Source organism: Aequorivita vitellina, from assembly GCF_022008365.1.
Classification (GTDB): domain Bacteria; phylum Bacteroidota; class Bacteroidia; order Flavobacteriales; family Flavobacteriaceae; genus Aequorivita; species Aequorivita vitellina.
Window position 1 is genome coordinate 1 of the sequence record NZ_JAIRBA010000010.1, and the last position, 57671, is coordinate 57671.

General features: G+C 38.7%; 48 protein-coding genes (1 of these 48 running past the window's edge). 9 read left to right on the forward strand and 39 right to left on the reverse strand.

The window, feature by feature from the left end; translation table 11 throughout:
• The first annotated feature begins 228 nt into the window (after positions 1-228).
• Genes K8089_RS06775 through K8089_RS06785 form a run of 3 tightly spaced genes read left to right on the forward strand, consistent with a single transcriptional unit; the run spans position 229 to position 7266 of the window.
• On the forward strand, positions 229-3228 hold the full coding sequence (locus K8089_RS06775) for a SusC/RagA family TonB-linked outer membrane protein (protein ID WP_237602532.1): 3000 nt from the start codon (positions 229-231) through the stop codon (positions 3226-3228).
• Between the two features lie 11 nt (positions 3229-3239).
• The gene (locus K8089_RS06780) at positions 3240-4625 is read left to right on the forward strand and encodes a RagB/SusD family nutrient uptake outer membrane protein (protein ID WP_237602533.1); all 1386 of its coding nucleotides are present in this window, start codon (positions 3240-3242) and stop codon (positions 4623-4625) included.
• A gap of 1 nt (position 4626) precedes the next feature.
• Positions 4627-7266, forward strand: a complete 2640-nt coding sequence (locus tag K8089_RS06785; protein WP_237602534.1) for a S9 family peptidase — start codon at positions 4627-4629, stop codon at positions 7264-7266.
• Positions 7267-7305: 39 nt separating this feature from the next.
• Here the strand turns inward: K8089_RS06785 and K8089_RS06790 are convergent, their stop codons facing one another.
• The 5 genes from K8089_RS06790 to K8089_RS06810 all read right to left on the reverse strand — a co-directional run bounded on the left by K8089_RS06790 (position 7306) and on the right by K8089_RS06810 (position 13278).
• Positions 7306-7563, reverse strand: a complete 258-nt coding sequence (locus tag K8089_RS06790) for a DUF6520 family protein (protein WP_237602535.1) — start codon at positions 7561-7563, stop codon at positions 7306-7308.
• Positions 7564-7643: 80 nt separating this feature from the next.
• Entirely contained in the window at positions 7644-9149 is a 1506-nt protein-coding gene (locus K8089_RS06795; protein WP_237602536.1) for a MauE/DoxX family redox-associated membrane protein, read from the reverse strand.
• Positions 9150-9405: 256 nt separating this feature from the next.
• Complete coding sequence (locus K8089_RS06800) at positions 9406-10089, reverse strand: response regulator (protein ID WP_237602537.1); 684 nt, start codon at positions 10087-10089, stop codon at positions 9406-9408.
• Positions 10086-12119: an ATP-binding protein gene (locus tag K8089_RS06805; RefSeq protein WP_237602538.1), complete on the reverse strand. Its 2034-nt coding sequence runs from the start codon at positions 12117-12119 to the stop codon at positions 10086-10088. Before K8089_RS06805 ends, K8089_RS06800 begins: the two co-directional genes overlap by 4 nt.
• A 451-nt stretch (positions 12120-12570) precedes the next feature.
• Positions 12571-13278: a LytR/AlgR family response regulator transcription factor gene (locus K8089_RS06810; protein WP_237602539.1), complete on the reverse strand. Its 708-nt coding sequence runs from the start codon at positions 13276-13278 to the stop codon at positions 12571-12573.
• Between the two features lie 176 nt (positions 13279-13454).
• On the opposite strand from K8089_RS06810, the gene K8089_RS06815 reads away from it, so the two are divergent.
• The 5 genes from K8089_RS06815 to K8089_RS06835 all read left to right on the forward strand — a co-directional run bounded on the left by K8089_RS06815 (position 13455) and on the right by K8089_RS06835 (position 17215).
• Positions 13455-14288 (forward strand): RteC domain-containing protein, encoded by an 834-nt coding sequence (locus K8089_RS06815; protein WP_262913907.1) that lies wholly within the window; start codon positions 13455-13457, stop codon positions 14286-14288.
• A 222-nt stretch (positions 14289-14510) separates the two neighbouring features.
• The gene (locus K8089_RS06820; protein ID WP_237602541.1) at positions 14511-14789 is read left to right on the forward strand and encodes a helix-turn-helix domain-containing protein; all 279 of its coding nucleotides are present in this window, start codon (positions 14511-14513) and stop codon (positions 14787-14789) included.
• An 85-nt stretch (positions 14790-14874) separates the two neighbouring features.
• A complete protein-coding gene (locus K8089_RS06825; RefSeq protein ID WP_237602542.1) occupies positions 14875-15498 on the forward strand; it encodes a hypothetical protein in 624 nt (207 codons plus the stop codon).
• A gap of 189 nt (positions 15499-15687) precedes the next feature.
• Positions 15688-16386 carry a P-loop NTPase family protein gene (locus tag K8089_RS06830; protein WP_237602543.1) on the forward strand — a complete coding sequence of 233 codons (699 nt, stop codon included), beginning with the start codon at positions 15688-15690 and terminating at the stop codon, positions 16384-16386.
• A gap of 217 nt (positions 16387-16603) precedes the next feature.
• Entirely contained in the window at positions 16604-17215 is a 612-nt protein-coding gene (locus tag K8089_RS06835; protein ID WP_237602544.1) for a hypothetical protein, read from the forward strand.
• 181 nt (positions 17216-17396) lie between these two features.
• Here K8089_RS06835 and K8089_RS06840 read toward each other — a convergent pair whose 3' ends face one another.
• The 23 genes from K8089_RS06840 to K8089_RS06945 all read right to left on the reverse strand — a co-directional run bounded on the left by K8089_RS06840 (position 17397) and on the right by K8089_RS06945 (position 46284).
• On the reverse strand, positions 17397-18278 hold the full coding sequence (locus K8089_RS06840) for a diacylglycerol/lipid kinase family protein (RefSeq protein WP_237602545.1): 882 nt from the start codon (positions 18276-18278) through the stop codon (positions 17397-17399).
• 1 nt (position 18279) lies between these two features.
• On the reverse strand, positions 18280-20256 hold the full coding sequence (locus K8089_RS06845; protein WP_237602546.1) for an LTA synthase family protein: 1977 nt from the start codon (positions 20254-20256) through the stop codon (positions 18280-18282).
• The gene (locus tag K8089_RS06850; protein ID WP_237602547.1) at positions 20253-20837 is read right to left on the reverse strand and encodes an HD domain-containing protein; all 585 of its coding nucleotides are present in this window, start codon (positions 20835-20837) and stop codon (positions 20253-20255) included. The genes K8089_RS06845 and K8089_RS06850 overlap by 4 nt, the downstream gene beginning before the upstream one ends.
• Positions 20824-21315 (reverse strand): hypothetical protein, encoded by a 492-nt coding sequence (locus tag K8089_RS06855; RefSeq protein ID WP_237602548.1) that lies wholly within the window; start codon positions 21313-21315, stop codon positions 20824-20826. The genes K8089_RS06850 and K8089_RS06855 overlap by 14 nt, the downstream gene beginning before the upstream one ends.
• A gap of 171 nt (positions 21316-21486) precedes the next feature.
• The gene (locus tag K8089_RS06860) at positions 21487-22653 is read right to left on the reverse strand and encodes an efflux RND transporter periplasmic adaptor subunit (protein ID WP_237602549.1); all 1167 of its coding nucleotides are present in this window, start codon (positions 22651-22653) and stop codon (positions 21487-21489) included.
• A 2-nt stretch (positions 22654-22655) separates the two neighbouring features.
• Positions 22656-26990 (reverse strand): CusA/CzcA family heavy metal efflux RND transporter, encoded by a 4335-nt coding sequence (locus K8089_RS06865; protein WP_237602550.1) that lies wholly within the window; start codon positions 26988-26990, stop codon positions 22656-22658.
• Positions 26991-27279: 289 nt separating this feature from the next.
• Positions 27280-28653, reverse strand: a complete 1374-nt coding sequence (locus K8089_RS06870; RefSeq protein WP_237602551.1) for a sensor histidine kinase — start codon at positions 28651-28653, stop codon at positions 27280-27282.
• Positions 28650-29318 carry a response regulator transcription factor gene (locus tag K8089_RS06875; RefSeq protein WP_237602552.1) on the reverse strand — a complete coding sequence of 223 codons (669 nt, stop codon included), beginning with the start codon at positions 29316-29318 and terminating at the stop codon, positions 28650-28652. The genes K8089_RS06870 and K8089_RS06875 overlap by 4 nt, the downstream gene beginning before the upstream one ends.
• 157 nt (positions 29319-29475) lie before the next feature.
• On the reverse strand, positions 29476-29970 hold the full coding sequence (locus K8089_RS06880) for a heme-binding domain-containing protein (protein WP_237602553.1): 495 nt from the start codon (positions 29968-29970) through the stop codon (positions 29476-29478).
• Positions 29971-30194: 224 nt separating this feature from the next.
• A complete protein-coding gene (locus K8089_RS06885; protein WP_237602554.1) occupies positions 30195-30602 on the reverse strand; it encodes an OsmC family protein in 408 nt (135 codons plus the stop codon).
• Between the two features lie 113 nt (positions 30603-30715).
• Positions 30716-31294, reverse strand: a complete 579-nt coding sequence (locus K8089_RS06890; protein WP_237602555.1) for a cytochrome b/b6 domain-containing protein — start codon at positions 31292-31294, stop codon at positions 30716-30718.
• 123 nt (positions 31295-31417) lie between these two features.
• Positions 31418-32713, reverse strand: coding sequence for a ferredoxin reductase family protein (locus K8089_RS06895; protein WP_237602556.1), 1296 nt, complete (start codon positions 32711-32713; stop codon positions 31418-31420).
• 62 nt (positions 32714-32775) lie between these two features.
• Entirely contained in the window at positions 32776-33480 is a 705-nt protein-coding gene (locus tag K8089_RS06900; protein WP_237602557.1) for a VIT1/CCC1 transporter family protein, read from the reverse strand.
• A gap of 1227 nt (positions 33481-34707) precedes the next feature.
• Positions 34708-35343: a siderophore-interacting protein gene (locus tag K8089_RS06905; RefSeq protein WP_338149238.1), complete on the reverse strand. Its 636-nt coding sequence runs from the start codon at positions 35341-35343 to the stop codon at positions 34708-34710.
• Positions 35344-35361: 18 nt separating this feature from the next.
• Positions 35362-35850 (reverse strand): SIP domain-containing protein, encoded by a 489-nt coding sequence (locus K8089_RS16630; protein ID WP_338149239.1) that lies wholly within the window; start codon positions 35848-35850, stop codon positions 35362-35364.
• A gap of 380 nt (positions 35851-36230) precedes the next feature.
• Entirely contained in the window at positions 36231-38474 is a 2244-nt protein-coding gene (locus tag K8089_RS06910; protein WP_237602558.1) for a patatin-like phospholipase family protein, read from the reverse strand.
• A 38-nt stretch (positions 38475-38512) separates the two neighbouring features.
• Positions 38513-39274: a lipopolysaccharide kinase InaA family protein gene (locus tag K8089_RS06915; protein WP_237602559.1), complete on the reverse strand. Its 762-nt coding sequence runs from the start codon at positions 39272-39274 to the stop codon at positions 38513-38515.
• Between the two features lie 437 nt (positions 39275-39711).
• On the reverse strand, positions 39712-40461 hold the full coding sequence (locus K8089_RS06920) for an SDR family NAD(P)-dependent oxidoreductase (RefSeq protein WP_076698141.1): 750 nt from the start codon (positions 40459-40461) through the stop codon (positions 39712-39714).
• A 146-nt stretch (positions 40462-40607) separates the two neighbouring features.
• Positions 40608-41255: an HdeD family acid-resistance protein gene (locus K8089_RS06925; protein ID WP_237602560.1), complete on the reverse strand. Its 648-nt coding sequence runs from the start codon at positions 41253-41255 to the stop codon at positions 40608-40610.
• Positions 41256-41273: 18 nt separating this feature from the next.
• Positions 41274-42833: an MFS transporter gene (locus K8089_RS06930; protein WP_237602561.1), complete on the reverse strand. Its 1560-nt coding sequence runs from the start codon at positions 42831-42833 to the stop codon at positions 41274-41276.
• Between the two features lie 7 nt (positions 42834-42840).
• The gene (locus K8089_RS06935) at positions 42841-43995 is read right to left on the reverse strand and encodes an HlyD family secretion protein (protein ID WP_237602562.1); all 1155 of its coding nucleotides are present in this window, start codon (positions 43993-43995) and stop codon (positions 42841-42843) included.
• 42 nt (positions 43996-44037) lie between these two features.
• Positions 44038-45357, reverse strand: a complete 1320-nt coding sequence (locus tag K8089_RS06940; RefSeq protein ID WP_237602563.1) for a TolC family protein — start codon at positions 45355-45357, stop codon at positions 44038-44040.
• An 84-nt stretch (positions 45358-45441) separates the two neighbouring features.
• Entirely contained in the window at positions 45442-46284 is an 843-nt protein-coding gene (locus K8089_RS06945; RefSeq protein WP_237602564.1) for a helix-turn-helix domain-containing protein, read from the reverse strand.
• Between the two features lie 229 nt (positions 46285-46513).
• On the opposite strand from K8089_RS06945, the gene K8089_RS06950 reads away from it, so the two are divergent.
• Positions 46514-47643 (forward strand): IS3 family transposase gene (locus K8089_RS06950; protein WP_237602565.1). Its coding sequence is split into 2 segments (ribosomal slippage): positions 46514-46775 and positions 46775-47643, totalling 1131 coding nucleotides; the frame shifts between segments, so codons are not numbered across the junction.
• A 10-nt stretch (positions 47644-47653) separates the two neighbouring features.
• Here K8089_RS06950 and K8089_RS06955 read toward each other — a convergent pair.
• From K8089_RS06955 to K8089_RS07005, 11 genes are all read right to left on the reverse strand, one after another.
• Positions 47654-48001 carry a zinc-dependent peptidase gene (locus K8089_RS06955; RefSeq protein ID WP_338149240.1) on the reverse strand — a complete coding sequence of 116 codons (348 nt, stop codon included), beginning with the start codon at positions 47999-48001 and terminating at the stop codon, positions 47654-47656.
• A gap of 37 nt (positions 48002-48038) precedes the next feature.
• Positions 48039-48251: a heavy-metal-associated domain-containing protein gene (locus K8089_RS06960; RefSeq protein ID WP_163518177.1), complete on the reverse strand. Its 213-nt coding sequence runs from the start codon at positions 48249-48251 to the stop codon at positions 48039-48041.
• A 23-nt stretch (positions 48252-48274) separates the two neighbouring features.
• Entirely contained in the window at positions 48275-50533 is a 2259-nt protein-coding gene (locus K8089_RS06965) for a heavy metal translocating P-type ATPase (protein ID WP_237602567.1), read from the reverse strand.
• A 583-nt stretch (positions 50534-51116) separates the two neighbouring features.
• Positions 51117-53075, reverse strand: coding sequence for a heavy metal translocating P-type ATPase (locus K8089_RS06970; protein WP_237602568.1), 1959 nt, complete (start codon positions 53073-53075; stop codon positions 51117-51119).
• 32 nt (positions 53076-53107) lie between these two features.
• Positions 53108-53650, reverse strand: a complete 543-nt coding sequence (locus tag K8089_RS06975; protein WP_045079774.1) for a hypothetical protein — start codon at positions 53648-53650, stop codon at positions 53108-53110.
• A gap of 170 nt (positions 53651-53820) precedes the next feature.
• A complete protein-coding gene (locus tag K8089_RS06980; RefSeq protein ID WP_110473888.1) occupies positions 53821-54087 on the reverse strand; it encodes a hypothetical protein in 267 nt (88 codons plus the stop codon).
• Between the two features lie 24 nt (positions 54088-54111).
• On the reverse strand, positions 54112-54471 hold the full coding sequence (locus K8089_RS06985) for a SpoIIAA family protein (RefSeq protein WP_045079533.1): 360 nt from the start codon (positions 54469-54471) through the stop codon (positions 54112-54114).
• A 23-nt stretch (positions 54472-54494) separates the two neighbouring features.
• Positions 54495-54671 carry a hypothetical protein gene (locus K8089_RS06990; protein ID WP_165586669.1) on the reverse strand — a complete coding sequence of 59 codons (177 nt, stop codon included), beginning with the start codon at positions 54669-54671 and terminating at the stop codon, positions 54495-54497.
• A gap of 10 nt (positions 54672-54681) precedes the next feature.
• Positions 54682-55998: an APC family permease gene (locus K8089_RS06995; protein ID WP_237602569.1), complete on the reverse strand. Its 1317-nt coding sequence runs from the start codon at positions 55996-55998 to the stop codon at positions 54682-54684.
• An 81-nt stretch (positions 55999-56079) separates the two neighbouring features.
• Positions 56080-56517 carry a Fur family transcriptional regulator gene (locus tag K8089_RS07000; protein WP_045079535.1) on the reverse strand — a complete coding sequence of 146 codons (438 nt, stop codon included), beginning with the start codon at positions 56515-56517 and terminating at the stop codon, positions 56080-56082.
• 50 nt (positions 56518-56567) lie between these two features.
• Positions 56568-57671, reverse strand: the end of a protein-coding gene (locus K8089_RS07005) for a heavy metal translocating P-type ATPase (protein ID WP_237602570.1). 1425 nt of this gene lie beyond the right edge of the window; 1104 of the gene's 2529 nt are visible here — the last part of the coding sequence; its start codon lies beyond the right edge, outside the window — the gene reads right to left on this strand; its stop codon occupies positions 56568-56570.

A 57671-nucleotide genomic window follows, 5' to 3' on the forward strand; every position in this document is an offset into this window, starting at 1 on the left:
AACTGTAAATTTGTCACGTTCTTATCTTTTTGACCAATAAATCTAAGGGGGGTCAATATGCCCGGAATGGGGGGTCAGTATCACCGGAATATCCATCACGATTCACGACCCTCGTCCTCCATAGCTCGACAGAGCGAAGGAGGAACAAAAAAAAGGCCCTCACACCCTGTTGCGCAACGTGTGAAAGGCCGTAGTTAAATCAGTTGTCTAACTTAACAATACAAAAGTATGAAAAATTACTACAGGCGAAGCTATGCCTATGCACTATCTTTTGCCCTTTTCCTAACCTACAACTCCCCTACTTTTTCACAGAACCAGCCACAAAAAACAATCAGTGGTAGTATTACCTCTGGCGCGGCCCCGCTTAGTGGCGTCAACGTCTTGGTAAAGAACACCGCCCGGGGGAGCATTAGTGATCTGGAGGGGCGTTATTCCGTTAGTGCCTCCGCAAACGATACGCTTGTGTTTACGTACGTAGGCTACAAGCTGCGGGAAGTTGCAGTTGGCAGTGCCCCTATTTTAAATGTTGTTATGGAGGTGGATGCGCAGGCATTGGATGCGGTGGTTATTAATGCGGGCTACTACAAAGTTTCCGATAGGGAGAAAACAGGGAGTATCACTCGTGTTACCGCTACCGAAATTGAGAACCAACCCGTTTCCAACCCTCTTGCCGCTATGCAGGGTAGGATGGCGGGGGTGAATATTGTGCAGAACACAGGCGTGCCGGGCGGTGGGTTTTCGGTGCGTATCCGAGGACGTAACAGCATTCGGGCGGATGGCAGCGAACCGCTTTATATTGTAGATGGGGTGCCGTATTCATCCTTGTCGCTCGGAAATATAAATATTTCTACTGTGCTGGGCGGGGTACAAAATCCATTGAACGGTATCAATCCAGATGACATTGAAAGCATATCCGTGCTCAAAGATGCCGATGCCACTGCCATTTATGGGTCCCGGGGCGCAAATGGCGTAGTCTTGATTACAACAAAGAAAGGAAAAGCCGGCACCACAAGGTTTCAGGTCAGTACCTCCACCGGTGTCGGGAGCATCACGCGGCGGATGCAGTTGCTCAATACAGAACAATATTTAAATATGCGTCGGCAAGCCTTTGCCAACGATGGCATCACCGAATATCCGGTATACGCTTATGATATAAACGGTACTTGGGATCAAAATCGATATACCGATTGGCAGGAGGAACTAATGGGGGAAACGGCCTATTATACCACCGCCAGTACCTCCGTTCAGGGAGGCAGTGAGGAGACCCAATTTCTGGTCCGTGGAAATTATGAGGAACAAACCACCGTGTTTCCCGGTGATTTCAAATACCAAAAAGGGGGTGCCTTGGTTAACCTCAACCATACTGCCAAGAATGACAAATTCAGCCTGCAATTGAGCGCAAATTTCGTCACCGATAAAAATAAACTGCCCCCAACCAACTTGGTGTATGATGCCTATTCCCTTGCTCCAAACGCGCCTTCATTGTTTCTTGAAAATGGCGACCTGAATTGGGAAGAGGGAACGTTCACCAATCCTTTGGCACAATTGAATGGGGATTACCAATCCAAAACCACTACCCTAATTGGAAATGCCGTTATTGCCTATCGTCCCTTTAAAGGCGTGGAATTAAAAGCCAATCTTGGCTATACAAAGAATGAACTGGAAGAGGATAAGACGTCCCCGCACACTATCTATAACCCCGACTTTGGGCTGGACAGCAGCTATTCCTCCATATTTCTGAACAATGGTAACAGACGTTCCTATATTGTGGAGCCCCAATTGGCATACAACTTTAAAATTGGCAAGGGACGGGTGGACGTGCTCGCCGGGGGTACGGTACAACACGAACTGACTGCTAAAGCGGTGCAGTTTGCGAGCGGCTTTGCCAGTAACAATTTAATATATAACGTTGCGGCAGCCTCCAACATTTCCATCCTAAACGATACTGAAGAAATTTATAAATACCGCGCCCTTTTTGGCAGGCTAAATTTCAATTGGGACCATAAATACATTCTGAACCTAACGGGAAGGCGGGATGGTTCAAGCCGCTTTGGTCCTGGCAAGCAATACTCCAATTTTGGAGCCGTAGGAGCGGCTTGGGTCTTCAGCGAAGAGCCACTTATAAAAAATAATATCGCCTTTTTAAGCTTCGGAAAACTCCGCGGCAGTTATGGTACCACCGGAAACGACCAAATAGGAAATTATGGTTTTCTGGACACCTATACTTTTGGAGGGCTTTCCTATCAAGGGATGCAGGGCTTATCCCCTACCCAATTGTTCAATCCAGATTATGGATGGGAAACAAATAAAAAACTGGAAGCTGCACTCGAACTGGGGTTATTTAACGATAAGCTCAATATGAGCGCCTCCTATTATAGAAATCGCTCCTCCAACCAATTGGTAGGCATTCCATTACCTGGCACAACTGGATTTACCTCCATACTGGCAAACCTTCCCGCTACGGTTGAAAATACCGGCTGGGAGTTTGAACTTACCACCACCAATTTTCAGAACGACACCTTTTCGTGGAAGACCTTTATTAACCTTTCGTTGCCCCGCAATGAACTCATTGCCTTTCCAAACCTTGAGGGTTCTACATATGCCAATCAATACGTTATTGGGGAACCGCTGGACATACTGTTGCTCTATAACGCCACAGGAGTTGACCCGCAGACTGGCTTGTATACTTTTGAGGATGTGGATGGCGATGGCAGCATTACCAAACCCAACGACGCCAAAACAATCGCCAATATGGCTCCGAAATATTTTGGGGGTTTTGGCAACTCGCTAACATATGCCAACTTTTCACTGGATTTTCTGTTCCAGTTCGTAAAACAAAAGGGCAGGAATTTTTTCGCCGGAGGAACACTGCCAGGATCAATGACAAACCAGCCTGTGGAAGTTTTGGACAATTGGCAACAACCCGGGGATGATGCGTCCATTCAACTTTTTACTACGGGCATTAACCAAGAGGCCACCTTGGCCTATGTAAATAATTCCGCAAGTACCGCCAGCGTAAGTGATGCCTCCTTTATTCGCTTAAAAAACATTTCGCTTTCCTACACCATCCCCGCTCCCCAAAACCTCAATATAGGCTGTAGGGTGCATCTTCGGGCCCAGAACTTACTCACCTTCACCAAATACAAGGGTCCGGATCCGGAAACGCAGGTGTTCAATAACCTGCCCCCACTTAAACTTATAACAGCTGGAATTGACTTTAATTTTTAAAACAACGCAATATGAAAAAAATAGAAATAAAAATTAGAAACACCGCCCTACCCCTGGCCGCCTGCATATTGATTTTGCTGCTCGGTTGCGACAGCATTGAAGTGGAAACACCAAGCCATTTGCTGAGTGGCGAGAATGTATATACCGATGCCAAGACCGTTGAGGCAGCCATGATAGCCATCTATGCAAATTTAAGGGATTCCGGGCTGCTCACGGGTACCCCCCAAGGAGTATCGACGCTTATGGGGAACTATGCCGATGAACTTGACTACTACAGTTCTATACGGCTGGCGGAGGAACCTTTCAATAAGAATTCCTTAACGGCAGCGGAACCCTCCATTGCCGAATTATGGAACGGGGCATATAACCAAATATACCAAGCCAATGCAATTTTGGAAGGGGTTCGGGATTCCCGCTTTTTTACAGTTGAGGAACAAAACCAATTTACGGGAGAGTCCCTTTTCGTTAGGGCCTTGATACACTTTTATCTGATGAACCTATACGGGGATATTCCCTACATAACCACTACCAATTATCTGGAAAATAAAATTGTCTCCAGAATGCCTGAGCAGGAAGTCTATTCGGCAATTGTCGAGGATCTTATGGCGGCACAGGAACTGCTTCCCGAAATGGATGTCACTGCCCAACATCTAAGGCCCAATAAATATACTGCCCTCGCCCTCTTGGCCAGGGTGCACCTCTATAACAAAAATTGGGAACTCGCCAATCAATATTCAAGTGTGGTAATTGATAATAACGGATGGGAAGAAAATATTGAAAATGTATTCCTGAACACTAGTTATTCAACACTATGGCAGTTTAGTCCCAATGAAGTGGGTGGCAATACCCTTGAGGCAAACACCTTTATAATCCTATCGGCACCGCCTTCGGAAAGGGCATTAAGCAATCGTGTGGTGGATGCATTTGAGGCCGAAGACCTCCGAAGAGTACATTGGGTGGGCGAAATAAGCGATGGTACCACTACCTGGTTTTTTCCCTATAAGTATAAAATTGGATTGGGTGCCGGCACCTCACAGGAATATTCCATAGTCCTTCGGATGGCGGAACAATATTTAATTCGGGCAGAAGCAAGAACAATGCTGGGCGATCTTGCCGGAGCACAGGCTGACATTAATAAAATAAGGAACCGGGCGGGATTGGTAGCTACTTCCGCATTTTCAGAAGCTGAGCTTTTGAAAGCCATTAGGCAGGAACGACAAACGGAACTCTTTACGGAATTTGGCCATCGCTTTTTCGATTTAAAAAGGTGGGGATTATTGGATGAAATACTAAATGGCGTAAAACCTGGGTGGAATTCAACAGATAGAGTATTGCCATTGCCCGAAAAGGAATTATTGGTAAATCCTAACCTACAGCCCCAAAATGATGGTTATTGATATGAAACTCCCTCTCCCAAATAGATTACTTTGGATTAGCAGAAAAGTAATTTTTTTCATTTTTTTCCTATCGGCCTGCTCCTTCTGGGGGCAGGTGGATAGTAAATCTGGAAAGTCGCCCATAAATGACCCTAGGTGGCACACCATGGTACCCCAGCAAATAGCGTCCGATGGAAAATGGACTTCCTTTTCGCTTTATTACCCAAAACAAGCCGATACACTTTTCCTTTTGAATACCCAGACAAGAAAGAAATTTGAAATCCCAAATGGCACTTACCACCAATTTTCAAATGATTCAAAATGGTTCTTTGCAATTGATTCAAAAAAACGGCTAAGCATAATTGACCTTATGGCTGAAAACCATAGCTATACCCCTAATGTACCCACCTTTAAAATTACCGACGATTCTAAATATCTTGCCTTTTTGGAAGACACGGAAACCGCTAAAGGGAATAAATTAATACTAAGGGATCTGGATAAAGGCGCTTCCCTACCAATGGAAAATGTTACCGATTTTATATTTAATAAAAGCGGAAGTCAACTGGCATGTGTTGTAAAAGACAAAGAAGAAAGCAAACTAATTGTGAGGGACTTAGCCAACAAAAGGGACGTCGTTCTTGCCCGCAGTAAAAATGACTATGATAATATTACTTGGGCAACTACGGGGAATGGACTTGCATTTTATGAAAGGTTTTCAGATAATACCATCCTCCATTGGATAGCGGATTTAAATAACCCGACAATTATCAAAAAGTTTGACCCCAAAAAAGTAGGTCTAAAAATTTCTGAAATTACTTCGGAATCCCTATATATTTCGCCAGACTTAAAGACAGTATTCTTTTATGCCTCCCATGCTAAAAGCATCCCTGCCAAAACAACTAAAGACAATGACCCAGCAACAGTGGAAATCTGGAATACCAAGGATGAATTTTTATATCCTGCTTATAAGAAAATTAAAAAAAATCTTGAAAATCCGGATATATTGGTTTCTTGGAATCCTTCCTCTGGGTTTTGGCAATTTCTGGGCGATAGCCTCCATAGCAAAACAATTTTAGGAAAGGATGCAAAATTCGCCTATGCCACTACCAATAAAAATGCCTTTATTCCAGCAAATGATTTAGCAATTGCTTCGGATATTTTAATTTATAATTTGGAAACAAAAAAGGAAAAAAGGGTAATGGAAAAGCCCCATAATTTGGAATTTCACGTTTCCCCTTATGGCGATTTTATGGTGTATTTCAAGGAAGGTAATTGGTGGTGCTACAATGCCAAAACGCAACAGCATACCAACCTAACAAAAGATATTTTTATAGATTTCACTAATAAAAATGCACGAACCTTCCCCACTCCTTCCTTCGGTTTATCCGGTTGGTCCAGTGACGGAACCCATGTATTCCTGTATGATGAATTCGACGTTTGGACAATAAACTTATATGACCAAAAGGCTGAAAGAATAACCAGTGGAAGAAAGGAGAAAACAGTTTTTAGATTTTACACTCACTTGGCAAGTCCGTATCAAAACATTGAAGGCTTGCGTTCCCATGCCCCAACTTTCGATCTAAAGGAAGGGGTCGTTTTCAACGCCAGAAATCTGGGTGATGAGCGAACTGGGTATTTTACCTTTAATAGCAATGAGGGATTAAGGGAAATAATTTTTGGAAATAGCCTTTTCTCCAACTTGCGGCTTGCCGACAATGGTACGACCGTTGTTTATACTGAGGAACGGTATGACTTGCCGCCACGGTTGATTTATAAAAACTTGAGTTCGAAGGAGCCCTCTATTTTATTTCAGTCCAATTCACAGCGCTTTGAATATAATTGGGGAAAATCAGAATTAGTTTCCTTTCAAACCGAAAAGGATAGTTTAAAGGGTGTTTTGTATTATCCTTCCAATTTTGACCCTAAAAAAAAGTACCCTATGATTGTTCATTATTATGAGGAATGGTCCCATAAATTAAACAATTTCATATTCCCATCCAATGAGGTCGAGTATGGGTTTAATATTGCAAATTATACCTCTCAGGATTATTTTGTTTTCAGTCCCGATATTGTGTATGAAATCGGTAATCCGGGAATGTCTATGGTTGAATGTATTACGGCGGGGGTCGATAAAGTGTTGGAGCTCCCATTTATAGATTCAAAAAAAATGGGCGCCTATGGGCATTCGTGGGGTGGTTATGAAACCATGTTCCTGATAACCCAAACAGATATGTTTGCTACAGCTGTGGCCGGAGCAGGATTTAGCGATTTGCGAAGTTTTTATTTCTCAATGGCATGGTTGTGGGACGTGCCACAATCTTGGCGCTTTGAAAAGTTTAGCATCCGGTTTGGCAAAGGTTATTTTGATGAACCCAATGCCTATGAATCAAATTCTCCCATTAATTTTACGGAAAACATTAAAACTCCTTTTTTAAGTTGGACCGGGGAGCAGGACACCAATGCAAATTGGGAACAGACAGTAGCATTTTTTCTCGCCCTGCGAAAACTGAATAAAGAACATATTATGTTGTTATATAGGAATGAAGGACATGTAATGGCTAACCAAAAAAATGCGCTGGATTTAACGGAAAAAATAAATCAATGGTTCGATTTCTATTTAAAGGATTTACCTCCTCCCGCTTGGATTACGGAAACGCATTAAAAAAGGCCGGCGATACGCCGGCCTTTTCTACCCATTTCATTAGGGCATAAAAAGTAAGTTTGGACAATGTCCATCAGTAGGGTTATTCTTACCCCACGCTTGCTGTCCTCCTGGTGCCCGACATACTGGATTTGGAATGGTCGAACAAGATACTTGCGTATCACAAGGTTTCTGTAAAGTAGCATAGCCGATTGGCACTGCACTTTCCGTCGATTCGATATTGGTCGCAAAAGCGCCACCAATAGCTATGGCAAAAGCCAAAATTGGCAATAACCATTTTTTTCTCATCTGTTTCATTATATATAAATTTAAATTAATTATCGACCTACTCTCTTCTACAGGTTTTCAGTCTCATCCCTGTCACTACGTAGTATTTTTTAAATTTTTGAATCCATTTTAAATAACGTGTTATCCAAATGGTATTCAATGAGGTAATGATCCACCAGCGCATAGAGGGTTAAACCATCAACCCTAAACTCCTTGAGCTTTTCTAATCCAGGATGGTATAGATAAAAACTGAAGTCATAAGTTTTTGATTGCAGATTATAAACATCTATAATAGAAGCACCCTTTAGCATCTTTTCAGATTCATATTTACCTAACCGATCACTCTGTATAAAAAGATATTTTCCGTGCGTGGCCGCTTGAAGATTTACTCTAATAGGATTTTTCCCTAGCTTCTTTTCATTCTTTGTTTCAATTGTTCTTACATCCAGTTGTGCCACTGATATGGTGTCTATGGTTCGGCCTCGGTAATCCAACGAAAAATCGCGGTTGGCTACATCATATTCATTTCTGTAGAAATACACATAAAGTGCCTTTTGAAGTAGCTTGTTGTATAGCAATATACCATCTGTATCAAAGAAGACATCTCCCTTGGCCTGCAGGATATTTGGATAGTATTCGATTTTTGTTTCGGCATCCAAACTAAACTGACCAATAATATTTCCCCCTGTTTGGGCATCAAAGGCCCGGAAAACAAAGGCTTTTCCCTTAATGGGTACAGCATTTATAAATTGTGGGATTTTAAAAGGTTGCTGCATACCATTTAAATTTGCTAGGTCTCCTTGAAAAATTACAGGAACAGTGCCATCCATACTATAGACGGTACTAGAATCTACATGGGTTTGCAGATAGCGAAAGGCAAGATTGGGATTTGAAATTGTAAGGACCCGATGTATTGTATCAAGCCGGTCTCGATCAAGGGCCAATAAATGCATTGGAGCGGAAGCATTTCCCAGATATAGGCTGTCCTGATTAAACCCTCCAAAATAATAGGAGTTGAATTCCAAGTCCAATTTATGGATTTCATTGGCGGGATGATGCGGATACCTCCGCTGAAACGCATTGTTCCGATGCATCTTCTTCTCCGAAAACGCAAACAACAGCGTGACGGCAGCAACACCAAAAATGGCAAGGGTGGCATGCAAAAGCAAGGTCTTTTTGATATTCCTTTGCGCAGTAAAAAAGATCGCCACTCCCGCCAGGATTATAAAAACAATATTAAAAATAAGGTGTTGTGTCCAGCTAAGTTTTTCGAGTACCCCGCCACAGGAGCAGGGAATAAATTCGGAGAAATTAAGAATGATATAGATATAGGCCGTAAACATAATCATTAAGGTAAAGGAGGCATAAAGGGCTGGGATTCTATATTTTGGAATGTTTAGTAAAACAGCAATAAGTATTTCCAGACCTGGAACTGCCCAAGCTACAATGGCAGCGTAAGCACTGAGGAGCGGCGACTGCGCCAATTGCACCGTAAAAGTCTCAAAATCCAAAGCTTTACTTACTGCAGCATAAACAAACAACAAGACAAATAAATAAGATACTCCACCTACGAAGTGCTTTTTCAGAAATATCAATATGGATTTTACAAAGGTCATTTTTTGAATTTAAGTCTATGCTTTACTTAACATTCACAAAATTAACCAACTAGAGAACGAACATAGGTTGTTTCTGCCTTACTATATAGAGGGTTTAACCTTTCAGTTTGTAAGGAATTTCCGCCAAAAGTAAAATTGAGATAACGAAAAAGTAAGGAGTCTTAAATAATTTTTGAAGTCTTATATCTTATGTCTAAAGGTCCTACATTCACAATTCTAAATATAATTAAACCTTAAAAATTTGCGATAGAACAATTCAAATAAACCCAAGCTCCCGGGCCTTTAATAAAAGTTGTCGATCATCAGCTTCTTCTATATCGAAAAGTAATTTTATATGCCGTTTCCTTTTTTCGATGGCCGCAATAGAAAAGGGTAAGATTTCAGGTAGCTCTTTCATTTTTATGCCTTGCGAAAGTTCATACAATAACATCCTATCCCATTTATCAAGTAAAAAATCATGACTTACAGATTTCCGCAAGGATTTCAGTACACTTTTACTGTAGAAAGGAGGATCACTCAAAACATCTAGAATTGCTGGTAATAAAATGCCCGTACTAATATCCCCCTTGATTAAAAAACCATCTGGATTAATGCTTTTAAAAATGGTGTGTATTCTGTAATTATTGTTAAACGTAGTGGCTATAATTATCTTTGAATTTGGAAAACGCGCTCTAATCTCTAAACCAATATCTTCTCCAGATAAATGAGTCCCATCTTTCGACTCTGGAATTTTTATGTCCAAAAATACCAAATCGATATGCTGTCCTGTAGACTGTATCCTGTCAAGAAGTTCCAACGCCGTATCGCAACTATTTGCTTCCGAAATAGTAAAGTTCAATGCATCATTAGCTGCCTCAATATCCATTAAAGAATTTCTATAAGCTTCAATAAGCAATGGATGGTCATCTATAATTATAGTATTTAAATTTTTTGGGTTCATAATTTATCATTATTTGGAATTGTTACGGTGATATCCGTCCCCTTTCCTACTTCACTGGAAATATTAAATATCCCTTTTAACTTTTTTGTCCGGGATTTCATATTGCGCAAACCAATCCCATTTGTGCGTATGGAACTCGTGAAACCTTTTCCAGTATCACTTATTTTCAATACAACAAAATCACCTTCTTTTCTAAGGGAAACACAAACTAGTTTGGCTTCCGAATGTTTTATGCAATTTTGTAACGCCTCCTCCAAAATTCTATAAATATTGGTTTTAAAATAATCATCAAAACCCTCCCAATCTACGCTAGGATCTGCATAATATTCATATTCAAAACCGCCACTATCGGCCCTCTCTTTAATCAACTGTTCCATCCATCGAATAAATCGTGTATCACTCAGCATAATCTCATTTTGTAAGTCGTGGCTAATTCTTCTAATTTCTCTTTCCACCAAATCTAAATGATTAAGCAACTTCCAATGCGCTTCTAAAACCTCCCTATCCCCTTCTAGCTTTAAACGCTCCCAATTCAATCTAATCCCTAAAATTCTTGCTAGAATCCCATCGTGTAGCTCTTCCGAAATTCTGCGTCTTTCCTCAAGCTTCCCCTTCTCAATACTTGCTATTTCCTTTAATGTCAGTAAATAAATCTGTTCATCCGCTTGTTGCTGCTTAACCTCAAACTCCAATGCCTTATTTTTAGATCGTTGCCTAAGAAGCACTACAATCAAAATCAAAATTGTTATCAAAAAAATACTGCCAATAACTATCCACAATCGTGTTCGTTCCAGTCTTTCGGCTCGATGGATATAGCTATCGGTTTCATAGTGTATCCTGGCAAATTTATTTCGAACCTTCCTTTCATCTTGATTCAATTCTTTAGTTAACGATATATGTTTTTTCAAATAAAAGTTACGCTCCTCAGTATTCGTTTTCGCTAAAAGTAAAAGAGCATTCAAAGCGTCCCGCTTTAAATCAATTTTATTTGCCAAATCAAAAGCAGTTTCAGCATTAGCTCTAGCATTTACTGTATCTCCTACTACCAAGTAATATTGTGAAAGATGGACGTAGCTCATCACAAGACCTTCTTTATTTCCAATACTATCGCGTAACTGTAATGCTTTGTAAAACGGACTAGGCAAGGTTCCAAATTCCCCTAATAATAGTAAGCTCATAGCCCTATTATCCAAAATCCTGGCATATAATGCAGGGTCCAAGCTTCCTATCTCTTTATTGGAAACAACGCGATCAAATGCCTCTATGGCTTCTTTTTGATTTCCTGTTTTCTGATATACCATCCCAATATTATTTTGGGTGTCAAAATAGTAAATTGGTCTGCGTGTTGTTTTTTGCCAATAATTTAGAGCAGTATCATAATTCCGAAGTGCCTCATCATATTCCCCTAAATTTTTATGGACTACCCCCAAATGGTTATAGCATAAATATAATTGAGTGTACTTCTTGTCTTTTTCAAAAAGAGCAATGGCTAGGTATAATAAATTTTCGCTTGCAGTGTACTCTTTCAATCGCCCACTGATAAAAGCCATATTATATAGCATTTTTCCAGCATAATAATCATTGCTTTCTTGAAAAAACCTGTATGCCTTCCGGTAATGAAAATAGCTGCTGTCAAGTTTATTTCTCTCCAAATAATAAATTCCATAATTCCAATGAACATTTCCTAAGACGAGGGTATCATTCCGCTTTTTGGCCAATAATAGTCCCTTTTTACCGGAATCTAAAAAAAGCGCAGTATCACTTTGGGAAGCAGCCAAATATGAAATTTTGCTATAATAAACCATTCGAACACTATCATCTTTAGCCAAAGTATTTTGGTGATAGGCAGTTCTTAGATTTTTCAATCTTTCTTCAGGTATTAATCTTGGATCCTTTGCCTTAACAAGAAGTGAATCTATTTTTGTCGTAGCTGGCACAACTCCAGAAGATCTTTCATTACAATTTAAAATGAATGTGCTTAAAGTAACTACTGCTATGCCGCGAATAAGAAAAGAAGGATACGCTTTCAAAACAATTCATATTTGGGGTAACACAAATTTAGTAAAGCCTTTCCATTTAAGAAAAGGCTCTACTTTGTAAGTCATACTTTAGTCCTTATCGTTATCGGGCCTTACACTGTCATCATCTCCTGTGTTTACAACTGTTCGTACTTCGTTGGTTTCAGTTAATGCAGTAGGTGTGCACGAGACAAATAATCCTGATAATAATAGTATCAGACATAAAAGTGATAAAATTTTCATGATAAAATTATTTAAGTGAAATAATAGATAGTTCAGATCACCGCTTTGATAATCTATATTCACTTGTGCACAAGGAAAACCGGTCGGGGAATACCAGCTAGGAGAGCAACTTCCTTACATCGAAAATAAATTGATAACTTAATTAAATAAGTAAGTTTTAACCTGTTTCTTGTGAAACCATACCTCCCCATGGTATAACCTCCAATTTCCATGGTAAAACTTAAAATGAACGAGTTCCTATTAAGCGTTCCAAAACTTCCATATTATTTAAATATTTCTCCGAAAAAGGAATCCGCTCCTTTCTCTTTTTTAGCATTATAAAATGCTTACAACGGTTAATCCTAAAGATCTGGGATGCATTTATTATATAGCTCTTTTGAATTCGCACAAAGGGAGCCGAAAGTCTATTTTCAAAATGCTTAAGGGAATTAAAAACAGGTAGTATCCTCCCATCTTTTAAATGGATATCAACATTGTTGTTATCTGCTTTGAAATAAAGAATGTCCGATACACGAATATAGTACGCCTCCTTCGGTGAGGAAACTGTCAGAATCCTGTCTTCCTTGCTAATTTGATTTCTGCAGATTGATAAAGCTTCAAATAATGCTTCCCTTGAGTAAGGCTTCATTCTAACATCAGTAAACCCCTTTTTTAGAGCATAAAATGCCCTTTTATAATCAGAAGTCAGACCTACAAGACAAGCACTCTTAAAAAACCTATTGTTCAGAATATTTTCTTCTTGAAAGTCAATGTCTAAAATATCCAAATCCAGCAGTATAATATTTGGATCATAAGTCATTAAAGACGCCAAAGAAAAACACAAATCCATTGATTTGCCCACCATTTTATAATCCGAAGAATTTAAACAAAATTCCGTCATATAATCGCCAAGTTTTGAATCGTCGGATATTGTGAAGATGGTTATCAAAACTGTCATTTTCCAGTTCAATAATAATATCCACTTTTATAAAAAGAAAAGTAGGGTTTCCCCTTACTTTTTGTATGGAAAAACCTTCGCATTTATTCTTTTTGTCCCGCTATCTTAGTTTTGATAGAACTCCCCAATCTATCTAAAACTAAAAATACTTCAACCGCTAACCTACCATGAAATACTGTAACCGAATTGTAGCAAATTTGGAACGGAAAATTCAAAAAATAAATTCCGAATCCAAAAATGTCTTTGAGGAAATCGAATTGGGAATCTTTCACAGTAAAAAAACATTGAGAAAGCTACGTGTCAAAATCACAACTGAAGGTTTTTTATCTCCTGCAGAGGAATGCCTATTCTTTAAGACCATAAAACCAAAACCCCTGGGATACTTAATATATTATCTCATGCTGGCTACCTTTCAAACAAACCGGCCCCAAAACAGTAATAAAAAGATTAAAAAACATATAGAAAACCACATAATGCTATATCAAAGCTATTTTATGGAACATAAGGCGTTCTACCAGTATCTAGAACGCAAAAGAACGGATAGGGATATAGAATATTTTTTTCGTTACAACGGCATAATAAAGTTTCATCCAGATGCTTTATCCTATTGTATCGACGAAGGTTTTTCGACCTCCCACGATTTTATTGCAGCAAAAATTTTCGCACATAAGTTGCTTATCGAAAGACTCAATAATGAGTTGAAAAATCTAAATAATCCTATTATCGTAGAAGCTCCTTCCATAACAACAAATATGAACTGGACAGGAACAAAATCAGATTTAATTGAATTAATTTACGCACTCCACGAAACGGGAAGTATCAACAACGGCAGTACAGATATAAAAGACTTGGCAGACCTATTTCAGCAAGTTTTAAATATTGACCTTGGTGAATACTACCGCACCTACATAGAAATTCGCTCCCGCAAAATCAACCAAACCAAATTCCTGGACCGAATGAAAAAAAATCTAGAGAAAAAAATGGCCGATGCCGATCAATAAATAAGAATCACACTACAACCTCTCACTTCTCACTTCTCACTTCTAAAAAACACCCACCTTGGGCACACCTTGTGAATTTTATTCCCTCAATCTTCAAATCTTTGTCCCACGAAGGTCAAATCGTGGAAAAAGTTACCAATCAAAAAAAGCCATAACCTTTGGTAGCTTTTTAAAATCCCCGCCTTTGAGCGGGGATTTTTTCTCATCTAAAATCTAATTCTTATGCCAGCCACTATTATTACAACGGAAGATTTAATGGAATTTAAACTCGAACTCTTCAATGAAATTAAAAAATTAGTAGAGCAACTATCTGCTCCTTCAGAAACAAAAGTATATCTCAAATCTGCTGAGGTAATGGAAATGCTCTCCATCAGTCCAGGAACTTTGCAGAACCTCCGAATAAATGGTACACTACCCTACTCAAAAATTGGAGGAATTATTCTATATGAACTTAAAGAAATTGAACGGGTAATGGAAGAAAATAAAGTTTCAAGCTATTAAATCGCTCTCAATCAGTATGCGAATATTATTATAATACAAACCAATGTCCAATGTCAACTACATCGCACACTTAAACGCTTTCTTTATGACTATCGCCAAAGATTCCCGTCTTAACCCAACCCACATAAGCCTTTATATGGCCTTATTCAACATTTGGAACATCAACCGCTTTCCAGAAGACTTTATCATAATCCGCGATGAAATTATGAAGCTGTCAAAAATCGGCTCAAAATCAACATACCACCGTTGTTTAAAACAATTGGATAGCTGGAAATATATTCGATACATTCCTTCCCACAATTCCTTTATAGGCAGTAGGGTTAGCTTGTTCATTTTCGGGACAACCTCTAAACAACCCTTGAACTCGCCCGTCCCAAATCAAGGACAACCCTTAGTACCATATATAAACAATAACAAACAAAATCAAAACCTATTTAAACGGGAACTCCCACAAAACGAAGAAATAGTAATTTCATTTTTTTCTGAAAATGATTGGCCAAAAATCGAGGCCCAAAAATTCTATGCCCATTACAGCGCCATAGGATGGCGTATTGGCGGAAAAATAAAAATGATGGATTGGTACGCCTCCGCCAAAAGTTGGATGCTAAAAGCCAAAGACCTCAACCTAAAGCAAACCCCACTCCCCCAGTCCCAAAATCGGGACAACTTAAAAACCACCAAATCCAAAAACTATAAAGAACCCCTTTAATCGAAAAAAACGAAGTACTAATAACAGTCACGACAAAGGTTCTTGAGTGTTTTCTTTAGCTCGGAGAGCAAAAGAAAAAGTACCGTAAGACAAACAAAGGTTCCTGGGCCGTGATCCCTAAGCAGAGTTGAAGGGAGTCGAAGAAAGCCGAAGGCCCACAACCGACAACTGATAACTCACAACCCACAAATGAAAACCCTACCCAAATACCACCCAACCACCCCGCACATCCTCATCGAAGGTGGCGTAGAATTTCATTTAGGTAAAATGAAAGGAGACACCATCAATTACGATTTTTCGAAAATGCTCATATACCTCAACGCAAAAGGAAAACTACTATTCGGAAAAGAATTCAAAATCCACGAAGAAGACCATCAAATAATCTATCAGCTATGCCTCTACTTCATCAAAGATGACGTCAGTTGTCCAAAATTCAATATCGACCCAACTAAGGGAATACTACTCAGTGGCCCCGTAGGCTGTGGCAAAACAACATTAATGAAATTAATGCGACACCTAGTCCCCCATCGTCGTCCCTATGATATCATCCCCACCAGAAATATCGTATTCGGCTTCAACAACCTCGGATATTCCATTATCGAACAATATGGCAACAGCAATTTCTACTGTTTTGACGACCTAGGCGTAGAACCCGAAGGAAAGCACTTTGGCAAAGACTGTAATGTAATGGGAGAAATCCTCCTCTCACGTCACGAATTATTTCTAAAAAACCCGGTCCCCGAGCGGAGCCGAGGGGTAACTCACATAACCACAAACCTCAACGCCGAAGAAATCGAAAACCGCTACGGCAACCGAGTACGCAGCCGTCTCCGCGAAATGGTAAACGTAATAGGCTTCGACAAAACCACAAAAGACAAACGAAAATGAAACTAAAAAAGTTTTACCGTTTCCAAACCAATTCCAGGTACCTGAGTGTCCCGATTTTTCTGCGGGACGTATCGAAGGTCCAATTTAAGGTGCCTGAGTGTTTTCTCTTGCCAGTAGAGCAAGAGAAAAAGTATCGAAGGCCTCAACTCATAACCTCATAAACTTTTAACCTCCTAACCACTAAACTCATCAACATCAAACCCCAAAAAATAAACTAATGAACACCACCCCCTTCTGGCACTGGTTCACCGCCAACGAAAAAACACTCCGAAACATCCACTCCCTTTCAGACAAAGGAAGAGAAGAACTACTCTATTGGTTCTCTAAGCATCTCGAATACTACAGCCCTAAAATAGGCTATAGATTTATAATTCCTCCCGAAAATCAAGACCTACCCACCCTAGCCTTTTCCACCTGTGGAGATCCCGAAGTCGGAGCCCTCATTCTTCACCTAATGGAATCAGCCCCAAAAAATAAAGACTGGATCATCACTGCCTACATAACCTCTCTGGCAGACCAAGATCCAGACTACTTCGAAAAGGAATATTGCTTAAATGGAATTTGTCTCAAACCCTCCAATATAAAATTCTGGGCCCTGCTCATTGACCCCGACACCGATCAATTTATCTTGGGAATCATTCTCGATTTTCCAATCAACAAGTACGATTCTGATTTACTTCGCGAAATTGTGGGGATTATACTCAACGACACCCTTGGAGAAGAACGCTTTAAACACTACATAGAAGACTTTATCATCAAATCCCAAATCCCCCAAGATGAAGAATTATTCGAGTTAAAAGATTTAAAATTATTTCTGGAAGGCTTATAACTATTTCAAGCAGTTTATTGTACTCATTAATACATACTGAGCGTAGGTGCCTGAAGAGAAAACACTCAGGCCTGAACACTGACCACTGTAAGCGAAGTCTGAGGCAGAGTTTTAATATTGTTGCATAAAACTAGGACCTAATTCTTAAGAAAATTTAAAGTGTTACCCTTTCCGAAAAAAATTAAGCTAGGACTATTAGTGAAGATTGCAAAATATCGATATCAACAGACGAACTGGGAATTTCCACAAGTTCCCCATCAATTTGTGATTGGAAATAACCCCTACTCTTTTTGAAAAGTTTTATTTCCTTAGCCTGGAAACAGCGCACTTCTTTTTGGAAATCGGGTCTTTTGAGAAGCATTAGCAAACCGAAAACCAACATTTTCAATTTGGGAAGTTTGGGGACAATCACAACGTCAAAAAGACCGTCTTGAAGAGATGCTTTGGGAGTTAGGCTCATTCCGTATCCCATCATATTGGAATTTGATATGAAAATAAGAAACGGATTTACCATCTGAGTGGTACCGTTGATTTCAATTATAATTTCGTCCTGTCTGTGGTATTCCTTAAAGGATTGTAGAGAAGCTTTAACATAGGTTAAAAGCGAGCGGCGCTGGGATGCTTCGTAATTCTTGATAACACTGGCATCAAAACCAAAACCGGTGTTGCTGAAAAAATAGGAATCATTGACACGACCCACGTCAATAGAAACATATTTATTTCTTAGGATTACCCCTATCGCCTTTTCCAACTGTTTCGGAATTTTCAGATTGGAGGCCAATCCATTGCCGGAGCCCATCGGAATAATACCTAAGGGAATACCCGTATTCACCAGAGCAGAGGCAACCTCATTGATGGTGCCATCCCCGCCACAGGCCACGATAATTTGGGCCTCTTCTCTTATGGATTCTGCTGTAAGGGTGATGGCATGCCTTTTATATTCTGAAATTTTAGTGGTGATTGAATATTTCTCCTGAGAAAAATAATTCCCCAAAAAGGCTTCAGAAAGTTCGTTCTTTCCCGATCCAGAAATTGGATTTATTATGAAATGGATATGGATCAACCTATTTGTTTTTGAGTTTTAAACCTCCACTTTCATATAGGTCATCCGCTACTTCATAATAAGAAATCGTTTTTTTCATAAACTCTTCGTTTAAAGGTTCGGGAGAAAGAGCGTTGTCCACAGGATTCCAAGAATAGAAATTGGCCTTTCCAAGTTCATCCAGGATCATAACCGTATTGTCTTTTAAAAGTCCCAACTTCCTGTAGTTACCTATAAACGTCCGTTGCTCGGCAGGGTCCATTTTCAAAATATTCTGGCCGAAGAGATTGGAATTATAATCCCACCCAAATTGTGCGAAGAGGGTCGGGAATAAATCGATTTGTGATGCAAGCTGGTTCAATTTTAAGGGGGATTTATTTGGTAAGTTTATAATAAATGCAGGAATGTGATAATTCTTAATATCCAGCTCCCAACGTCCAGCACTACTGGCACAATGGTCACTCATAATAACGAAAACGGTGTTTTTATACCAAGGTTTTTCTTTCGCCTGTTTTAGAAATTCATTAATCGCATAATCTGTATATTTTACGGCTCCATCCCTACCCGTCCCTGATGGGATATCTATCTTGCCTTCGGGATAAGTATAAGGCTTGTGGTTGGAGGTGGTCATTACAAAATCGAAAAATGGTTTCTTGTTGTCGTACGCTTTATCCGCCTCTTTTAATACTTTGTTATAAATATCCATATCGCAAACGCCCCAAGCGTTTTCAAATGTTACCTCACCATCATCAATATTGGTTCTTGTTGTGTTAATACTGGCATCCAATAGAAAACCACGTCCTCTATCAATAATATTAAACCCGTTGCCCCCAAAATAAGTGTTCATATTGTCGAAATAACCATCGCCCCCATAAAAGAAATTGCGACTATATCCTTTTTCCTTAAACACTTCTCCAATGGTAAATAAGCCTTGATTATCCTTCCGCTTTACGATGCTTCTTCCCGGAGTTGGTGGAATGGAAAGTGTTATGGCTTCCATCCCTCTCACTGTTCGGGTTCCTGTAGCATATAAATTCTCAAAAAAGAGGCTGTTATTTGCGAGAGAATCTAATGTGGGAGTAATGTTCTTTTCGTTTCCGAAGGTTTTTAGAAAATCGCCACTTAGGCTTTCAACACAAATAAATATTACATTAGGGCGAATCTGTTTATCAATACTATCGCGGTTTACAATTTTTCTATAAATTGAATTTGCTTGGGGATTGATCAAACTATCGCCGGCATTGGTATAAACCGACTTTAAATAAGCAAAAGCCTCCTCCTCAGGGATGGTTTTATAAAAATCTCTATAGGGCAATTCGTTATTTCTGAAGGCTGCAAAAAAAGAATAAATCCCCGCCTTTGCCAATTCATTATTATACCTGTTTTCTGAAAAGTCCGCCTTACTGTTTGTTATAAACAATCCGGTTATCAACGCAATTATGAACCAGGGCAAGGCTGCGTAAAGTTTTGCCAAAAAGGAAGTTTGGCTAGTAAAAGTGCTTTTGAAATATCCTAATTTCGAGACTATAAAGATACTCCCCAAAACCATTAATACCATCCCAGAAATAAGAAGTGGCAAGGGATAACTTTCGTTAATGTTCTTTACAACTTCATAGGTATAGATCAAATAATCAACCGCTATAAAGTTGAATCGTCTGTGGAATTCATCCCAAAAGGTGAACTCCCCGAAAAAGGAAAAGAAAACTATAAGTGTAACCAAGGAAAATCCAAAATAGGTCACTATCCTATCCAAAATGGAGCCGTAGAACTTTTTGGGAATCAGAAGGAGATAGATAAGATAAGGGATGGTAAAAAATGAAATAGTGGCAATGTCGAATAAAAAACCAATCACGAATGTATTTCCCAACTTAAAAAACCCCTTATCCACTTCGGAAAAATTCCAAATTAAAAAACTCACTCTCGCTACAAAAGAGAGAATCAGAAATAACAAGACAAAGCCTTTTAACAATGTAAACCGTTTTGGAAATGTTATTTTCATCGTATCAATTGTTTTAGTTTCTTTAAATTTTCCTGCTTTCCTTTTTCCAAAACCTCTCTCCCATAAGTAGTCTTGAATCGGTGCTCCTCCAAAAACGCAATATTGTGCAGCAACCATGTGTCATCCGTCATAGCAATGCCACGGAACAGTTCCCATTCCTTTCGCAAGAGCATATTCCTATAAAAAAAATTGAGTGTTCCCAAGTGGAACAAATCGGCATCACAAAGTATCTCCCCATAAATGTCATGGGGGTTCTGAGGCATTTTTGTAGCCTCTATGCAAGAGAGAACCCTCTCAATTTCTGTTTTGGTAAAATTTGCTTTTTCCATATACTGCGCAGCAAGTCTTTTGCTCACTTCCTCGTGGCCTTCATAATTTTCCGAGAAGCCGGTATCGTGAAAGCAGGCCGCAATAGCTATAAGATCTGCATCTTCGGGCTTCATTCCTATGATATTGGAAATCAAAAAGACATTGTCGATTACCTCTTGCGTATGCGCAAAGTTGTGAAAAGGAAGACTCACACATTTATCGCTATGAAGTATGTTTGAACAATTGTCCGTAATGTTTTTAATCGTCATCATGGTCGTGATGGGAATCAAGTTCAATTAAATTGTTGGGATCGTTTCTGATTTCAACATGGGTAATTTCGCCACCACTGGTACCCACAAATTTGGACATAACAAAACTGCTTATAGACAGGAACAGTACTGCGATAAAACCGTATTTAGCAAAAGCGAATTTTTTGTAGTGAATAAACATGGTCACTAGGGAAACACCCCCTAAAACCAGCATCATTGTATAAAAAAGTTCTGCCTGTTCTTCGTGCGTATGGATAAGGGTTTCACTCACTCCCGGTAGATTCTCTACGATATCCTCCGCAGCTTCCCCTGTATAAAAAGCAGCAATAGCCGCTAGGGCACTAAATATGAAAATACCCAGTGCCGTTGCCTTTACCTGGGGGCTCTTTGTGATATACCCTGTGAGTAAGACCAAAAACCCAATCAATACGCCCACAATGGGAAGATGGGTTACTACTAAATGAAAATGTACATCGTTCATAATTCTTTTATTTAAAATGTTAAAGGCTTTAGGTTAATTCAGATTTGATATTTGTGATTGTCAATAGTAACAATGTTGTTTTTAATCACCGTGAACATAGAAAATCCGATTGCACCCTTTTAGGGGCGGGGCAAAACAATCGGATTTTCGATCTTTTCTTTCGACCACGACTTACTCTGTTATTAAATTAAATGCTCCTTTGGTCAAAAACTCCATATTTGGTTCAAAATCAGCTGCATTGAGTATTTGGGTAAACCCATTGTTCGTGGCTCCTATTTTCACCAATACCCTTTTGAAATTTGTGCTATCTTCTTTCACAAGCACGAAAAAGTCATTGTCAATGTTTGCGACCGCTTCTGATGGCAATGCAGGATGTTCTGCAGTTGTGGTCAGGATTTCTGCTTCAATGTACATTCCGGGAGCAAAAAGTTTTACTTCTTCTTCATTCGCCAAATCCCCGTGAATATTTACGGTCCTATCCTGTGCGTTTATTGTCTTGTTGACCAAATGGACTACACCCTTATATACTTTGTCCGTGTCGTTTTGCAATCTCACATTGATTTGCTGACCTACTTTTACAATAGGAAGGTCCTTTTCAAAAATCTTCAATTCTATATGGAGGTCGTCTGTATTGGTAACAGTTACGGCAATATCCGAAGGGTTTAGGTACATTCCTTTACTTGCATTTACCGAAGTTGCATAACCTGATAATGGCGAAGTCACACTGATTACCGACCTAATGTTTTCGCCAGTTAGGGTATTCGGATTAATGTTCATAAGGCTCAACCTCTTTTTAAGGGATTGGTATTGTGCCATAGTCACGGTATAATCCGATTCCGCCTTTAAAAAAACCTTTTTTGAAGTCACATTATCGGTCATCAGCTCTTTCTGGCGTTCATAATCCGATTTCAAATAGCTCAAACGTCCTTGGGCTTCTAGGAAATCCTGTTGTACCTGGACATATTCCGGATTTTCAATTGTGAACAATACCTGTCCTTGTTTTACCGCATTCCCCGGCAATAGATTGATTTCCTTTACGTAGCCGGCAAAGTAGGCACTAACATCTGCTTGGTTCTGTGGCGGCACTGCGAACATGCCGTTGGCTTTCACAACAGTGTTAAACTTCTGCATCGATATTTTGCCCAATTCCATTTTGCCGGATCTGAACTGGTTTTCGGTTATGGTAATTACTTCTTGGTCTGTATTCTCTATGGTGGTTTCTGTATTGGCCGCTTCTGTTTTTCCTTTTGAATTACAGGAAGCCAGCGTTAACATTAGCAATAGAAGAATGCTTGTTAAGATTTTCAAATTGGTGAAATTGTTGACTGTATTTTTCATCGTTAATTGATTAAATAGTTTAATTCTAAAACCGTTGCGTTATACGCGTTCAGGTTTTGTAAATAGTTTATTTGAATGTTTTTTGCACTTTCCAATAGCTGCACATACTGCAGGAAATCTATCTCTCCGTTTTGAAATGATTTTGATGCACTCGTAGTTAGTTCTTTTGCAAGTTTGCCACCTGTGGTTTCATAATAATCAACGCCTTCCTGAAATTTGTTTAAATCGGACAACAGGCCTTGATACCTTGATTCCAGTTGAATCTTGTAATTTTCAGATTCATCAATCATTATCATAGTTTCTGTTTTTGCGGCATTGATTTTCGCTTTGTTCGCCCCAAACCATAAGGGAATCGATACGCCCGCTTGAAATCCATTATATCGCTTTGCATCCAATCCATTGTTGGTGCCCTGGAAGACTGATATATGCAAGTCGGGAAGCAATCTTTGCCTTTCCAAAGAGAGGGAGGCTTTGCTCAATTTTTGAGCTGTATCATAGTAAAGAATCCCGGGATGCTTACTAAAATTAGGTGGTTGCAATTCCAGTCTGGGCAAACGGTTCTCCTCTATGGTAACCAACGAATCCGTCTGCATCCATTGATGTAGCATCGTAAATGCCTTTGCTACGTCTTCTTCTGTTTGTGAAAGCAAGATGGATATTTCTTTTTGCTTGGTCTCTGCCGTTAGTTTTTCCAATAAATTGGTTTCCCCCACATCATATCGCTTATTGGCAGCTCTGGAGAATTGCCCATAAAGACTGTCCAAAAAAGTGTATTGTTGCACAAGACTATTATAGTAAACCACATTGTAATAGGCTTTATAAACCTCTTTGGTCAAGATTCTTTCATTTAACAGATACTGTTGGGTGGACAACTCAACTTTTTGTTTTTCTACCTTTCGTTGTGCCCCATAAATAGTTGGGAACTGTATGGATTGAGTCACCCCAAAAACATCCAATGGACGACCGTTTTCGGCAATGTTGTTTTCGTCATAATTATAATATACCTGAGTTTTGTCCAAATTGAAGGCGCTTCCTACCAACTGTTTGGATTGGTCTATCCTTTTGGCAGAAGCCTTAAGTCCGTTATTGTTTTCAATGGCTATTAGTACTGCTTGTTGGGCATTAATAGGGTTTTGTTGGGCAATGGCAAAAACAGGCAAGAACAAAAAGGCAATAACTCCAAGAGCTTTAAAATTTACTTTTTTCTTAACCTTAGGATGATGTCCCTTTCTGTCGAACATTGCATATAAAATTGGCAATACCACTAGAGTTAGTGCAGTAGCAGTTATCAATCCTCCTACAACAACTGTTGCCAACGGCCTTTGCACCTCTGCACCGGCCGAAGTTGAAATTGCCATCGGCAAAAAGCCTAAAGCTGCTGCCGATGCTGTTAATAATACAGGACGTAACCTATTCTTTGTACCCATTAAAATTCGCTTGTTAATATTGGTTATCCCGTGTGCTTTGAGTTCCTTAAATTCTTCGATCAATACAATACCGTTTAGCACGGCAATTCCAAAAAGAGCAATAAAGCCAACACCTGCCGAAATACTAAAGGGCAGATCCCGTATATACAGTAACATCACGCCTCCAATGGCAGATAAAGGAATGGCACTATAAATCATCAAGGCTTCTTTTACGGAATTGAATGCAAAGTAGAGTAAGACGAAAATCAGAACCAGCGCAATAGGTACGGCAATTTTTAATCTTGCCGTTGCCGTACGAAGATTCTCAAATTGCCCTCCATAGCTTATCGAATAGCCAGTTGGCAACTTTATATCTCTTTCAATAATGGTTTGAACATCTTTTACTACCGATTCCAGATCACGGTTACGGACGTTCACCCCTACAACTATACGTCGCTTGGTATCATCGCGCGAAATTTTTGCCGGTCCCTTGGTGTAACCTATTTTGGCGAATTCACTTAATGGCAGCTGCATTCCATTGGGAAGAGCAATCGAAGCCATCTCTAAATTTTCGATATCCTTTCTTTGGTCTTGGTCATAACGAAGCACCAGATCAAATTGCTTTTCACCTTCGAAAACTGTTCCTGCGGTCATTCCTGCAAAACCCATTGTGACGACCTTGTTCAAGTCTTCAATGTTCAATCCGTATTTTGCAATTTTTATGCGGTCGTACTTCACGGACATCTGGGGCAGTCCCGCAGTTTTCTCTACAATAATATCGGCAGCTCCTTCCACGTTTTGGATCGCCTTTTCAATTTCCAAAGCTTTTTTGTAGAGTATGTCCAGATCCTCTCCAAAAACCTTAATGGCCAAATCGGCACGTACACCCGTAATCAGCTCGTTAAATCGCATTTCTATAGGCTGGGTAAATTCAAAATCAACACCTGCTATCTCCGATAAGGCCTCTTTAAATTTATCTGCCAGTTCATTTTTAGTCTTGGCAGATACCCATTCGCCTTTTGGTTTTAGTTTGATTATAACATCACTTTCTTCCATGGACATTGGGTCTGTAGGTACTTCGGCAGCACCGATCCGACTGACAACTTGCTCTACTTCTGGAAACTTTTTCAGTATTTTTTCCATTCGGGTTGTTGCTTCGATAGTTTTGCTCAATGAAGTTCCGGTTTTCAATACAGGTTGAATTACAAAATCTCCTTCATCTAAGGTTGGCACGAATTCCCCTCCCATTCTCGTAAATAGAAATCCGGTAAACACCAATAGTCCTACTGCAATGCCCAGAACCAATTTCTTTTTACGCAACGCCCAGGAGATGGTAGGCTGGTATTTCCTTTCCAAAAAATTGATCAGTCTGGATGAAATAGTCCTTTTTTCGGTATTGGTAGGTTTGATGAACAGAGAAGCCATTACCGGGATATAGGTAAAACACAGCACCATAGCGCCAATAAGGGCAAAAGTGAATACCAATGCCATAGGCCGGAACATTTTACCTTCTACATTGACCAAGGATAAAATGGGTATAAATACGATGATTATGATTATTTGCCCGAAAACGGCGGAGTTCATCATTTTAGTAGCACCTTGAAAAGTAATGCTATCTATTAATCCTTGTCTTTCGTTTTTGGGAAGTGCCAATATCTTAGCTCGTTGACTTGTTATTTTAAAAGCAATAAATTCAACAATAATTACTGCACCATCGATGATAATCCCGAAGTCTATCGCCCCTAAGCTCATCAAGTTGGCATCTACGCCGAAGAGGTACATCAGGGAAAGTGCAAATAGCAACGATAATGGAATGACGGAGGCAACGACCAAGCCAGAACGCAGGTTACCCAAGAGTACCACCACAACGAATATCACAATTAAACTCCCCAGTATCAGGTTTTCGGCAATTGTAAAAGTGGTTTTCGCGATAAGTTCACTTCGCTCTAGAAAGGGATTAATGGAAATGCCTGGGGGCAATGAGGATTGTATTTCGGCCACGCGTTCTTTTATCGCTTCGATAACAGCATTGGAATTGGCATCTTTGAGCATCATTACCTGGCCCAATACTTTTTCTCCTTCACCATTTCCCGTGATCGCACCAAAACGGTTGGCGTGACCAAAACCTACTTTAGCAATGTCTCCAACATAGACCGGCACGTCTCCTTTATTTGTTACTACAATATCTTCAATGTCCTGTAAGGAACCCACAAGACCCTCGCCCCTGATAAAGTAACTCTCATTCGCTTTCTCAATATAACCGCCGCCAGCAACGCTATTGTTTTTTTCCAATGCATTGAACACATCAAAGATGGAAACGTCCATAGCACGGAGCCGTTCAGGATTAATGGTCACTTCGTATGTCTTTAGATAACCTCCCCAAGTATTTACTTCTACCACACCCGGAATGCCGGAAAGTTGCCGTTTTACCACCCAATCCTGAATGGTGCGCACATCGGATAATGAATACCGTTCCTTGTATTTTGGATCAACGTCGATTATATATTGATATATTTCACCCAAACCTGTGGAAACTGGACCCATAAAAGGTGAGCCAAAGCCTTCCGGTATTTTTTCTTCAGCACTTTTAATTTTCTCCGCGATAAGCTGACGGGGTAAGTATGTACCCATATTATCATTGAAAACAACGGTAACTACGGATAGGCCAAACTTTGATACCGAACGGATTTCTTTTACTCCAGGCAAATTCGCCATTTCCAATTCCACGGGATAGGTCAAAAACTTTTCTACGTCTTCCGTAGCTAAGTTTCTGGAGGTGGTAATTACCTGGACTTGATTGTTGGTTACATCCGGTACGGCGCCAATGGGAATATTGGATAGGGAATAAAGACCAAAGCCAACGATACCCGCAGTAAACAAGAGTACAATAAGTTTGTGGTGGATGCTGTATTGGATTATACGTTCTAACATTTTATGCTGGTTTATTAAAAATTATATCACAAATGTATTTGGCGCATCTAAGAGCCATCTAAACGGTTTCTTAAGATTCGCTTAAGAATTATTATTCCTTGGTTTACCATAAAAACAAAAGCCCCGAACATTGTTCAGAGCCTTTGCCAATCAACCATTAAAAACCAACCATAACATCTAATGGTCAACAGGGGGAATCTATTTTCCTTTTCAAGTGTAGTGTTGCTAATTCTTATATAAAAGTAATAGCGTATTATAAAGTCTTACTAAGGAAATTCTTAAGATTCGCTTAAAATTTAATCGTGAAAGTAGTTCCCAGACCAAATTCACTTTCCACGTGAATTTCTGCATTTATCGCATCGGCAGCCTTTTTGGCTATGGAAAGACCTAGGCCATTTCCTGGAATGCTTCTATGGTTTAGGGCATCGGACCTGAAAAAGTGGTTGAACAAGTTGTTCAAATCCTCTTTTTTAATACCTATCCCTTCATCCTGGACCTTGCAGACAATTTTGGAATCGGTCTCGGTAATCGTAATATGTAGCGTTTTGTTTTCCTTGGAATATTTTATGGCATTGCCGATAATGTTTTCCAAGATTAGATTGCTGTAATATTGGGGTACCAAACTTTCTAGGGCAACGTCATTGTGAAAATCTATTGTGAGGTCTTTTTCTGATATACGTTTTTTACGCCTTGTTAGAATTTCGTCAATTATAGTAGTTAATGGCACCAAAGATTCGTCCACTGTATTGGAGTTGGCATCTAACCTCGCCAGTAGTAAAAGTTGTTCTAATGTAGCAGTCATTCGGTCTATTTCCGTAAGACTAAACTTTATTTTATCTTCATATTCTGTCCGCTCCCTTGGTTTTCGAATCAACACCTCAAGCGTGCCCTTTAATGTGGCCAAAGGGGTACGCAGTTCGTGCGAAGCATCGGAAGTAAATTGCCGCTCTCGCTCAATGGCACTTTCAATACGCTGTAATAACTGGTTGATGCCGGAGGACAATTCGTAGAGTTCGTCTTTATTTTGGGGCAAAACCACCCTTTCATTCAAATTGTTCTTTGTAATCCTTTTTGTGGTTTCGGTTATAATCTTTACAGGTATGATGCCCCGTCCTGCCAGATATCTAGACATAAAATACAATCCCACCAAAAGAAATAAATAGGAAACAATCAAAACATTCCGCAGGCTAAGCAATACCATCTTGGATGATTCCAATGACATTGCGGCCAGTATAAACCCTTTAATTTTACCGTTTTCCTCAATAGGCACCTGTACTTGCCGAATGGCTATACTGTTCAATGTTTCATTAAAATGGCCACCGTAGTTTTGTTGTGGGTTGAAGGTTAGGATCTCTTCCTTAAGGTTTGGCGATTTGTCCATAAATTTGCCATTCTTATTCAGGATCTGAATAAAGACTGGATTTACCTGAACTTCCCGATGTTCTCTCTCCTCCCACTCTCTTTTGTTTCTTACCTTTATGCTATCTCCAACAATTATAATTTCACCCGTATGCCTTTCAGCTTCAAAAGACAAATCGTCATCGAGATTTTGATAGACCGTTTCCTTCACTACAAAATAAACAGCAATAAACGCCACGACCATAATCACGGCAGTAGCTATCATATAGTGCAATGCAATTCTATTTCTAAAACTTAAGTTCATATTTCTTTTGCTACATAGCCCACTCCACGAACGGTTTGGATATAGTTTTCATCCTCTCCAAGTTTTAGTTTTTTCCGAAGGGCATTAATATATACATCGATAACCCCAGTGTTGTATTCAAAGTGGATGTCCCAAACACTTTCAATGATACGCGACCTTCGGCAAACTATACCCTTGTTGCGCATAAGGTATTCCAGAAGTGCAAATTCTTTTTGCGTAAGACTAATTTCCTCCTCAAATTTAAAGACTTGATGGGTGGCGGTATTCAGTATAATGTTTCCAAGTTTAAAAACGGAATGTTCCCCAGATTTAGGACGCAATTGCACCTTGATCCGTTCTAAAAGCTCTTCAAAATGAAAAGGTTTTTTGATATAGTCGTTAGCACCGGCTTGAAGTCCGAAAATGGTTTCATCAAGGGTGTCCTTTGCCGTTAAAAATATGACAGGTGTTTCCTTAAACTCCTTTCTGAATTGACGACAAATTTCGATGCCGCTCATTCCCGGAACCATCCAATCCAACAGCAATAAATCATATTCCCCCGAAAGGGCCAGTTGAAGGCCTTTCTTGCCTTCCTCTGCAATATCTACGGCATAGGACTCCTCCTCCAAGCCTTGTTTGAGGAAATTGTATATGCCGGGTTCATCTTCTACGATTAAAATTCTCATGCTCAATTTTCAATGTTCAATTTTCAATGTTTAATACTCAACGTTCAATGCTATTTAGGCATGGACAATGGACAAACTTGCAACCTGAAACCTGAAACTTGCAACCCTTGTCCACCGAAGCTTCAGCGAAGGTGGATGAAACCTGCAACCTGAAACCCTATTTAGGTTTCTTCAGACTTTTTGCTGGATATTCCGATTCCATTTCTTTCATTGTATTTGCCACCCAGGTTTGTACCAATGATTTTTGATCGGCAGTCATCACTGCATCGCGATGGATGAAGGTGTAGGATTCCATTGGCATTTCACCTTCTTTTACTTCCTTCCCTATTTCCTTGAATTTCTTGTATTGTCGCCAGACCGGATACTCCATAAAGGTAGAAAAATTCAATTCATCTTTACCTTCTACTATGTGATCATCAAGCCACCAGGCAACAGGTTGAATATTGGAATACCAAGGATAATGGGTTGTATTGCTATGGCAATCGTAACAGGAAACCTTTAGGATTTGCTCTACTTCGGGGGGAATTTGATACTTCGCTGTAATTTGGTTTGCGGCAATTTCTTCACCTGAGTTTTTTGCGGGCCTTATAAATTGAATCGCAATGAATGCCATAATTACAATTACCAGAATTACTTTTAAAACCTTTTTCATCTTTTTCGTCTTTAAGAGATTAGACATATATAAAACATTCAATACTAAAATGTTCCACAAAAGTTGTAATTCTAAATTAAGCTAAGATTTGGTATTTCTTAAGATTGGCTTAAAATTTATCAAATACCATTTGGCGGTATTCTTGTCTTAGAGAGCATTGTATTTTATGATTCATTTATAGCTATTCGTTTAAAATCTACCAATCTGCAATGTGTCGAAAACAATCAGACATTGCTAATAGTGTTTATAGTGCCTGAAATTGAACAAGACAATTTTACTGTATTATAGATGGTTCCAAACTTTTCAATGTTCTTTTTAAGTAGGTCTGTATTAAGTTTTTTATCATTGCTGAAAATTGTCAAACTGTAACTTATACCGTCCATTCGTGGCGGATTTTCAAGGCGTGTTGCATTGACTTCAACAGTAGCTTTTGTATAGGAAAATTTCATCATCTCTGAAAAGCGTTCAACATTCTTCAACATACACGCAGCAAAAGCTCCCAAGAATAATTCGGCTGGATTGGGCAGCGTTTCAGCAGTTTTTGAAGTAGTTCCAAAATCTATATCCGACTGTTTTATATGAATAACAGCATCCTGATTTGAAGTGGATGAGGCTGTGATTTGATATTTCATGGTATGTGTTTCAACTAGTTTAAAAGTGACAATACTTCACAATATAACTTAGAACCTGCCGGCTGGTAAGTCTTTCGTCTTTTTTCTTTTACCTACCCTGCTTCTGCCCTTATCTAATCTTCCTTTTTAGTGCCACTCACTATCTTCGAGACTATTCCTTTATGGACTGTAAATTCAGCTAGAAGTACACCTGAAATATGGATTACAATAAATCCAATCAAGTAATAAAGGCCCAGCACATGTATTTCTTCCATCGGTTTTTTTAACTCTTTTGAACCCAATTCAATTATAAGTCCGGTAATTAATGAAGTAACCACACAGAGGTAAAAAATGATATATGTCCATTTTTGAAATTTCTCCTTTATGGATAGATTTTTAGCAAAAGGATTTTGGATTCGCATATGTCCAAATGCAGGAAGTATGAAACGAATACTAAATAATCCAACCAATACATAACCAACGTAAATGTGCCAATCCCACATGGGCTGTCTTATCTTTTTTGCCAGAGCAATGAGTTGGTCCTGAGTTAAAACCTGATCGGTACCACTCAAATAATCTTGTATGATTTCTGCCACATTATACTTGTTCATCCATGTTAACCGCAAAAAAATCGTAATCAACAGCAGCAGGAATGAAACTGCTATCGCCCAATGGATTATTCGATAGATTTTAGAATACTTTGTTTTTTCCATGATGTTTGTTTTTAATAATGTTTATTTTCTTTTTCAGATAATATTATCTTGTGCAACCTATGCGTGTTTCGTTGGGAGTAAAGTATTAAAAGAAAAATACCTCTCATCCAAAAAATAATTTAGCTAGATAAAATCGAAATCCTCAAAAATTATATTTTCCTTCGGTATCTTAAGGCCCTTAAAATCTTTCAATAGCGCACTCCTCATTTCCTTTGGTCCGCAAATAAAAATGGTCATATTCTTGGTCTCCCCGATATCCCTTACTTTTAAAAATCCGCTTTTATCTGAGCACGATAATGTAACTCGAAAATTGGGCGGTGCTTTTTCCAGCTTTTGGAATTCGTGTAGATGAAAGGCCTCTGCCTCACTATTTACACAGTAGTATAACTCAACTTCCAGCCCTGGCATAGAGTTCTTTTCTAAATCTCTACACCAACTTATAAATGGGGCTATTCCAACCCCTCCGCCTATCCATATTTGCTTCTCTTTGCCTAATTTATAATCAAAACAGCCATAAGGTCCCTCAACCAAGGCAGCACTGTCCAGGGTCAATTTTTTATAAAGATTATTGGTATAGTCTCCCAAAGACTTAACGAGTATATTAATCTCTCCTTCCTTTGAAGCACCACAAATGGTGAATGGATGCGATTCCATGCTAATCCCTTCGTTGACAAATTGGAAGAAACAAAACTGTCCAGGAATATAATCGAAATCAGCAGATTCATTCCGTAAGGTAATTTCCATTGTCCTCTCATTCAACTTGTCGATTTTTACTACTGTGAACGGATATTTTTTCACCGCCCACTTGTGAAATATTGCTTTATACATAAATGCGGACACCCCAAGAATAGAAATAATTATAAAGTAAATTGCCAGCAAGGGTTTTTCTTCATAAAAACCAGCCACACCAAACACATGGGCGATGCCTAAAATAAAAAACAAACCCATGAATTTGTGGGTTATTTTCCACTTGTCATAAGGTAGTTTTATAACCAAGGTAAATAACAATAATGTGGTCAATCCCAACAATGCCCAACTGCCCAAATTTATTTCCATCTTTCTATGGACCGGCAAGAGATACCAAAACGTTTTTGCGATGTTGTCTGGCAACCATCTCACTGCTAACACCACAGGATGAATCAACAACGCAAAAAATGCTAGTTTGCCAATGGTGTGGTGGATCCGATATAACTTATCAAGCCCTCCAAAATATTTTTCTATCACTTTAATCCGGGTAGATAACATAAAGGAAAAGGCGAACAAGGAGAATCCAATTACAGCGAAAAGTTGACTACCATATACAATAATTGGATAGGCATTGTGCTTTATTGTTGTTTGTGGGAAGCTTAACCCCCAAAGAAAAATGGGTAACACAATTACCAGAAAAATCAAAATTAAATATCTATCTCTATTCTTCATGAGTATTTATATTTTCCAGAGCCTCCGTTCATATCATATAAGGGCTCGCGGTGTGTCTCTTATCACACATTCACGTTAAACAAATAACCCACCAATGCTGTCAATCCCATTGCGACAGTACCCCAGAAAGTTATTCTAATTACAGCCCTTTTTACACTAGAGCCTCCTGTTTTGGCAGCTAAGCCTCCTAAAATAATTAGGAATAAAATGGCAGAACCGTAGAGGTAATATTCCAAGTGTTCAAATGGCAGAAATAATGCTACCAACAACGGGAGCACGCCTCCTGCCGTAAAGGCAGCTCCAGAGGCAAGGGCGGCTTGTATGGGGTTGGCCTGACTAATTTCATTAATACCCAGCTCATCCCTAACGTGGGCGGCGAGGGCGTCCTTTTCCGTGAGTTCTTTGGCAACGGTCAGGGCGGTTTGCTTCTTTAACCCTCTTTTTTCATAAATTTCTGCGAGGCGTTGCAATTCAATTTCGGGCATTTCCTCCAATTCTTTTCTTTCCCTCTCAATATCCGCTGTTTCAATATCCGTTTGTGAACTCACAGAAACATATTCTCCCGCGGCCATAGATAAAGCACCGGCCACTAATCCAGCTACCGTCGCCAAGATAACAGGCTCTCTAAAATCACTTGCGGCAGCAACACCTATTGCGATACTTGCCGTTGATAAAATCCCGTCATTTGCTCCCAGTACGGCTGCCCTTAACCAATTGCTACGGTGTATGTAATGACTGTCTAAATAATCATCTGCTAATTCTGACATCTTGTAATTTCTTTTCTGTTATAGTAAATATACAATAGCGATTTGGGCAAGAATGTGACAAAAATCACTTTTGGAAAATTTATAGATATTACTTTTTATTTAACCAACATGCACGGTGAATCCTCGACTAGAGAACTATAAAGTACTTTAGGAAAATTAAGAACAGTTGAAAGCAGATTAAAATGATAATGGCGATTAAAATAATAAACCAAACTATTTTATCTTTCTTGGTAATACTGCACTTTACAGCCTCTACCTTGTTGTTCCCTTTGGCACGTTTTATCCGCCTACTTTCTGACATAAAATGTCTTTTTTGTTTGAAACTTCACCTATACGTATCAAAACATCAAATTCTCCACCTTAAACCTGATTTGACCATAAACCAACTACTTGATAGCATCAATTCATTTACCCAGTAAAAGTTGCAATTATTAATTAAGATTGGATTTGGTATTTCTTAAGATTGGCTTAAAATTTAAAAAGAATGGGTAACAGCTCGATATTTTTATTCTACTGAAAATATTATTCAATAAAAAATTTAGTTTAATAAACTAAATTTAATATCATATCCAATTTCTTCCAAAGTTTCCCATCACGATTACGGGTAGATCAACGTTTTGAACTTCGCCCCGATAGCTCTCAAGATAATCTTTCTCAATAAAGATTTCAACAATTTCAAAATGTTGGATTAGCCTTAGTAGCAGGTGGAATGAGCACTACCGGCAGACAAGAAGGAGATGAACCAAGATCGAAGCAAACGGATATATCCAGGGCCAACTTTTATACTCTCTACAAGCCAACTGATCACTGAATAATGAAAAGGTAATTGAACCTGGCCAAGGGAGGATATTCCGAATTTACTTCCGGATGCACAGAAGTCCGGGCCTATTGGCTATGATACTAAAATATATTGTTCGAATCGCAATTTTCTCGGCAATCATTTCATTTGAATTCAGGCAAGAAATAGGTTCCATTGTAATCTTTAAATCTTTTCTTGTCAGGTCTTTCAAAAGTACCGATTTTAGGTCAAAATGCTTTGCCGCTTAGATATTCATTCCCAAAAAAATGAACACTCTGAAGTTCAGTTAGAGATAGAATGTTTGGCCGTATTTCAAGATAAGTAATTGCAAACGTTCCCACATTTGTCGTTTGCCTTTCCAGTTCAAGCTATATAATTACCTCACTAATTATTTCTGGTTTGAAAAAAGTCTTTATAATATTCGTTAATTATCCATCGTCTTTTACCATTTCAGTCCTTCTATCCGTTACAGAGCGGTCTTCAGCCACCCCTGATTTCCAATAAGAGTAGGCATAAAGTTCCTCCCGCTCCCAGCCCTGCTCTTTGCGTAAATAGTTCCGGATTTCCTTTATGGTCGAAAATTCGGCCGCTACATAAGCAAATCTTGAGGCTATAGGCAATTCTCGTTGTTTTAAAATAGAAGCGAGATTACTACCTTTCTGGGGATGAGAATTGTGTGTCCAGATTATTTCAATATCTGCCTTGGTATCCAAAAACTGTTCTTCATTTTCTCCGTACACCTCCAAAATAGCCACTCCCCTTGCCGATTCAGGAAGATCTTCGAGAATGGCGCCTATCACAGGAATGGCAGTAGCATCACCCACTAAAACATAATGTTCGGCAGGTGAATAAAGTTCTTTTTTTCCTCGCTTCATCATCACCCCTAAAGCATCTCCAGGTTTTGAATTTGCGGCCCAAGCAGATGCTGGTCCTTCATCGCCGTGAACCACAAAATCAATCCAGATTTCCTTTTTTTCCAAGTCAATTCCGCGGTGGGTATATGTACGTATGATGGGTTTTGAATACGTACGGGGATATTCCCAAGATCGAGTTTCAGAATTCATTTTTGGCATTGTGAAATTTTATGTCCCAGCCGGAGGAATGATTATTTTATTGTTAATCCCTACCGTGGTATCCGCGATTTCAGTCACACTTTCACCTGTTAAGAAAATTCTCAGGTAGTGCGGTGTAATATATTCTTTGCGCACTACAGTAAAGGGAGCGGCAATAAAGGGATTTGCCGAAGGGATGGTGCTGTCTTTCATATTTTCTTCTATAATATTTATGCGTGAAGTATTTGAAAATGAACCGAGGACTACAACTTTAGACCAATCTATTTCATCATTCATTTTGCTTATTCTGCAGTTTTCAAACGTATCATTTGGTTCCTGAAAAAAAGTAGCATTCGCCCAAGTGCCACTTACACGTACATGAGCAGGTGCAAGTCCTTTTGCCAAATTCATCAACCTTTTATCGGTAAGATTAATGGGCGACAGTTTTCGGTACAGCGCCTCGTCCTTTTGAGAAATGTCATACGATGAAACGTCTGCCAATTGAGGCAAGCTGTCCATCAGATCATATGGTTCCGTCAGCCCCACTATTGTAAATACGATATTGGCGGTTCGGCTTTTTAATATTTTATTCCTTGTTGTGGCAGTTAGTTTATTGTCAATTTGAAGTGTTTATTAGATCTAATATAAAAACAAAGTCCTTAAAAGTAATGACGTTTGCCTTTGAGGACTATTTAAATTGATTTGTGATTAAATCAAGTAGTCGACCAATAAAAATGCAAAATATTATGCTGGAAACGCAACGTTGCTACTTGCTGTTTTGTCCGCGAATACCTTTCACGTTCTCATGTTTTTGTTTGCCGCTGATTTTTATACTCGTATTATAAACGGATACACTAATAATTTCATGTATATAAATCTGTAAATAAATTCTTTATCTTTTAAAAATTTAAAGAATAACCTATGTTAAAACTGGCTGAAATATTATTATTTATATCATTATACATTAAAATAGCTTCTAGTGGTCCGATAAATGACCTATAGCCTGCAGCCAATGCGACACCCCAAACGGAACTGTTCCCGTGATTCTCATCTATGATAATATTAGATTTAATAAAATCGTATTTCAGAAAGCTTGATGTAGCTGTTACAACAAGTTTTTTGGTAACGGAATAATGTAATCCTACTTGTGGAGCAATCACGCTTGAGCTAAAAATGGAATTAGTACGAAAACCAGGAAATAAGATCTGATTCCGTATTACCAAATCGTTGCCTCCGACAATAAAATCGTTGAGAAAAGGTTGCTTATTTCCAAAATGCATACCTGAATGTAATTTAAAAAATAGGGAATGTTTATGAATAGGCAAATAGTGAGCTGAATAATATTTTATCGAATAATATGCTTTTTTACTGAATAAGGGAGAAGATTGTGGCGTTGCTGAATTCCCATCATCATACTTAAAATCGGGGTGTTGATTATAGTTTACGCCGGCTTCAAAGTCAATAATATTACCACTGTTTGGATAGGAAGGACTATTTAAGTTATTAAAATGCAAATCAACGAATCCGGTAAGGAAATTGATTTTCCCATAAACCTTTGGGAATGTTTCTATCTCGGGTGAATATTTTAGATATTCATACCGAGAACCTATTCCTGCTGTAAAATTGCCCGTAATAAGCTTGTTGGCTTTTACCTCAAATGAAAAATGTTTTTGATTATATAGACCTGATTTTTTAAGATTCTCATTATATACGGATATGTCTGTATATTCTCCTTTTACAGTAGATTCCAGATACCAGTTTCTTTTGCTATTAAAGAAATAATGATTGCGGATATTAAACTGTGGATTTTCACCAATCGCAATTTCAGCAGAGGTTTCAGAAAATGGATTAGAATACCCCAATACCGTATAACCAAGTATCAATGCAATCCCTCGCTCTGAATTATAACTCAACCCCGTTTTAATAAGATGCTGCGGTTCTTTTTCAAAATTAATATTTACCGTTACACGGTCACTTTCATTGTTTGGTATAAACTCATAATTTATTTTTCTGAAATTTCCCGACCCAAAAACTTCCCTGATCTTATCGGAGAATACATCGGAGGTATAACTTTTATTATCTTGAAAATCCATCATATTCATAAAAAAATCGGCCTCTCTTTTACTGAGTCCGTTGGCATGAACTTTTGAAACAAACAATTCATTTGTCATTTTACGCTTCTCATTGTGTACGGGTTCTTTGCCATAAATTGCATCAAGCGAATCCTTGAACCGCTTCAACTGAGGATATATTTCTTTTCCTCTCTTGATCCCTAGGCTAATGATTTCATTTGAGGACGAAAAACTTGATGCATTGTATTTTTCAATGGGATAATCAACAAAAATGTCGGTAGATTTTACTTGCTGCTGAAAATCCTTATTCTCCTTATAGAATGCAAGTTGAGAAATCATCTGAAATGGATTATCGATATCTTTTCTTTGCAATAAAATACCCGAAACGGAACTTCCAATAACAAAATCCGCGCCCATATCCTTGACTTCTGACACTGGAAAATTCATGGCGATACCGCCGTCAATAAGGGTTTTTTCATCAATTTCGACTGGAGTAAAGGCGACTGGAATTGCCATACTTGCACGAATAGCTTTAACGATATTACCGTTTTTAAGAACTACGGCATCTCCATTTTCAATGTCTGCTGCAACACAGCGAAATCCTTTCTGAAATTTACTAAAATCGGCGGTTGTCAGGTAGGGAAAAAACAATTCGTTGAGCGTCAACCAAAGTTCATTGGATTCCAAAGCTCCTTTTCGGAAAGATACTTTCCCATCTATCAAAGGGATTTCAAGATATTTTCCCATGTTATTTTTCTTTGGGAGTATCAGTAAATCATAGGGTGATCTATTTGTGAGTATCTTATCCCAATCTATTTTGCGCGCAATATCTTCTATTTCTTGGCCGCTGTAACCCACAGCATAAAGTCCGCCAACAATAGCGCCCATACTCGTTCCTGTGACATAATCCACTTTAACTCCGGCCGAATCAATAGCCTGTAACAATCCTATGTGAGCAAGCCCTTTAGCACCACCGCCACTCAGGGTAAGCCCAATTTTGGGACGTTCGCTTTCTTGGGAAAAAGCAATATTACACACCAGGCATAAAAGAAATAGTAAATAGTTTTTCATTCGTAAAAGTTCAGTCGCCAGCTTCTTTTTGCGTATTTCTACTTATTGCAGTTGCCACTTTTTTTATATAAATCTTTAAACAGGCTTTTTATTTGTCTAAAAATCTGATATTTTTTTCTCTGATATAATTGTTTGTGAGCAAATGAGAAAACATCAAACTCAGCCATTTCTGCATATTTTGAGATAAGAATTGAATATTGATCAAAAGGTAAAGAGAGTCGATTCAAATTCTTAACTCTTCTCTGTTTAGTTGGTTTTTTGAATTTTAATCGATTAATGTCAACCAGGCAGAAATCAATTTTTCCTTTACTGTCTTTTGTCGTTAATATATTAGATGTATGTAGATCATAATGAAATACTTCCTTTTTATGAAGATTAAATAAAAACGCTCCCATAGCTTCTAAAAATGGCACATCAGAACTCTCTATTAGATGCTTATCGGTTGTTTCATGTTCCACAAAACAACTTATAAAATAAGAGTTCTTTAAGAATAATCCAGAGCTCTCTTCCACATAAGCAACGGGAAAAGGTGTACCTATTTTGAGATCCAATAATCTAAGGGCATTTTCATACGAGCGTCTGGCTTTAGATTTTCTAAGAAATTTATAAATAATCCTATTGGCTATGGTAATCTTTTTAAAAGATTTTACAACAAACTTATTTTTTTGGTATTCAAAAATCTTAATTTCATTTCTATGGTTTTGAATAATATGTCCCTGTGTAGCAAAATTGTCAATAGTGTCTGCTATAAATCCATTTAGATGTAAGTAATCTAAATGGATTTTCATCTTTCTCTTCATTTCTCATCAATTTTTCCATTATTAAATTTATAACAGCATCTTCTTTGTGATAAAATCATAAAATTTATCTCCCCGTTGTCTGAAGATAATGTGTTAGGTCAACTTGTATTCATTTTGCAGTTCTTCGATTTTTTCTTTAAGTTCTTTTAGTAATTTTTCGCGAAAAGCTTTTCAGTTTCTTTAGCCGAAAAAGTCTTACCATTCTTAGATGGCCTATAGAAATAAAGGCAAGAACTTACCGTTTTAGACTTGCTTAAAAATGCAATCATAGCTTTAAGATATTAAAGCTATGATCAACCAATTTTTTAGTTTTTAAAATAAGTAATCCCTTCCCGCTACACAAATGAGCTTCAATCTCTACCTGATTGGCGGACAGATGTGACTACTAGGAAATCCATCTCACTCTCAATAGTGACTTTCATTCCTAACGTTAATTACTATTGGATACTCATTCCTCCATCAATGATTTGCTCTGTCCCTGTTAGGTAGGAAGATTCATCAGATGCCAGAAATACAACCAGATTGCTTACCTCCGAAGTCTCAGCTAATCGACCCAATGGAATAAATTGTGTTGCACTTCCTCCGCCTTCGTCGGTAGCATCAGCCATCATTGGAGTTTTAATGAATCCTGGATGAACGGAATTTGCACGTATATTTTTATTTGCAAATTCAACCGCAACTGCCTTTGTCATTCCTCTAACAGCAAATTTGCTTCCCATATAAGCCAAACTCGGATAACCATAAATGGCCACTATACCTGCAATGGATGAGATATTAACGATAGAACCAATACCAGCCTTTATCATAGATGGCAAAGTATATTTCATGCCATAATAAACGCTGTCTTGATTAACTTCGATTACTTTTTGATACTGCTCTTCATCCAGTTCTATCGCATTGGCTATAGGCCCCAAAATACCAGCATTATTTACCAAAACATTCACCGGTCCAAACTTAAGTTCAGCTTGTTCAATAACATTTTTCCAGTCTTCAACTTTGCTTACATCTTGTTTTATAAACAGCGAATTGTCTAACCCTAATTCCTCAGCAATAGCATTGCCACGCGCTTCGTTAAGGTCTGTCAATACGACTTTTGCTCCCTCAGCAACAAATGCTCTTGCATGAGATTCTCCCATTCCTTGCGATGCTCCTGTAATTATTGCAATTTTTCCTTTTAAACGTTCCATAGTATTTGATTTTAAATGAATTGATTTATTAAATTATTTTTCTGAATTTTCTCTACGAGTAGAAGAATTTATAGTTTTTCACAAATTTCTTTTTTCTCATAAAATCTGACCGTTTTTTCGTTAGTCAGTTCCGGGATTATTAGTGCTTAATCTCTTTTTCTGTCTTCCAGGTGCTCATAATATTCTTCACGTAGATCTTCGATTTTATCTTTAAGTTCTTTAGTGATTTTTTGTGGTAAGTTTTTTAGTTTTTTTAGCATAAAAGCCATCGAAATCCCCGAAAAACCAACAAAAATGAAAGTAAGCGCAGTCATCACTACCAAAGACATTCCTGTAAACGTGGGATTGAAAATCAAAACAAAAGAAAACAGGATCCCTAGAACGCTTGCAATGGCAAGGTTGCCCCATTTCGATACGCCATAATTCTTCAGCTCAAAAGCAAATCCCAGCCCTTGGAAAGCACGGAACAGCAGACTGAACCCAATAAACATAGGAAGTGTAACGGCTGATATTTCAGGTTTTGTCACCAGTAGAATACCGATTGCCAGACTGAAAAGACCACTTATCAAATGCCAACCCCAACCTTCCAGTTCTTCCCTGTTTTGAATGGAGAACCAAGTTTCCAATAGCCCCGTAACAAGAAAAGAGAGGCTGAAAAGAACCGTTAATGTTGCATAGGTTTCCAAAGGTACCGTAAAGAGATAGATACCCAACACAACAAATAAAGCACCGATAATTGCCGGCACATACCAATATTTTACTGTTTTTCGAATTGTTTTAAAAAATGTTGCCATAGTCTTTGATTTTAATGTTTATGTTAATTGATTACTGAATTTATAACCCTTAATGCTATTGCCTCTGATTACTTTTCTGAATAAAATCAGTCTTCTGTAATTGAACTGTCCGTAATGGTGCGTTAATACAAAAATAAGTATGGGTATAATGAGCCAACACAGAGAGCCTAAGACTATTTTTAAAGAAGCCAGCATCGCATTGATCTGGGTTGTTCCATAGATGCTCATACCGTTGGCAAAATTTCCCGTATCCAGATGCATAGAAATATCGTTCAGGCTCTGCCATTGACCCTGATAAGTCGCCCAGCCGATGATAACTCCGCCAAAAGCGGTTGCAAGAAAAGTCCGTACCATCAGCAGAATACCGATAATACCGAGCATATCGTTCATTTCTAAATCCAGCGAGGCGTAAAACCAAATGCCTATAAAGAGAATACCCATTCCCGCACCTTTTAAAATCATGGGAATGTAGAAATATTCGATATTCATCTGTGGCTGTATAAGCAGGTAAAGCATCAGGGTATGCAGAAAGAATGCTATAAAGCCCGAAGCTATATAATATTTCAGGTTCCACTTGTTTTTAAAGCTATAAAAAGCAAAAACTCCTCCGATAACAATACCCGGGATCATCCATAAATTCAGTTTAGCGTTAATCAGGTTATTGTAACCTAAAACACCTACGGTATATTGAACAAAAATGCTTGTACTTGCAAGATAAACACCCAAAAACATCAGTAAGATAAGGCTATGCGAAATGTTTACTTTTTTAAGTATAAAATCAAATTTTATCAGTTTCCGCTTACGTGTTTTTTGTATTAATATAGTCGCCAATAACAATACTATTCCTAATAACAGCGCCCATATAATTAAAGACGAACTGAACCAACCTTGCTGACGCATAAAGGTAAGACCTACGTTAAAGCACATGGCAGAAATAGCTAACAATCCCAAGGATAACCAGTCAATCTGGTACAGGGGCATTTTGAAAGAGAAACGCTGGTTGTGTTGAAATATTAAAGATAAAGCAGCAATAACAAGCATCAGTGCGGCCATAAAGAAATAAGGAGCTTGCCAGCTGCTGGTAAAGACAAGATTGGACATTAGATAAGCAGATAATTGCCCGATGCCTATTGTCAAAGGATAGAATATTGCGTAGAATTTTCCTCTGTCTCCTGTCGGAGATAAAATAAACATAACGGGCAAAATCATCTCAATCATTGGAAACATTTTAAAGAAGCCAATAAAAAAACTTGCTGTAACAACCACCAACGGATTGTCTGTTGTTCCGATCACAAAAGAAAGTATGGCTAATATGATAGCACTGCCGGCAATGATTTCTTTTGAACGGAAACGCATTTTTATACGTAAGACGATCATAACAGCGATAGCCATACCAATTGTGGTGGCGTTGTTTGCCAGCGAAATATATTCCGAATAGGTTGCCAGTGCTCCCGCGATATCTGTCGTATTGCTAGTATAAACCCCCATCACCGCTAACATCGGAAACAGGAAGATTATAATTAGCAGCAACATGAGCGGTTTAGGAACCCAGTCGGCAAACGGACCTTTATTGTACATAATGTTGTTACTTTAAGGTTACTTCTACATTCATTCCTGTTCGAAGCAATTTCACTTCCTCAGGTTTATTGTTTTCTGTAAATTCAATCCGAACAGGGATACGTTGTTGTACTTTTACAAAATTTCCCGTTGAATTGTCCACAGGCACAGCCGCATATCTAGCTCCGGTAGCTCCTGAAACAGCTGTTATTTTCCCTTCAAATTCTTTCCCGCCCAAAGCATCTACTTTTATTTTTGCCAAACCACCGATAGTTACTTTTTCCATTTGTTTTTCACGGTAATTAGCTGTAATCCAAACATTGTTATCATCTACAATCGTAGCCACCTGTTGGCCTGGACTTAACAACTGACCGATATTTATGGTTCTTCTTCCCATAATTCCATCGTGCGGGGCAGTAATCACCGTGTAAGAAAGATTGAGCTTTGCCATTTCAAGTGCATTTTCGGCACGTTTTATTTCGGCATCGTTCATTCCTAATCTGGATTGCACTTCGTTTACGGACAATTCACTGGTTGTTTTGGAATTAATAACAGATTGATATTGCGAAACCTGAGCTTGCAACTGGGCCTTTTGGGCATCATAATCCGTTTTTACCTGGTCGAATTGCTGGCGTGTTACCGCTTCGTCTTTCAGCAGGTTTTGATAACGGTTGAAATTTTGTTCCGTATTCCACAGCCGGGCTTCTGCCGCTTCAATGTTTGCTTTCGCTGCGGCAACATTTGCGCCTACGGTATTCACATTATTGCTTGCTGTTATTACCGATGTAGCAGTTGCGTTTCTGGAAGCCTGCGCAGCCATATAAGCAGCTTCGGCCTGTCCTAGCTGAGTTTGTATTTCCCTGTCGTCCAAAATAACGAGCGTATCTCCTTTTTTGACATACTGATGGTCAACAAACCTGATTTCCTTTATATAAGCCGAAACACGGGTGTTGATAGGATTGATGAAAGATTCTACCTGAGCAGAGTTGGTATAACGTTCATTTCCTACGTTAAAATAGGATTTCACGACCCAATACAGACCTATGAGAACAAATACCAGAATTACCATATTGATGACCCTTCCCTTGGTGTTCTTATTCTTATGGTTTGATTTTTTAGGCTTTTCGGTATCTTTCTGTGCAGGTTGCTGCGCTGTACTTTCTTGTGTTTTATCTTGTGACATTACTTTGTTTATTTGAATTTGAAAAAATGGATAAGGAGGTAATTATAGCTTTCCGCTTTCTTTTAAAAGTTTGTAATAAGCGAAAATGATGTTTATATCAGAGTTTGTGTATTGCAATTCCGCATCTAATTTTGCATTACTTGCATCTATCATATCCAGCAAAATTGCCAACTGATTATTGTATTTACTTTCCATAATCCGGTAATTTTCATCCGCTAATTCTTGGTTTTTCTCCAGGGTTTTATTTTGAGTGATGCTCTCTTTGTATTTAATATAAGCGGCATTTACGGCAACGCCGATCATTTGTTCGGTTTCATAAGCTTGGGCTTCGGCTCTTTCCACTTCATATTTATTTAGCCGGATTTCTTTTGAAGTTTTATAGAGAGAACCGATATCATAACTAAGTGATAATCCCACATTCCAGCCGTTGGAATACATATCCAGAACTGGAGATGAAGTCGTGATCGGCCGTTGAAGACTGTTTCCTGCAAAAGCTACCAAAGCGGGCATACGCTCTGATTTGGTGATTTTTTCAGAAGTTTCATAGATTTCTACTGATTTTTGAGCCATTAATAGAGAAGGATGGCTTTGTACATCGTTCTGATTTATCTCTAAAAGGGGAATCTCTGGATGCTCTCTTAAAGCCGAATCATCGGCCACAATCTGCGTTTCTTCGGGCAAGCCCATCGCTACCGTAAGCTGTTTATTTAAAATCTGTATGTTGTTCTCAATCACCTGTAAAGTGAGATTTAGATTGGAAATCTGTAGCTCACCACGGATAACATCATTCCGAGTCACCATTCCTTGCTCATAGAAACGGTTGATATTCTCTATACGTTGCTGAGCAAGTGCTATATTCTGGCGATAAACATCGGCCTGATTTTGCAGTTTATATAAGTCCAAATAGTACCCTAAAGCAAGTAGTTTGATATTTTGCTCATTAGAGAGATGACTAAGAGATGCTAAATCTTCCTGAAGTGATTTTACCTGAATCGTATTTCGCACGATATTTCCCTTCCAAATCAATTGTGTTGCTTCTAAGGATAGGGTGTTTCCGAAGTGTGGCATATCGATTTTTGTTGCGTTGGAAAAGTCTTTGTCTAAAATAGTTGCATCTCCAATATATAAGGCGTTAGCACTAATATTAAGATCAGGAAGCTGCATATTCCTAGCGACTTTGACATCTTGTTCGGCGATTTTGAAATTTGCTTTAGAGACGGATAAAGACGGATTGTTTTCTAAAGTCAGCGAGAAAAGCTCCGCAATAGTAATCTTTTTCTCCAAGTTTTTTTGGGCAAATAAAGAACCCGAAAAAGACACACAGATTATCAAAAACAGATAACTGATTGGTTTTGTTTTCATTGTATTCTACGTTTATAAATTCTACGGTGCAAAATTCGAAATAATCGTAGTTTTTAAAAAGGTTGAGAAAACAGGGAAAGAGGTTCAAATGGTATTTGCTGAAGCGATATTTTTTCTAAAGTTGCGAGGACTTAATCCAGTATGTTTCTTAAAAAATTTTCCAAAGGCATATTGATCCGAAAAATTAAGCTGGTCTGCTATAATGGAAATATTCAGCTCGGTAGTGGTCAGCTTCAGTTTTGCCTCATCCAAAAGTGTGTTTGCAATTAAGACTCGAGGTGCAATTCCAGTGACCTCTTTAACACAAACCGACAGGTATTTAATGGATATAAAAAGCTTGTCCGCATAAAACTTCAATTCTCTTTCTCTAGTGAAATGACTGGAGAGCAGATCTAAAAAACTTATCACAATAGCTTCTTTTCTCGTATTTTGTTCTATATTCAGAGGGTTATTTTTCATTATGGCATCCACAACCATATAAACAATAACAGTAAAATTATGAATAACAACTTGCTCGTTAAATTTTGAATAATCAGGATTTTTCAAGTAAAAATCTAACTGCTTAGCGATATTCCAAAAATGGCTAAATGCTTCTTTGGACAGTGAATATGAAACCTTACTTTGCTCCATGTTCATCAGTTGAATCACGGAAAACTTATTGAAGCTTACATTGATTCGCTCTTTTAAAGCTTCCTGCTTATATAAAATAAAATATGCCTTGAGGTGTTCTGAACAATGAATGAGTTTATACATTTTCATCGGAGAGAACAAGATCAATTCTGAACTTTGATACGTCGTCCGCAAACTATTCACTTCAAGCTCAATAGTGCCTTTTTGAATTAAAAGAAAACATGACTGTGAAGGCCGAACGAGTTCTCCTTCAACTACTTTATCAAGTATGATTCTTTCATCAAAGATTTTAAGCATTTATTTTATTGAAGTGTTTACAATTTTTTTCAAATATAAAGATTTATAAACGACCTTATGAACAACATGGATAACCTTACAAATCGACCCACGCTGGTGCGCGAGTCCCCTCGCGTTCCTTACAACTTAAATTATAATTCACCCCCACTATAAAGAAATCCCCCTGTAAGCTTCCCTTAAAACCGAACTGTTTAAAAGTAGAATAATTATCTTAATTTTAAACAGTATTATGAGACGAAGTAAATTTTCACCGCAACAGATTGCAAAGATTTTAAAGGAATTCGACAACGGAAAGAGTGTTGATGAGATCAGCCGTGAGCACGGGGTCAGCCCTGCCACCTTCTACAAGTGGCGTTCAAGGTATGCCGGAATGAGCTCCAAGGAGCTCAAGCGCCTCAAGGAGCTGGAAGAAGAGAACGCCCGGCTCAAACAGATGTATGCCACCTTGGCCCTTGACCACCAGATGGCCAAGGAGATCATCGAAAAAAAGCTCTAAAGCCCTGCAGGAAGCGAACCATTGCCAAGGAACTTATTCATTACGGCATCTGCAGGGCGTGCCGTGTGCTCAACATGAGCAAGAGTGTTTATTATTATAGGCCTTTGCCCAAGGATGACAGCGAGATAGAACAAGCCTTGCAACAAAAGGCAAAGGAACATTCAGAGGAAGGTTTTTGGAAGGCCTATGACCGTTTGCGCGAAGAGGGGAAACCCTGGAACCACAAGCGCATGCACCGCGTCTATGTGGCATTGGGGCTCCCCTTGCGCAGAAAGGTGAAGAAACGCTTGCCCGCAAGGGTAAAGGAGCCTTTAGAGGTTCCGAATGAACTCAACCATACCTGGAGTATGGATTTTGTAACAGACGTCCTGGAGAACAAAAGACGCTTTAGGGCATTTAATATAATTGATGACTTTAACAGAGAGGCGCTCCATATTGAGGTAGACTTCTCCCTGACGAGCAACCGCGTGGTCTGGGTGCTCAACCACCTTATCAACAAAAAGGGCAAGCCAAAAGAGATACGGATGGACAACGGCCCTGAATTTATAGCCAAGATCGCCTCGGAATGGAGCATGATGCACGATATCGAGTTCAAGTACATACAGCCGGGGAAGCCCACGCAAAATGCATTTGTGGAAAGGTTCAATGGGAGTTACAGAAGAGGGGTACTAAACAAATACATCTTTGAAAACATAGACCAGGTAAGGGAACAGACACAGATATGGATGCACGATTACAACCATCACCGCCCACACGATGGGCTGGGTAAAATCCCGCCAATAAAATATGCGGAACTTAATTCTCTTGGGGCTAGCCCCAAGAGAATTAAAAATAATAAGTTTGTAGAAGTATTAGAAGAATGAGCAGTTCTAATTAGGGGAAGCTTACACCAAATTGCATATCTTCATTAAAGTTATCTGGATATAGAAGGATGCCACTTAAATTAGTGTAATGCCATTCTTTAAAGCCAAAAACAGGAATCACAGCACTTACTACAATCAAAATTTTGTCTAATTCTTCCAATTCAAACTGTACACCCTCTATATAAACCTCACTTAAAAACTGCATCATCCGTTGTTGAAAAACAAGTTGCCTGCCTTTAGAAAGATTTCTATAATAAAGAACATTCTCCAACAATAATTTGTGCCAATGATATGGAAAAGGTTGGACTCTCCGACGTTTTGCTTTTCGATAAAAATGAATAACAAACAGGAGAATCACAACCTAAATTAAAACATAAGCCATATTGAAAGAGGAATTAATCCACAGGTTCAGCTTTAAAGCCTACTTTTTGCAATGTTGTCTTTATATCTTCTTCTGAAGCACCATCACTTTCTATGGTTAAAATTTTATCAGGATTGGCGGTATCCACTTTCCAACTTTCAACACCTTCTTGCTTATTTAAAAAAGGAGTTACTTTTGAAACACAACCACCACAATTGATATTCGTTTTAAATTTTAAAGTTTTCATCGTATTTGAATTTATAATTAATATTAAAGGTTTACTCGTTTAAGTCTTAAACTATTTGCAACTACAGAGACACTACTGAATGCCATTGCTGCTCCTGCAATCATTGGGTCTAATAAGAACCCATTTACTGGATACAGAACTCCTACCGCAATTGGGATTCCAATAATATTATAGATGAATGCCCAAAATAGATTCTGACGTATGCCCAATACGGTTCTTTTTGATAGTTCCAACGCTTTTGGAATAGATTGCAAATCAGACGTTATCAATGTCATTTTCGCAACGTCCATTGCTATGTCCGAACCTTTACCCATTGCGATACTTACATTGGCTTGTGCCAAAGCGTGGGAATCATTGATGCCATCACCAACCATAGCTACTATCTTACCATCAGCTTGCAGTTTTTCCACAAAAGCTGCTTTCTCTGAAGGCATCACTTCGCCTTGGTAATTTGTTATCCCTAATTGTTTTGCGACAGCAGATGCGGTTTTATTATTATCTCCTGTAAGCATATAGACATCAATGCCTCGTTCTTGAAGCGTTGCTATGGCCTTTTTTGAAGTTTGCTTAATCTTGTCTGCAATAGCGAGTATCGCCAGCACTTGTTCATCATTTCCATAGAAAATGACTGTTTTCGCTTGCTCTTCGAGGCTTTCTGCTGTTTGCATTAAGGTAGCGTCAATTTGAATATTTTTCTCAAACATTAGTTTATGATTCCCCACATAGTATTTCGACCCATTTTTTGCTTGAGCTTTCACACCCATCCCTGTAATACTTTCAAACGAAGCAATATCCACTTTTTCAATATTTTCATTTTTTAAGTGGTTGACTACCGCTTCAGCCAAAGGATGTTCTGATTGTGCTTCTATTGCCAAAAGAATTTGTTTGTATTGATTTTGATTTTCAAGTTTATCCTTCCAAAGTATATCAGTTACTAACGGTTTCCCTTCTGTAATTGTGCCTGTTTTGTCGAGAATGACCGCATTCACTTTATGACCGAGTTCTAAACTCTCGGCATCTTTTATAAGAATATTGTTTTCTGCACCTTTACCAATACCCACCATAATGGCAGTAGGTGTTGCCAAACCTAACGCACAAGGACAGGCTATAACCAATACTGCTACAGATGTCAACAAGGCTTGTGAAAATGCATTATCCCCTCCAGCCGACATCCAAACAATAAAGGTAATAACAGAAATCCCTAATACAATCGGAACAAATATTCCTGCGATTTTATCAACTAGTTTCTGTACAGGTGCTTTACTTCCTTGGGCTTCCTGAACCATTTTAATGATTTGGGAAAGCAAGGTTTCTCCACCTACTTTTTCAGCAATAAATTGGAAACTACCTTTTTGGTTTACCGTACCCGCAAATACTTTTCCACCATCTGATTTTTCTACTGGAACTGGTTCTCCCGTAATCATACTTTCATCTACATAAGAGCTTCCTTTAGACACCAACCCATCTACAGGAATTTTATCTCCAGGTTTTACCAAAATAGTTTGACCTACTTGCACAGTCGAAATAGGAATCTCCTTTTCTTCCCCATTCTCAATAATCTTTAGCGTTTTGGGTTGTAAACCCATCAGCTTTTTAATGGCTGAAGAGGTATTGGATTTTGCCTTTTCTTCCAAGAGTTTCCCCAAGGAAATAAAGGTTATAATGACAGTAGCCGCCTCATAATAGACGTGAGGCTCGATACCACGACTCAACCAAAATTCAGGAAAAAAGGTGTTGAAAACACTAAACAAAAATGCAATTCCGGTACTCAAGGCCACCAAGGTATCCATATTCGCCTTACCGTGTTTGGCTTGCTTGAAAGCATTGATAAAAAAGCTACGCCCGAACCAAAAAAGAATGGGAAAGGCCAATACCAATGAAATCCACTTACCTGGTTCCCATTGCATAAAAAACATTCCTAATACAAAAATTGGAAGCGTAAGAATGGCTGACCAAATAGTGCGATTTTTTATGTCTTGATAGTGCTTTTGCTGTAGTTCTTGTTGTACTTCCGAAGGATTCTCCGCATCAATGATAATATCATAGCCCACTTCGCGAAGTGCATTTTGAAGTTGATTAGGACTCAACTCTTTGTCGTACTCTACAAGAACAGAGCTATTGGCAAAATTTACGCTTGCATCAAAAACGCCTTTCGTATGTTTTAATACAGATTCAACGCTTGCTGCACACGATGCGCAGGTCATTCCTGTAACCGGGAATGATTCTTTTATTCCTTGTTTATGGCTCTTTTCTTTGGTTTCAAATATGTTAATTGTCTCCATAGTCCTATTCTAATTTGTACTCTGCAAATTTCAGGATTAAAAGACTTTAATGTATTATGTTATTTGCTGAATGATTTGTAGAATTTGCTGAATTCGGTTCATCTATTGCAAAAGCGTTGTATCTAAACAGATATAAAATACTTTAGGAACTGTAAGAACAGTACAAAGCAGATTAACAGGATAACAACGATTAGAATACCAATCCAAATTATTTTATCTTTTTTGGTAATGCTATTTTTTACAGACGGTACTTTAGTGTTTTTTTTATTTCGTCTATCTCGTCTATTTCGTCTATTTTCTAACATAGAATATCATTTTTGCTATGAACCAACCAACCAATCAACCACTTCCACTTCATCTGCTGTAACCCCAAAAACCACTTGGAACATTATATTCTCGTAGTTCATCAATGCTTATGAATATTCCCTTTTAGCACAAAATAGTATAATAGGAATGCGGTTATTACCACAAAGATTATTGCAAGAATCCCATTGAACTTATCTTTTTTTGTGATTTTGTTATTCGATGATTTACTAACCTTTTTATTTCTTTTATTTCTCTGTTTTTGATACATCTTTTTTGATTATTTCCACTTCATCTTCTGCAACCTAACTGCATTCAATATTGCTAACAAAGCCACACCAACATCCGCAAACACAGCCTCCCACATTGTCGCCAGGCCTCCTGCTCCCAAAACAAGTACCACAGCTTTTACTCCAAAAGCAAGCGCAATATTTTGATATACAATACGTCTGGTTGAACGACCAATTTTAATTGCTTTTGCAATTTTGCTCGGTTGGTCTGTTTGGATGATAACGTCTGCCGTTTCTATCGCTACATCACTTCCCAAGCCGCCCATTGCGATACCAACATCGCTTACTGCCAATACTGGGGCATCGTTGATGCCATCGCCAATGAAAGCTACTCTTCCGTCATTTTCGGACATTAGTTTTTCGACTTCCTTCAATTTATCTTCTGGAAGCAATCCACCTTTTGCCCAATCTACACCCATTTCTTTGGCAACTTGTTGAGTAATGGAATCCTTATCGCCCGAAAGCATTATGATTTTTGAAATACCCGATTCCCGAATTTGATTAATGGCTTCGTGGGCATCATCCTTTAACTCGTCTGCAATGATTACATAGCCTGCAAATTTGCCTTCAATGGAAACCATCACGATAGATTCTACAATGTTGTCGGTTTCAGATGGAACTTCGATATTGTTTGAAATCATCAATGGTTTATTCCCAACCAATACGGTTTTGCCGTTTACTGTTCCCTTTAAGCCTTTTCCTGCTACTTCACTTACTTCGGAAGCTTGAAAATCTTCGCCATCGGCTTTATAATCCATAATTGCCTTGGCAATGGGATGGGTAGATTGTTCTTCCATCGCCATTAGGTATTTCATAAATTCAGGTTCTTTCCAGCCAATGGCTTTTATTTCTTTGATTTTAAAAACACCTTTGGTTACAGTTCCTGTTTTGTCCATAACAACGGTATTAACCTTCGTCATTTCATCCAAATAAGATGCGCCTTTGAACAAAATCCCGTTTTTTGAAGCTGCTCCCAATCCACCAAAATAGCCCAACGGAATAGAGATAACCAAAGCACACGGACAGGAAATAACCAAGAAAATCAATGCTCTATACAACCAATCGCTAAAAACATAATCGTCCACAAAAAAGTAAGGTAGAAATGTCAAGGCAATTGCCAAGAATACCACGATAGGCGTATAGATTTTTGCAAACTTTCTAATGAACAATTCGGTCTTTGATTTCCGTGCGGTGGCGTTTTGCACCATATCCAAAATTCTTGCAATAGAACTATCCTTAAATTCTTTAGTAGTTTTTATTTCAATTACACCGTCCAAGTTTATGCTTCCAGCAAATACTTTTTCGCCTTTTGCAATGGTATCAGGTTTGCTTTCGCCCGTTAATGCTGCGGTATTGAACGAGCCTTTTTCGGACAATAAAATACCATCTAAAGGAATTTTTTCGCCCACACGTACTTGCACTTTTTCGCCAATAGCAACGGTTTCGGGATTTACAGAAACATAATTGTTGTCCCGATAAACCAAAGCTTCATTGGGTCTTACATCCAGTAATGCCTTGATGCTTCCTTTGGCTCTTTTAACCGCGGCACTTTGGAATAATTCGCCTACCGCATAAAACAACATTACTGCCACACCTTCCGGATATTCGCCAATGGCGAATGCACCTATGGTTGCGATGGACATCAATAGAAATTCGGTAAAGAAATCGCCATTTTTGATGCTGTTCCAACCTTCCTTTATCACAGGAAAACCTACAGGAAGGTATGCGACTGCATACCAGACGATACGTATCCAATCTTTAAAAAATGCTACGTCAAAATAATCCATCGCAATGCCAATAATCAGCATTACAAAGCTGAAAATTGCTGGTACATAAACTTTAAATTTCCCTATGCTTTCTGCGCTGCTTTGGTTGTGGGCATCATTGCGCTTGTGAGTATCTGAAGAAGTTTTATTCAAATCTCTTAAATTGACTTTCTTTTTTTTCATTAGTTTGATAATAATTTTATTTTAATTCACAGTTATTCCAATCTCAACACCAATTGCGCAAACTGCACTTCTATGGTATCATCGATACCCTCTATTAAGAAATCCAAACCAGTATTTGAAACCAATAATTGTCCGGTTGCACTTATCAAGCAGGACATACTTACTCCTTGTTCTATATGGGTAATGGTTGCTTTAAATTGTGATTTAAAGGATTTTCCTTGATAAGTAACATCTATCAGCCAATTAAAGTTGATAGGGTCGTGCCGTTTTGATAAAAAATCCTGTGATGGAATAGTGCCCGTGAACCGAAGCATCAAAGGGGCTTCCTGCTGTTGTAAAATGGTATTGATTTCAGGAATATCTGTTGATAAAGTCTTAAGGTCGAGTACACCATTAACCACTTTGGAATCATAATCAAGATATAAGGCCAATTTATGGCTTTCTGCCTTGACGGGTTTAGAGTTAACCAAAGTCATCATCATAATATGACCTTCTTCAGTTGTATAAATTTTTTGGGCGTTTACTTTATAATAACTAACCAACAAGATTATTAAAATACAATGTTTAACATTCATAATATCCATCTTTAATTGTATAATTAAAAAAAAGCAGCTTCTACTTTTGCTTTTAATGCTATTAATCATTTTGCTTTAAGAAGCATCATAAAAGCTGCCTGCTATTAATTAAGTTTTCACTTAATTTATTTTAAATAAAAAATTTCACTCTTTCACATAACCACTTACCGCTATTTATTATCTATATCCTTTTCTCTTTTACCGAAATAATACATCAGAGCAACACTTGCACCTAATAGTCCAAACAGAATATTCTCGAAAATTTGATTCCCATTGATATTCACAATTTCAATGAAATTATTTATTAAATATTGCCACCAATTAATTTCATAATTCTGACTGCTAATCGTGAAAATTGTTATCCCCAAAGGTTGAAGGATAAAAACACCTATGGCAAACCCAATTAGTATGGTAATAAGAATATTCTTTTTATTCATCGTCTGTCTTTTACGGAAGTAAGCTTACTGGCTCTCAATCCAACTTTTGGCATCTTCCTTTTGGTCTATATTGAAATACTTAATTTCGGCGTTGGTAAAAGGCTTCATAAATTGGGTTATCCATTCTTGCCATTTTTTATCTCCTACCATTGCTATTTTTTCATAGTCTCTGGCGTGGGCCGTATCCATTTTGAGGTCTTCCCATAAACTAGGCAAGTCCCAACCCGTAAAATTGTCCATCTCAAAATACCAACGAACCTTCATCCCCTTGTCCAGTATAGCGTGGATAAGTGGATGGATTTTTTCGATGTCTTCTTTTCTCAATTTGCCCGAAGCTTTTGTTGCAACAATATTTTTTTCCTTTAACTCAATTATCTGTAACATTTTATATAGTTTTTAATTAATTATTATCCTTCTAAATCGTAAAACCATTCTTCAGCCATTACAATTGCTTTTTTGATGGCCTTTTCTTTTGAAAAGTCTTCCTTTTCGATTAATTCTTTCGCAATTTCAATTGCCTTTTTTCTTACCGATGGATTAAGGGTGTCAAGCTCTGCTCTAAATTCTTCAAATGTCCAGTCCATAAAAAATATATTAGTGGTTAAACAATTCCTTTTCCTTTTCGGGGTCTATATCTTTTTTTTCTCTTTTATCCAAAAAATAATCCAGCAAGATACCTACTACAATCGCTCCCACAAACGCGGCATAAACTTTCCAATCAAATTGTATGACCAAAGAGAGGCTTATGATTATCGCCAAAATTGGCAGTATCGGAACTTTCCCAACAGATAAAGGAACTTTAAAGGGCCTGTCTTTATCTGGTGCTCTGAAACGCAATACGATAAGGGCAATGTTCACGGCGACAAAGACGAGCAACGCACCCAATGACGACATTCCCGCTACGATTTTAATATCGCCCAATAGCATAAAACCCGCAACTGCCGCCATAACCACAATGGTAGTAACCCACGGCACTTTATGTGCATTGGTTTTGGTCATAAATTTCGGAAGTTCGCCCACGCTTGCCATTCCAAACAGCAGCCTGCTGATAGAGATAATACCGCTAAAGGCCGCATTGGCAGTAGCAAAAAGTGCTGCGACCGCCAATGTCACGGGCAACCAACTGTTGAGATTTGATGCCGCAAGTGAAAGTGGCGAATCTACTTTTGCCAGTTCTGACGGGTCGGCAATGTTAAGTACCGTAAAAGCTATGAGCAGATAGATAACGGTTGTAAAAACCATTGTCAGTAGAAAGGCACGAGGAATGGTCTTGCCAGGGTTTTTTACTTCAGAACCCAATGCAGCCATATGCTCAAAACCTGTATAGACAAAAAACAAGGTTGCGGTAGCCGCCAAAGTACCGGAAAAGGATTCAACTTTAAAAAATTCAGCCTTTGGCGGGCCAGTTTCTGCAAGCCCGACCACAATAAGAATGAACAATCCCAAAAGTTGTATGCTAACCATTATAATATTGGCAGTAGATGATTTCTTGATTCCCGTAATGCTTATCAATGAAAGAATTATCAATACGCCATAACTTATCAATAGGGAAGGCACACTAAAAAAAGTGTTGAAATAACCTGAAAAGGCCAGCAATACAGCGGCTATCGTGGCAGAACTGTGAAAGGCAATTGTCCAGCCAGTGAGAAAGGAAGGAATGTCAATTTTCGGAAACGCTTTGCGTACAAAAATGAATTCGGCACCTGCATTGGGATAGGTAGAGGATAACTCTGCATAAGACAATGCCGAAACGCTGGCAGCAATTGCAGCGAAAACAAAACTCAACCAAAGGTCGGTACCTGCTTGTCCAGCTGCTGCGCCTATGACAGTATATATTCCTGCACCCACGATAGTGCCTACTCCATAAAAGGTAAGGCGAATTGTTCCCAATGATTTTTTTAATTCTGCCATAATATTTTTTAAGTTAGAGAAGGTGGAAGAAACCTGAACCTGACCATTGGACCCAAGGGTTCAGAATTCTGAAACTTCCATCTAATATTTTTGCCTGCATTTTTCACATATTCCCTTTAATATCAGGTTCACATTTCTCACTTCATAATCGTCTGGCAAGCTTTCTTTCGATATCTTATTCGGTAAACAGATTGTTCTTCTGCAATCGGTACAATGAAAATGCAGATGTAAATCTATACCGTATTTATCTTTGGCGTTTTCATCAGAAATAGCATATTTTGCCACTCCGACCCCATCATTAATCTGATGAATCAGCCCTTTATCCTCGAAAATCTTGAGATTTCGATAAAATGTCGTTCTGTTTGCTGTTTTATTGGTTTCGCTCTTTTGAACAAAAGCCTTTTTCAAATCGGAAAAGGACACGGCACTTTGCTTCCTTTTCAGGAACTTGTATATCTTCAACCTCATTTGAGTAGGTCGAATACCGTGATTTAATAGTATCTTTTCCGTTTTAGTCATTGCAATATTAATTCAAAAGCAAACCCTTTTTTCAAAACATATATTTGATGCTATTTCTTATAAGCCAAAAGCCTTAACGCATTAAAAACCACAAGTAATGTTGAGCCTTCGTGGATGACCACTGCAATACCGATATTGGCCCAACCCATAATGGTCGATGGGATAAGCAATGCCACAATACCGAGGCTTACCCAAAGGTTTTGCTTGATAATTGCCTTTGCCTTCCTGCTCAAGCCTATGGCAAAGGGCAGGGTTTCCAATTTATCGGCCATTAGGGCAATGTCTGCAGTTTCCAAGGCCACATCACTGCCCGCTGCACCCATTGCGATACCTACTGTGCTGTTTGCCATTGCAGGGGCATCGTTCACACCGTCGCCTACCATTGCGACTTTGGATTCCTGTTCTTTTAATTTTTTAATGGCATCTACCTTTTCCTCTGGCAACAGGCTTCCCCAGGCATCGGTCAACCCAATTTCTTTAGCAACGGCATCGGCAACCTTTTGATTATCCCCGGTTAGCATTATCATCCGCTTGATACCGATTTCCTTTAATTTTTTCAGTGTTTCCTTGGCCGCTTCCCGTGGGGTGTCCATCAGGGCGATGATACCTATATATTCTTTGTTCCTTCTTATGAGCATCGTAGTATTTCCACCACCTTCAAGTTCTTTTACTTTATTCGATATATCTTCGGATGGTTTTGCTTCATCGAGGTCTTCGTACAAGTCAAGGTTTCCAATATAGATTTTATCCTTGCCCAAAGAAGCTTTGATACCTTTTCCGAGAACTGCTTCCAAATCTGACGCATCGATAATATCAGTACCTTTCAGACGCTCTTTCCCATCCCTTACGACGGCTTTGGCCAAAGGGTGGTCGCTCAAGTTTTCAACGGCAACGGCTATCTTTAACAGTTCATTTTCTTCAATATCCCCCAATGGTACTACTTCGGTAAGTTTGGGCTTGCCTTCGGTAAGCGTGCCTGTTTTATCAAAAGCCAAAGCGGTTATGACCCCTAAATCCTCAAGTGGTCGCCCACCTTTGATGAGCACGCCGCCACGTGCTGCCCTTGCCACACCGCTCAATACGGCACTTGGTGTTGAAATGGCCAGTGCACAGGGACTTGCAGCTACCAATACCGCCATTGCACGATAAAAGCT

Bases quoted from the DNA above. Each gene is read 5' to 3' on its own strand.
- K8089_RS06775 (WP_237602532.1), top strand. From the start codon at position 229: ATGAAAAATTACTACAGGCGAAGCTATGCCTATGCACTATCTTTTGCC.
- K8089_RS06780 (WP_237602533.1), top strand. From the start codon at position 3,240: ATGAAAAAAATAGAAATAAAAATTAGAAACACCGCCCTACCCCTGGCC.
- K8089_RS06785 (WP_237602534.1), top strand. From the start codon at position 4,627: ATGAAACTCCCTCTCCCAAATAGATTACTTTGGATTAGCAGAAAAGTA.
- K8089_RS06790 (WP_237602535.1), bottom strand. From the start codon at position 7,563: ATGAAACAGATGAGAAAAAAATGGTTATTGCCAATTTTGGCTTTTGCC.
- K8089_RS06795 (WP_237602536.1), bottom strand. From the start codon at position 9,149: ATGACCTTTGTAAAATCCATATTGATATTTCTGAAAAAGCACTTCGTA.
- K8089_RS06800 (WP_237602537.1), bottom strand. From the start codon at position 10,089: ATGAACCCAAAAAATTTAAATACTATAATTATAGATGACCATCCATTG.
- K8089_RS06815 (WP_262913907.1), top strand. From the start codon at position 13,455: ATGAAATACTGTAACCGAATTGTAGCAAATTTGGAACGGAAAATTCAA.
- K8089_RS06820 (WP_237602541.1), top strand. From the start codon at position 14,511: ATGCCAGCCACTATTATTACAACGGAAGATTTAATGGAATTTAAACTC.
- K8089_RS06825 (WP_237602542.1), top strand. From the start codon at position 14,875: ATGACTATCGCCAAAGATTCCCGTCTTAACCCAACCCACATAAGCCTT.
- K8089_RS06830 (WP_237602543.1), top strand. From the start codon at position 15,688: ATGAAAACCCTACCCAAATACCACCCAACCACCCCGCACATCCTCATC.
- K8089_RS06835 (WP_237602544.1), top strand. From the start codon at position 16,604: ATGAACACCACCCCCTTCTGGCACTGGTTCACCGCCAACGAAAAAACA.
- K8089_RS06845 (WP_237602546.1), bottom strand. From the start codon at position 20,256: ATGAAAATAACATTTCCAAAACGGTTTACATTGTTAAAAGGCTTTGTC.
- K8089_RS06850 (WP_237602547.1), bottom strand. From the start codon at position 20,837: ATGATGACGATTAAAAACATTACGGACAATTGTTCAAACATACTTCAT.
- K8089_RS06855 (WP_237602548.1), bottom strand. From the start codon at position 21,315: ATGAACGATGTACATTTTCATTTAGTAGTAACCCATCTTCCCATTGTG.
- K8089_RS06860 (WP_237602549.1), bottom strand. From the start codon at position 22,653: ATGAAAAATACAGTCAACAATTTCACCAATTTGAAAATCTTAACAAGC.
- K8089_RS06865 (WP_237602550.1), bottom strand. From the start codon at position 26,990: ATGTTAGAACGTATAATCCAATACAGCATCCACCACAAACTTATTGTA.
- K8089_RS06870 (WP_237602551.1), bottom strand. From the start codon at position 28,653: ATGAACTTAAGTTTTAGAAATAGAATTGCATTGCACTATATGATAGCT.
- K8089_RS06875 (WP_237602552.1), bottom strand. From the start codon at position 29,318: ATGAGAATTTTAATCGTAGAAGATGAACCCGGCATATACAATTTCCTC.
- K8089_RS06880 (WP_237602553.1), bottom strand. From the start codon at position 29,970: ATGAAAAAGGTTTTAAAAGTAATTCTGGTAATTGTAATTATGGCATTC.
- K8089_RS06885 (WP_237602554.1), bottom strand. From the start codon at position 30,602: ATGAAATATCAAATCACAGCCTCATCCACTTCAAATCAGGATGCTGTT.
- K8089_RS06890 (WP_237602555.1), bottom strand. From the start codon at position 31,294: ATGGAAAAAACAAAGTATTCTAAAATCTATCGAATAATCCATTGGGCG.
- K8089_RS06895 (WP_237602556.1), bottom strand. From the start codon at position 32,713: ATGAAGAATAGAGATAGATATTTAATTTTGATTTTTCTGGTAATTGTG.
- K8089_RS06900 (WP_237602557.1), bottom strand. From the start codon at position 33,480: ATGTCAGAATTAGCAGATGATTATTTAGACAGTCATTACATACACCGT.
- K8089_RS06905 (WP_338149238.1), bottom strand. From the start codon at position 35,343: ATGAATTCTGAAACTCGATCTTGGGAATATCCCCGTACGTATTCAAAA.
- K8089_RS16630 (WP_338149239.1), bottom strand. From the start codon at position 35,850: ATGGACAGCTTGCCTCAATTGGCAGACGTTTCATCGTATGACATTTCT.
- K8089_RS06910 (WP_237602558.1), bottom strand. From the start codon at position 38,474: ATGAAAAACTATTTACTATTTCTTTTATGCCTGGTGTGTAATATTGCT.
- K8089_RS06915 (WP_237602559.1), bottom strand. From the start codon at position 39,274: ATGAAGAGAAAGATGAAAATCCATTTAGATTACTTACATCTAAATGGA.
- K8089_RS06920 (WP_076698141.1), bottom strand. From the start codon at position 40,461: ATGGAACGTTTAAAAGGAAAAATTGCAATAATTACAGGAGCATCGCAA.
- K8089_RS06925 (WP_237602560.1), bottom strand. From the start codon at position 41,255: ATGGCAACATTTTTTAAAACAATTCGAAAAACAGTAAAATATTGGTAT.
- K8089_RS06930 (WP_237602561.1), bottom strand. From the start codon at position 42,833: ATGTACAATAAAGGTCCGTTTGCCGACTGGGTTCCTAAACCGCTCATG.
- K8089_RS06935 (WP_237602562.1), bottom strand. From the start codon at position 43,995: ATGTCACAAGATAAAACACAAGAAAGTACAGCGCAGCAACCTGCACAG.
- K8089_RS06940 (WP_237602563.1), bottom strand. From the start codon at position 45,357: ATGAAAACAAAACCAATCAGTTATCTGTTTTTGATAATCTGTGTGTCT.
- K8089_RS06945 (WP_237602564.1), bottom strand. From the start codon at position 46,284: ATGCTTAAAATCTTTGATGAAAGAATCATACTTGATAAAGTAGTTGAA.
- K8089_RS06960 (WP_163518177.1), bottom strand. From the start codon at position 48,251: ATGAAAACTTTAAAATTTAAAACGAATATCAATTGTGGTGGTTGTGTT.
- K8089_RS06965 (WP_237602567.1), bottom strand. From the start codon at position 50,533: ATGGAGACAATTAACATATTTGAAACCAAAGAAAAGAGCCATAAACAA.
- K8089_RS06970 (WP_237602568.1), bottom strand. From the start codon at position 53,075: ATGAAAAAAAAGAAAGTCAATTTAAGAGATTTGAATAAAACTTCTTCA.
- K8089_RS06975 (WP_045079774.1), bottom strand. From the start codon at position 53,650: ATGAATGTTAAACATTGTATTTTAATAATCTTGTTGGTTAGTTATTAT.
- K8089_RS06980 (WP_110473888.1), bottom strand. From the start codon at position 54,087: ATGAATAAAAAGAATATTCTTATTACCATACTAATTGGGTTTGCCATA.
- K8089_RS06985 (WP_045079533.1), bottom strand. From the start codon at position 54,471: ATGTTACAGATAATTGAGTTAAAGGAAAAAAATATTGTTGCAACAAAA.
- K8089_RS06990 (WP_165586669.1), bottom strand. From the start codon at position 54,671: ATGGACTGGACATTTGAAGAATTTAGAGCAGAGCTTGACACCCTTAAT.
- K8089_RS06995 (WP_237602569.1), bottom strand. From the start codon at position 55,998: ATGGCAGAATTAAAAAAATCATTGGGAACAATTCGCCTTACCTTTTAT.
- K8089_RS07000 (WP_045079535.1), bottom strand. From the start codon at position 56,517: ATGACTAAAACGGAAAAGATACTATTAAATCACGGTATTCGACCTACT.